Origin of the sequence: Parashewanella curva (assembly GCF_003675895.1) — a bacterium.
Classification (GTDB): Bacteria; Pseudomonadota; Gammaproteobacteria; order Enterobacterales; family Shewanellaceae; genus Parashewanella; species Parashewanella curva.
Genome location: NZ_ML014770.1, coordinates 1 through 57,671, shown reverse-complemented (window position 1 = coordinate 57,671; position 57,671 = coordinate 1). Strand labels below are relative to the sequence as shown.

The 57,671-nt window shown below is 39.0% G+C and carries 43 protein-coding genes and 3 tRNA genes (1 of these 46 running past the window's edge); 19 read left to right on the top strand and 27 right to left on the bottom strand.

Features of this window, described 5'->3' with window-relative positions; genetic code table 11:
* Positions 1 to 344, bottom strand: partial view of a nuclear transport factor 2 family protein gene (locus D5018_RS08790; protein WP_121838637.1) — the 5' portion only. The gene continues 211 nt to the left of window position 1, outside the view; the window shows 344 of its 555 coding nt (coding positions 1–344); the start codon lies at positions 342 to 344; its stop codon lies beyond the left edge, outside the window.
* Between the two features lie 139 nt (positions 345 to 483).
* Between D5018_RS08790 and D5018_RS08785 the strand changes: the two genes are divergently transcribed.
* Positions 484 to 882, top strand: coding sequence for a winged helix-turn-helix transcriptional regulator (locus D5018_RS08785; RefSeq protein WP_243637407.1), 399 nt, complete (start codon positions 484 to 486; stop codon positions 880 to 882).
* A gap of 282 nt (positions 883 to 1,164) precedes the next feature.
* Here the strand turns inward: D5018_RS08785 and D5018_RS08780 are convergent, their stop codons facing one another.
* The 7 genes from D5018_RS08780 to D5018_RS08750 form a co-directional block, all read right to left on the bottom strand.
* A complete protein-coding gene (locus D5018_RS08780; RefSeq protein WP_121838636.1) occupies positions 1,165 to 2,733 on the bottom strand; it encodes an RICIN domain-containing protein in 1,569 nt (522 codons plus the stop codon).
* A 332-nt stretch (positions 2,734 to 3,065) separates the two neighbouring features.
* On the bottom strand, positions 3,066 to 6,242 hold the full coding sequence (locus D5018_RS08775) for a hypothetical protein (RefSeq protein WP_121838635.1): 3,177 nt from the start codon (positions 6,240 to 6,242) through the stop codon (positions 3,066 to 3,068).
* 232 nt (positions 6,243 to 6,474) lie between these two features.
* On the bottom strand, positions 6,475 to 9,699 hold the full coding sequence (locus D5018_RS08770; RefSeq protein ID WP_121838634.1) for a hypothetical protein: 3,225 nt from the start codon (positions 9,697 to 9,699) through the stop codon (positions 6,475 to 6,477).
* Between the two features lie 77 nt (positions 9,700 to 9,776).
* Entirely contained in the window at positions 9,777 to 12,941 is a 3,165-nt protein-coding gene (locus tag D5018_RS08765; RefSeq protein ID WP_121838633.1) for a COG1361 family protein, read from the bottom strand.
* 249 nt (positions 12,942 to 13,190) lie between these two features.
* Complete coding sequence (locus D5018_RS08760; protein ID WP_121838632.1) at positions 13,191 to 16,313, bottom strand: hypothetical protein; 3,123 nt, start codon at positions 16,311 to 16,313, stop codon at positions 13,191 to 13,193.
* A 174-nt stretch (positions 16,314 to 16,487) separates the two neighbouring features.
* The gene (locus tag D5018_RS08755) at positions 16,488 to 19,709 is read right to left on the bottom strand and encodes a hypothetical protein (RefSeq protein WP_121838631.1); all 3,222 of its coding nucleotides are present in this window, start codon (positions 19,707 to 19,709) and stop codon (positions 16,488 to 16,490) included.
* Positions 19,710 to 19,965: 256 nt separating this feature from the next.
* On the bottom strand, positions 19,966 to 20,868 hold the full coding sequence (locus D5018_RS08750) for a LysR family transcriptional regulator (RefSeq protein WP_121838630.1): 903 nt from the start codon (positions 20,866 to 20,868) through the stop codon (positions 19,966 to 19,968).
* Positions 20,869 to 21,040: 172 nt separating this feature from the next.
* On the opposite strand from D5018_RS08750, the gene D5018_RS08745 reads away from it, so the two are divergent.
* From D5018_RS08745 to D5018_RS08720, 6 genes are all read left to right on the top strand, one after another.
* Positions 21,041 to 21,823: a (Fe-S)-binding protein gene (locus D5018_RS08745; RefSeq protein WP_121838629.1), complete on the top strand. Its 783-nt coding sequence runs from the start codon at positions 21,041 to 21,043 to the stop codon at positions 21,821 to 21,823.
* A complete protein-coding gene (locus D5018_RS08740; protein WP_121838628.1) occupies positions 21,817 to 23,262 on the top strand; it encodes a LutB/LldF family L-lactate oxidation iron-sulfur protein in 1,446 nt (481 codons plus the stop codon). Before D5018_RS08745 ends, D5018_RS08740 begins: the two co-directional genes overlap by 7 nt.
* A gap of 4 nt (positions 23,263 to 23,266) precedes the next feature.
* Positions 23,267 to 23,941: a LutC/YkgG family protein gene (locus D5018_RS08735; protein WP_121838627.1), complete on the top strand. Its 675-nt coding sequence runs from the start codon at positions 23,267 to 23,269 to the stop codon at positions 23,939 to 23,941.
* A gap of 109 nt (positions 23,942 to 24,050) precedes the next feature.
* A complete protein-coding gene (locus D5018_RS08730) occupies positions 24,051 to 25,475 on the top strand; it encodes a cache domain-containing protein (protein WP_121838626.1) in 1,425 nt (474 codons plus the stop codon).
* Positions 25,468 to 26,088 (top strand): response regulator, encoded by a 621-nt coding sequence (locus D5018_RS08725; protein ID WP_121838625.1) that lies wholly within the window; start codon positions 25,468 to 25,470, stop codon positions 26,086 to 26,088. Before D5018_RS08730 ends, D5018_RS08725 begins: the two co-directional genes overlap by 8 nt.
* Before the next feature lie 235 nt (positions 26,089 to 26,323).
* Complete coding sequence (locus D5018_RS08720; protein ID WP_121838624.1) at positions 26,324 to 28,903, top strand: ankyrin repeat domain-containing protein; 2,580 nt, start codon at positions 26,324 to 26,326, stop codon at positions 28,901 to 28,903.
* Between the two features lie 81 nt (positions 28,904 to 28,984).
* Here D5018_RS08720 and D5018_RS08715 read toward each other — a convergent pair whose 3' ends face one another.
* From D5018_RS08715 to D5018_RS08700, 4 genes are all read right to left on the bottom strand, one after another.
* On the bottom strand, positions 28,985 to 30,373 hold the full coding sequence (locus D5018_RS08715) for a TRAP transporter large permease (RefSeq protein ID WP_121838623.1): 1,389 nt from the start codon (positions 30,371 to 30,373) through the stop codon (positions 28,985 to 28,987).
* Positions 30,374 to 30,375: 2 nt separating this feature from the next.
* Positions 30,376 to 30,924 carry a TRAP transporter small permease subunit gene (locus D5018_RS08710; protein WP_121838622.1) on the bottom strand — a complete coding sequence of 183 codons (549 nt, stop codon included), beginning with the start codon at positions 30,922 to 30,924 and terminating at the stop codon, positions 30,376 to 30,378.
* 75 nt (positions 30,925 to 30,999) lie between these two features.
* The gene (locus D5018_RS08705; RefSeq protein WP_121838621.1) at positions 31,000 to 32,064 is read right to left on the bottom strand and encodes a TRAP transporter substrate-binding protein; all 1,065 of its coding nucleotides are present in this window, start codon (positions 32,062 to 32,064) and stop codon (positions 31,000 to 31,002) included.
* 24 nt (positions 32,065 to 32,088) lie between these two features.
* Positions 32,089 to 33,153 carry a DcaP family trimeric outer membrane transporter gene (locus tag D5018_RS08700; protein ID WP_121838620.1) on the bottom strand — a complete coding sequence of 355 codons (1,065 nt, stop codon included), beginning with the start codon at positions 33,151 to 33,153 and terminating at the stop codon, positions 32,089 to 32,091.
* An 881-nt stretch (positions 33,154 to 34,034) separates the two neighbouring features.
* Here D5018_RS08700 and D5018_RS08695 point away from each other — a divergent pair.
* Complete coding sequence (locus D5018_RS08695) at positions 34,035 to 35,129, top strand: DUF2608 domain-containing protein (protein ID WP_165905026.1); 1,095 nt, start codon at positions 34,035 to 34,037, stop codon at positions 35,127 to 35,129.
* Between the two features lie 2 nt (positions 35,130 to 35,131).
* Here D5018_RS08695 and D5018_RS08690 read toward each other — a convergent pair.
* The 6 genes from D5018_RS08690 to uvrY form a co-directional block, all read right to left on the bottom strand.
* A tRNA-Leu gene (locus D5018_RS08690) sits at positions 35,132 to 35,218 on the bottom strand.
* Between the two features lie 34 nt (positions 35,219 to 35,252).
* Positions 35,253 to 35,326 (bottom strand) — tRNA-Cys (locus D5018_RS08685).
* Positions 35,327 to 35,340: 14 nt separating this feature from the next.
* A tRNA-Gly gene (locus tag D5018_RS08680) sits at positions 35,341 to 35,416 on the bottom strand.
* 121 nt (positions 35,417 to 35,537) lie between these two features.
* Positions 35,538 to 36,095 (bottom strand): CDP-diacylglycerol--glycerol-3-phosphate 3-phosphatidyltransferase, encoded by a 558-nt coding sequence (gene pgsA, locus D5018_RS08675; RefSeq protein ID WP_121838618.1) that lies wholly within the window; start codon positions 36,093 to 36,095, stop codon positions 35,538 to 35,540.
* 146 nt (positions 36,096 to 36,241) lie between these two features.
* Entirely contained in the window at positions 36,242 to 38,077 is a 1,836-nt protein-coding gene (gene uvrC, locus D5018_RS08670; RefSeq protein WP_121838617.1) for an excinuclease ABC subunit UvrC, read from the bottom strand.
* Between the two features lie 12 nt (positions 38,078 to 38,089).
* Positions 38,090 to 38,734, bottom strand: a complete 645-nt coding sequence (gene uvrY / locus D5018_RS08665) for a UvrY/SirA/GacA family response regulator transcription factor (RefSeq protein WP_121838616.1) — start codon at positions 38,732 to 38,734, stop codon at positions 38,090 to 38,092.
* A 221-nt stretch (positions 38,735 to 38,955) separates the two neighbouring features.
* Here uvrY and D5018_RS08660 point away from each other — a divergent pair, with 221 nt between their 5' ends.
* Positions 38,956 to 39,810 carry a PfkB family carbohydrate kinase gene (locus D5018_RS08660; RefSeq protein ID WP_121838615.1) on the top strand — a complete coding sequence of 285 codons (855 nt, stop codon included), beginning with the start codon at positions 38,956 to 38,958 and terminating at the stop codon, positions 39,808 to 39,810.
* 216 nt (positions 39,811 to 40,026) lie between these two features.
* Here the strand turns inward: D5018_RS08660 and D5018_RS08655 are convergent, their stop codons facing one another.
* From D5018_RS08655 to D5018_RS08640, 4 genes are all read right to left on the bottom strand, one after another.
* Complete coding sequence (locus D5018_RS08655; protein ID WP_243637406.1) at positions 40,027 to 40,662, bottom strand: hypothetical protein; 636 nt, start codon at positions 40,660 to 40,662, stop codon at positions 40,027 to 40,029.
* Between the two features lie 52 nt (positions 40,663 to 40,714).
* The gene (locus D5018_RS08650) at positions 40,715 to 41,140 is read right to left on the bottom strand and encodes a GNAT family N-acetyltransferase (protein WP_121838614.1); all 426 of its coding nucleotides are present in this window, start codon (positions 41,138 to 41,140) and stop codon (positions 40,715 to 40,717) included.
* 102 nt (positions 41,141 to 41,242) lie between these two features.
* Positions 41,243 to 42,337: an opioid growth factor receptor-related protein gene (locus D5018_RS08645; RefSeq protein WP_121838613.1), complete on the bottom strand. Its 1,095-nt coding sequence runs from the start codon at positions 42,335 to 42,337 to the stop codon at positions 41,243 to 41,245.
* Positions 42,338 to 42,455: 118 nt separating this feature from the next.
* The gene (locus D5018_RS08640) at positions 42,456 to 43,208 is read right to left on the bottom strand and encodes a Nif3-like dinuclear metal center hexameric protein (RefSeq protein ID WP_121838647.1); all 753 of its coding nucleotides are present in this window, start codon (positions 43,206 to 43,208) and stop codon (positions 42,456 to 42,458) included.
* A gap of 170 nt (positions 43,209 to 43,378) precedes the next feature.
* Here D5018_RS08640 and D5018_RS08635 point away from each other — a divergent pair, with 170 nt between their 5' ends.
* On the top strand, positions 43,379 to 43,741 hold the full coding sequence (locus D5018_RS08635; protein ID WP_121838612.1) for a hypothetical protein: 363 nt from the start codon (positions 43,379 to 43,381) through the stop codon (positions 43,739 to 43,741).
* 342 nt (positions 43,742 to 44,083) lie between these two features.
* On the opposite strand, the gene D5018_RS08630 is transcribed toward D5018_RS08635, so the two are convergent.
* A complete protein-coding gene (locus D5018_RS08630; RefSeq protein WP_121838611.1) occupies positions 44,084 to 44,551 on the bottom strand; it encodes an outer membrane lipoprotein in 468 nt (155 codons plus the stop codon).
* A 52-nt stretch (positions 44,552 to 44,603) separates the two neighbouring features.
* Between D5018_RS08630 and aat the strand changes: the two genes are divergently transcribed.
* The 3 genes from aat to infA all read left to right on the top strand — a co-directional run bounded on the left by aat (position 44,604) and on the right by infA (position 46,366).
* Positions 44,604 to 45,308 carry a leucyl/phenylalanyl-tRNA--protein transferase gene (gene aat / locus D5018_RS08625; protein WP_121838610.1) on the top strand — a complete coding sequence of 235 codons (705 nt, stop codon included), beginning with the start codon at positions 44,604 to 44,606 and terminating at the stop codon, positions 45,306 to 45,308.
* Positions 45,309 to 45,311: 3 nt separating this feature from the next.
* Positions 45,312 to 46,043 (top strand): arginyltransferase, encoded by a 732-nt coding sequence (locus D5018_RS08620; RefSeq protein ID WP_121838609.1) that lies wholly within the window; start codon positions 45,312 to 45,314, stop codon positions 46,041 to 46,043.
* A 104-nt stretch (positions 46,044 to 46,147) separates the two neighbouring features.
* On the top strand, positions 46,148 to 46,366 hold the full coding sequence (infA, locus tag D5018_RS08615) for a translation initiation factor IF-1 (RefSeq protein ID WP_006081934.1): 219 nt from the start codon (positions 46,148 to 46,150) through the stop codon (positions 46,364 to 46,366).
* Positions 46,367 to 46,742: 376 nt separating this feature from the next.
* Here the strand turns inward: infA and clpA are convergent, their stop codons facing one another.
* Positions 46,743 to 49,004: an ATP-dependent Clp protease ATP-binding subunit ClpA gene (clpA, locus tag D5018_RS08610; protein ID WP_121838608.1), complete on the bottom strand. Its 2,262-nt coding sequence runs from the start codon at positions 49,002 to 49,004 to the stop codon at positions 46,743 to 46,745.
* A gap of 45 nt (positions 49,005 to 49,049) precedes the next feature.
* Positions 49,050 to 49,358, bottom strand: coding sequence for an ATP-dependent Clp protease adapter ClpS (gene clpS / locus D5018_RS08605; RefSeq protein ID WP_121838607.1), 309 nt, complete (start codon positions 49,356 to 49,358; stop codon positions 49,050 to 49,052).
* Between the two features lie 198 nt (positions 49,359 to 49,556).
* Between clpS and cspD the strand changes: the two genes are divergently transcribed.
* The gene (gene cspD, locus D5018_RS08600; protein WP_121838606.1) at positions 49,557 to 49,763 is read left to right on the top strand and encodes a cold shock domain-containing protein CspD; all 207 of its coding nucleotides are present in this window, start codon (positions 49,557 to 49,559) and stop codon (positions 49,761 to 49,763) included.
* 112 nt (positions 49,764 to 49,875) lie between these two features.
* Here cspD and D5018_RS08595 read toward each other — a convergent pair whose 3' ends face one another.
* Positions 49,876 to 52,098 (bottom strand): NADP-dependent isocitrate dehydrogenase, encoded by a 2,223-nt coding sequence (locus D5018_RS08595; protein WP_121838605.1) that lies wholly within the window; start codon positions 52,096 to 52,098, stop codon positions 49,876 to 49,878.
* Between the two features lie 197 nt (positions 52,099 to 52,295).
* Between D5018_RS08595 and D5018_RS08590 the strand changes: the two genes are divergently transcribed.
* From D5018_RS08590 to purB, 5 genes are all read left to right on the top strand, one after another.
* The gene (locus tag D5018_RS08590; protein WP_243637405.1) at positions 52,296 to 52,958 is read left to right on the top strand and encodes an rRNA large subunit pseudouridine synthase E; all 663 of its coding nucleotides are present in this window, start codon (positions 52,296 to 52,298) and stop codon (positions 52,956 to 52,958) included.
* A gap of 16 nt (positions 52,959 to 52,974) precedes the next feature.
* Positions 52,975 to 53,445: an NUDIX hydrolase gene (locus D5018_RS08585; RefSeq protein WP_121838604.1), complete on the top strand. Its 471-nt coding sequence runs from the start codon at positions 52,975 to 52,977 to the stop codon at positions 53,443 to 53,445.
* Positions 53,446 to 53,564: 119 nt separating this feature from the next.
* Complete coding sequence (gene mnmA / locus D5018_RS08580; RefSeq protein ID WP_121838603.1) at positions 53,565 to 54,680, top strand: tRNA 2-thiouridine(34) synthase MnmA; 1,116 nt, start codon at positions 53,565 to 53,567, stop codon at positions 54,678 to 54,680.
* A gap of 3 nt (positions 54,681 to 54,683) precedes the next feature.
* Positions 54,684 to 55,298 carry a high frequency lysogenization protein HflD gene (hflD, locus tag D5018_RS08575; RefSeq protein WP_121838602.1) on the top strand — a complete coding sequence of 205 codons (615 nt, stop codon included), beginning with the start codon at positions 54,684 to 54,686 and terminating at the stop codon, positions 55,296 to 55,298.
* A 35-nt stretch (positions 55,299 to 55,333) separates the two neighbouring features.
* Complete coding sequence (gene purB / locus D5018_RS08570; RefSeq protein WP_121838601.1) at positions 55,334 to 56,701, top strand: adenylosuccinate lyase; 1,368 nt, start codon at positions 55,334 to 55,336, stop codon at positions 56,699 to 56,701.
* 10 nt (positions 56,702 to 56,711) lie between these two features.
* Here the strand turns inward: purB and D5018_RS08565 are convergent, their stop codons facing one another.
* Positions 56,712 to 57,242, bottom strand: coding sequence for a hypothetical protein (locus tag D5018_RS08565; RefSeq protein ID WP_121838600.1), 531 nt, complete (start codon positions 57,240 to 57,242; stop codon positions 56,712 to 56,714).
* Between the last annotated feature and the right edge of the window lie 429 nt (positions 57,243 to 57,671).

Genomic DNA, 57,671 nt, shown 5'->3' with positions numbered 1-57,671 from the left:
ACGAAATCACCATCGGCATAAATATGTTTTACGTCATAAGTATAATCTGGATAATCCTCAACGAACTCTTGTAAAAATTCGGTTAACCCAGAAATTTTATCAGGTAAATTACGGTTATGCTGTACATATGAGCTGTCATTATAACGTTTGAGGATGTGATCAAAATTATGATCGTTCATAAGGTTTTGTACAAAATCGGTAACTAAAGCCACATTTGATCTTTCATGTTCTGTCCAATTATTTTTTTGCAAAGCTTGTAAATCTATTACTAAAGACTCTTTACTCTGTGCATAAAGCGAAAAGCTTGCTAACACCAGCAAAGCAAACAGGATAAATTTTTTCATGATGTTCTCCATAAATATCAAGTAAAGTATCACTTGAACACCATGGTATACAATAGTAACCTACACAACAAGAAGGCACTTAAGAATCACTTGGTTACATGAAAGTAACCTGTGTAATTAATTTAATCAGGGTTACTGAATGACAAGTCAAATGAAAAACAACGAAAAATCTTCAAAGCGTATTTTTCATAACACCGAAGAATGCCCAATCCGCAATGTGGTAGCTCAAATGGGAAATAAGTGGTCAATGCTCATCTTATTTGCGCTCGTAGATGGTACAGACAGGTTTAACTCTCTCAAATCTAGAATCGTTGGAATTTCGCAACGAATGCTCACTCAAACACTACGGGACTTAGAGCGTGAAGGATATGTGAGCAGAACAGTCTATCCAGAAGTTCCTGTGAAAGTTGAATATGAACTTACCAGTATGGGCAGAGATCTAGTTAAACCTTTATATCAACTGGTAACATGGGCGGAGACACATCATGAAGATATTAAACATTGTCGTAAAATTTATGATGAAAAAGCTAATGGTTAGGCTTACCAAGAAGATCCTTGGAATATATCAGACGACAATTAAGGCTATTGGCCGAAGAAAAGAAATTAATGAAACTTGGTTATACCTTTTACACCAAGCAAGGGAGAAATAACAATCACCAAATACACAGAGATAAATATGAAACGTAAGAAAGCAAAAATACTGATAAAAATCTTCTTGAAAGTACGTGGTTCTGGGCAGAGAAAATCTAACCCAGATTTTATTTGAAATATACCTGATAGAAAGTTGGTAACTTTCATATCATGTCTGAATTACTCGATCTTAAAACTTTTCCCAACGTTGATTTGCACCACCGTGATAACGGTACAAAGAAACATTTGAGTGGTTCTGGCTTCCATTAGTATGAATGGCAACATTCGGGTTTGCACGAACTCGAATAGTATTACCAACAAAGTCAAATTGCTGATGCTTGATATATGGACTAGAGAGGGAAACGCAGTCATAAATCACTATGCTAGCATTATTGCTATGATTATTTTGCGTGTCTAAACATTTATTCCCAACGATATTGCGTATTTGTCCCGTGTGTTTGTCATATTTCCATCTTTGAGCAACAGTATTGTTACAAGAATATAATTGAACGTTATTGCTATTATGGAATTGACCGTTACTCACATCCATACACAGCCCAGAGTGATCTTTTAATGAGAACCCATAGTCACTTTGACGAATTAGCGAGTTAATTTGGGCTTTAAGCTGGCTATTGGTAGCCGTTAAGCTCGCTTTTTCTTGAGATAACGCAGTCTTATCCTGTGAAAGTCTGCTGTTCTGAATGGTCAACTCATTCACTTTACCAATTTGTAGATTTTTTTGAACTTGCTCTTGTGTCAACTCAGTTTGAAGGTTTTGTTTTTCAACAATCAATGTGCTTCTTTGTTCTTCTAGTGAGGACTTTTCGCTTCTTAAGGTGTTAATATCATTATATTGCTCTAATGTTGAAACTTGAGTCATCGTTGGAGTATCTTCAAGCACATCATCAAATAACCCGATTGCAGCACTATATTCTTGTTGACCGCTAGCTTTAAAACCGAAGAATCTACCATTGTTATTTACTAATGCTGGCGCTAAAGGTTTTTGTTCACTGCTTGAATCTACTAACTCACGCTCAATATAACGAGCATTGCCAACTTCAATGTCTGGAATTATATACAACCAATCCGTTTTCGCACCTTCAATTAAATCACTTTCTAGTATCGGATTTACAGTAGTGAAAAGAGCATTAGAAGATATTCTAGTATTTGGGATGTTAACCGAAAATTCGAAAAAATAAAGCCTAACAGGTTTATTTGTTACAGTCACATTTGGGCCAATGTGAGTATCTTCTGGTTGTTCAGTTTGAATTTGATAACCATTTGCATTAATCACCCAATTCTTTAAATATGTTACTTTGGGTTTGCCTATAAATTCTCGGATATTTGTTAACTGGGGTAGTTTTGTATTATCTCTACCTTTAGCAAATCCCTGAGTTTTCATTTTAATTTGGAACTGTAGATCTTTAAACTTTTCTAAGTTTGCCAATCCTTCCTCAAACGCACGATTTACACCATCCTCCGACAAATGTGTCGTTCTAATGATTCCGTACCACTTTATTGAGTTTACATCAACCGTAATAGAGCGACTTGTGTCGTGTCTTGCCCATAATGGATTAGTGATTGATGATTTCATTGGAACCCGAGATGCTGACAATGCATGAGAGTGACTATCTATTAGATACTGCTGTAGATTAGTAAAGTGTTTGAAGTATGAAATTTCTTCAGCCTGCACAATTAATGGCGCAGAGAACACTAATGCGATACTAAAACTTATTTTTTTTATTGAGCGATTGAACATCTTTTAACCCCAAAATTACATAATTAGTTTTTATTAAAATTAACTTTAACCAAACGACTATAGAGACCAGCGGTAGCTGTAAAAAATTTCGAAATAAGTAAAGTTTGTATTTTATTACAGTACAAGCACTTAGAAATTTTGGTGAATATTAAATCAGCAGATGTATGATAGAAATCTTACCAGAGCAATCACTCAAATTAATTCAATTCGTTAACCACAGATATTTCTTTATGATTTACTTGGCTTTCCTTTTACAATTAATAAATATGTCTAAAGGAAAATATTGTATGAGACGATATCAAACTTACGTCTTATTCATCTAATAGCAAAGACTACTTTGTAGCATTGTATTTCAAACACAGGTTTTGTGATGAAAGCTTGTCATCAGTACCATCCCCCACATACTGGCAACTGGGGTTTAATGTTGTCCCAGTGCAAATAACTTTCCCGCCATCACAGGAAGGCAAGACCACAGAAGTTCCTAAAATCATATTCATACGGATATTACGCCCAGATACTCCAATAATTTTGCCATTAAATGGGTTGGTGAAAGAACCTGTACTCGCTCCTGAATAACATGGACTCGATGTTTTACAATGACTGTCGTGACCGCTGGTGTTTGGGTAAAACCCAGTGTAATCAACGTACATGGCGTAGCCGCCTCGATTGTCTATTTCTACGGTGTCTGTTTGAGCGTGTTGAACTTGTAACGGCACTGTACTGGCCAGTAAATTATCTGAATTAAGCTTGAGTGAACTGCTACCGATTAACGGGTTATCGTCATTCAGCAAAAGGTCGACTGTGCAAAATTCTTCTGGGTCGAGAGTGCGATTGTGGCAGGTATTATTGCTGATAATACTGGTGTATTTTTCCTCAGAGGCCGTTACGTTCAGATTTTTAATTTGGTAGCCAAGGGTATTTTTAAAAATTAGTGTCGTTTTAGGTTTTGACGCATCGATTGTTACGGCATCAATCGGATTGTTTGATGTTGGCTCTGTGAGTTGCAGTGCTGACTGCCCTGTAAAATGAATGAGTTGTTGCTCTTCTTTTTGCACACCAAAGTCGTTATCTGTGTAACTGAACTTAATAGAATTGGTTTGCTCTGGAATATACGGACTTGATTGCACTTTGTAGTAAATGACACAACTTGCTAATGGCTTTAGGCTAATGTTATCAATTTGTTTTCCTGATGAAGTAGACAAGCAATTTGCTGGATTTTCATTACTATCATCAGCATAAAATATCGGACTACTGCCCTCGCCTTCTATTTGGGGTAATGTGATGGTGAAATTATCGATTTGATGTCCGGTGTAATTGGTGATTTTCAAATAACCATAGCTGTTTTGGGTAAGCTCAATCTCACCCAAGTTATTGCTGTGTGAATCAACAACGGATAGACCTTGGTCATGCGGGAATGCTCCTATGGTTACGGGAAGACTGTAGCCATCAATATCATCAGCCGAGATTTGCAGCTGAAAACGACCATTTATCGTAGCACTTTTATCCAACATGAGTGTTAAGTCGCAAAATCCTCCCAGTGCATCTAAATCCGGTTGAGTCGTGCAACTGCCCGACGTAACCAGTGGAATATGAGTTTTGGGTTGAATAAAGTTTGCCGTAAAATGATGCGCTACGGTCGCACCAACATTGGTAAAGCGAAGTAACGTTTGCGAGCCAGCCTGTAAATCGACATCATGAATACTGGTTAAGTTGTTAATGTTTTGATTTCCATACGGCGAATGAGCAATAACGCTACCCTTTGAACTCACTTCTAACATCATTACACTGTCGGAAGCCGGTACTTTGTCTGGATTATTAAGGGTAAGGCTATAGGTAGCGTTATTTGCATTGGCAGGAATGTGGTAACTTAACGTACAGGAATCACCTGATGCCAAGGTAACTGAGTCATCAGCTAAACACCCTGTATCAGCGAAATAGCTACGTAATAATGAACTGTTATCTCCACCATTCAAAAACTTCATGTTCAAAACGATATAACCATGATCACCGACATAGGTCACATCAAGATGTCCACTATCACCAGCGTTAAGGTTTAATTGAGACAAATACTTACCGTCTTTGCGGAACCTTAAGTGAGGAATACTCGTCTTTAAATTTATATTAAAGTGAAACCGTGTAGACACTTCTCCAAAAGGGCCCAAAACTGTGAATCCAACATCGAAACTTTCGTTAATCGGTGGGGTATTTTTTAAGTTTCTAAAATCATAATCCAATGTACAAGTATCATTACCCGAGCCATCAGAACTTTCCATGGCTGAAAAGTCGCTTTTACCAAAACAAGTTCCACTAAAGGCATCCTTTAGAACTTCAGGAATAACGATATTATTAGTGACTTCACTAGTGTTAAGAGGACTGTAGTTTACATTTCGAAAAATAATGCTGCCGTGATCACCTAAACTATTTGAATTTAAAGTGGTTAATGGTTTTGGGCTTGAATCATTAGACAGCAGAAGGACGTCTAGATACCTGAAAGCATCGTTACAGATAAAATCATCAAACCCTGAACATAAACCTATTTTGTTATCATCACTGAAAACAGCAGCATCGAGGTTAATAAGTTTGTGATCTTGAGTAAAAGGCAACTTTTTTAATATTGCATTAGCATTATCAGGTGCTTGATAACTATCTTCAGCAACAGCCTTTCCTGTTGGGAAGTCATCTATTCTTGTGAATTTTTTTTTCGTTTTGTAGGTAATCCAATACCTTCCATCTATTTTATCAATAGATGCTACATTTGATTGAAGTACCGCCTGAACTCTATCTCTGCTACCTCCAATATAATTACGGTTTATTAGTCCACTTTCATCATGAATTAACGCGCCTAAAAGCGGATACCTCAAACTGTCTTTCGTAGACGAACCACCTGCCTGACCAGCAGCAGCTATTATTTGCTGCTGATGGCTTGCATCCGGAAGAAAAACAAAAGCTGGAAAATAGTCATCTGAAATAAATCTGACCTTTAATTTCACACTTGAATTATCAAGATCTATTAAAACAAATCTTCCAAATTGACCTGAATTATTTTTGGAAACCAATGAAAAATAATATTGCTGCATATTAGGAAATCTAGGGCTTGAATATGGATAACGTCTAAACTCCAAGATACTGTTATAAGGGCTTAAAAGGTAAAGGCCTTCTGCCTTTATAGCGGTTGTATTAGCAGCAATGTGACCATCTTGATTGATTTTAAAGCCATATATATCACTACTATTTTTTTGTGTGACGTAAACAAGGCCCGTTGAGTTGTGAATTTCAGGTACAGCAGATAAGTTAGGGTCAATAAGCCCTAGCACCTTTTTTTGCATACAATGTTCAAGCCTATAATCAATGAGTTCGCATTCTAAAATGCTATTACTGAGTGAATTAATGATCTCAACAACATTAAAATTGGTGACATTGATGTCGGTTGGCTCAAATAAAAGAGGCAAAGCTTGTACAAGTGAACTGCTTGACATTAAAACCAAGAAAAACAGAAATCTAAATCTCATGATTTTCCTCCACAATTAGAGTAATTCACTATCAATTAGTTGTAATCCAATAATCTTAAAAACATAAGTTGAACGCTCAATAAGTTAACATCTATCTGAGTTAGCGATAATTTCAACGTTTTCATCATTCACCGAATGGATGAACTCTCTACGCTCACAAGCTTGCTAAAATGCCTGCTAACAGCGTTGTAACTTTTGCAAGTAGAGAAAACAAAACCCAAACATTACAATGTTAGTTCGCCTTAAGAGGTGGGGAATTAAACCCTAAGTGATTAAACTGTAGGCATTGATTCTGTGGTGATGATGGGTCATCGGTACCATCCCCTTCGTAACGACAATAAGGATTCAATGTTGTCCCAGTACATACAATTTTTCCTCCATTGCAAGAAGGCATCGAAACGGATGTTCCCGCTACCATATTTAAATGTAACGAGCGACCCGGCAATGCAATAATGTTGGTGTTAAAAGGGTTAGTAAACCACCCCGATTCTGCATTAGCGTAACAAGAACCCGATTTACAGTATTTATCACCACCAGCATTGTTTGGGTAATAGCCGATATAATCAACGAACATGGAATAGCCACCGCGATTATCAATTTCAACGTTATTCATTGGGGCTAAAGCAATTGAAATGGGAACCACCCGAGGTTGAAGATTATCCGCAGCAATTGTAAGACTGTATTTACCAAATAATGGGTACTCATCATCTAGGGAGAAGGTTAGGTTGCATTTTTGTCCCATTTGCAAGCTTTGCTTTTCACATTCAGCCCCATTGAAAATTCGAGTGAGTTTGGGATCTGATAAGTTAAAGTGCAGATCATTAACTTTATAATTAGATGTATTCTCCAACGAAATAGTTACCGAAGGTTGTGAAGCATCAAAATCAAGGTGATCTATACCACCCTCACCTTTTGGGTTAATAACATTTATTGCATTTTTATTTGTTAGATGGATTAACTGCTCTTCAGTGTAAGCAAGTGATTGTTCTTCATTGTGGTAACTAAATTGAATTGCAGCATCTGTATTATCGGCATAAACGTCAGCATTGACTCGGTAGGCAATTTGGCAACTTGCAAGTTGAGCTAACGCTATATGATATTCACCAGCGACTCCACTCCCTGTTATACAACTTGGTAGCCCATTGCTCGCAGCTTCATAAAATATACTATTATTCGGCTGCGCTGATTTAGGTGATAATTTTAGATCAGGTAAAGTGATCATTAAATCATTAACAGAATGACCAGTATAATTGGTAACCTTTAAATATCCTTGCGAACTTTGATCAATATTAATGCTACCAAGCAAACCATTCTTACCATCTGAAACCCCAATGCCTTTGCTTAAAGGAAACGATCCCACTGTAATGGGCAAGTCATAACCTGCATAATCATCGCCCGAAATATGTAACTTAAACTTACCTAAATCTGTCGTATTTGAAAGTCGTATCCTTAAATCACAATATCCTTCAAGTGCTGTTAGATTAGGATGCTCTGTACAATCTCCATCAAAAAATATAGGAAATGGTTGCTGTGGCGGTTGACTAAATTGAAGTGAGAAATTACTAACATCGACCGCACCAAGATTGGTAAACCGAATTAGTGTTTCGCTATTGGGTTGTATATTAATACTATGTAAACTGGTTAACGTTTTCTCGTTTCCAGAATTAATCGGTAGACTGGCAATAACATGTCCTGCAGAGGACACATTTACGTTCAAAGTACTGACATATGATGGAACACTGTCTGGATTATTAAGTTTGATGACGTAGTTTTCATTATGTGCGCTAGGGGGAATATGATAATTGAGTTCACAACTTTGGCCTGAACTCAGTGCCGGAGCATCGGAAGCTAGACAACCTGTATCAGTAAAATAACTTCTTAATGTCTCGCTATTTCGGCCAGCATTTAAAAAGCTAAATTGAGGTATGGCAGATTCAGTATTACTGTTACTAAAACTAACTTCAATGCTGCCGCTATCTCCAGAATTTAAGTTTAAGTCAGAGTAAGGCAAGCTATTATTGTTGAAATAAAAGTGAGGAATAGCAGTTGGTAAGTTGACATTAAAGTGAAATGCTGTTGGTACCTCGCCGAATGGGCTTGCCACAGAAAAACCAACATCAAAGCTTTCATTTATTGGCTCAAGATTAGCAAGTTTTCTGAAATCGTAACTTAAAGTACAAGCACCATTATTTAAATCGCCAGCATCAGATCTTGACGTAAAATCAACTTTATTCAAACAACTACCACTGAATGCCGCAGTGAGATTATCAGGGATCACAATATTACGCCGAATTTCATTAGCATTTAAGGGGCTGTAATTTGCATTTCGGAAAATCAAAGTACCATGGTCATTGGAGTTTGTTGAGGTGAAGCTGGTTTCTGGGATATCATTGCTATCATTATTAGAAAAGAGCACTTCTAAGTATCGAAATGCATCAGAACAAACAAAGTCATGCCCACCACTACAAACACCTACTTTATCGTCATCTGCAAACGTAGCAAAATAATCAGTATTATTAAAACCGTTAGGATTTATTTTTCTTATTGTCACATTACTGTTATTTGGAGCTTGGTAAAAATCGGGAGCTATGGGTTTACCATTTGGGAAATCATCATATCTGGTAAATTTATCCTTGCTGGTATAAGTCACCCAATATTTACCGTTTACCTTGGCGATTGAGGATACATTGGGTGCTAAAAAACTGGGTGTTCGATGTGGGTCCCCTCCTTGATTATATGAACTCAGCAACTGTCCTTGCTGATTAAATTTACTTGTAAAAGGAGATAACATGCTTTGCTCATTTAGGCTCCTTCCAACATTTCCAGCACCGATGATATCATCAACTAAACTTCCTGTAGAGGCCGTTAACGTAAATGCAGGCAAGTATACTTTATCGTAATTTTGCCAGCCTACCACGGCAGCGGGCACTCTATTTATATTTAAGTCGATTGAAGCCAATTGCCCATATTTGTCTGTTGAGTTATCAGAAGCGATTGAAAGATAATACCGCTGTCTAAGATCATCCTTACTGACATAATTCGACACAATACCGCTACTAAACTCTAAAATTTTACCACTTCGATTATCAAAAGGAGAAGGTATACGAGTCGCCGCAGTATTGGGCATAATCTCACCCGTCATAGGATCAATGTCATATTCGTAAATATTGGTAGTGTTTTTTTGGCTCACAAAAATAAGAGGCCAACCTATGAAACCAGCTGGCATTTGACCTTTATATGGCGAGGTCAATCCTTTAACCGTTTTAGTTTTACATTCTTGCAGGCGATGATTAACAACAAGGCATTCCAATATAGTGCTATCGCGAGTATTGAGTATTTCAACCGTATTATTCCACTCAGCCATTAAGATATCATTAGGTTCAGAAAGATCTGGTAATGCATGTGCGGCCTGACTAGCCATTAGTAAAACTAAATATTGCAGATTTTTAAGTTTCACTTTCGCCTCCAAAATTACAATTCACTCTTTTTAATTTGTAATTCGCTACGGCATCCTTCCATTTAATAATTACGATGTTATTGGTTGTTCTCCATACATTGATTCTGCTGAGAAGACTGATTGTCTGTACCATCCCCTTCATAACGACAATAAGGATTCAGTGTTGTCCCTGTACAAACGATTACACCACCATCACAAGACGGCAGAGTAACAGATGTACCTGCCACCATATTCAATTTCAAACGGCTGCCTTGTATGGCATTAATGTCAGTATTAAAAGGATTAGTAAACCAACCAGTTTCCGCACCAGCGTAACAAGAACCAGCTGAACAATGGCTATCATTCGCCGCTTTATTGGGATAAAAACCTTTATAGTCGACAAACATAGAATATCCGCCACGATTTCTGATTTGCACATTATCTAATGGCGCTTGCTGAATTGTTAAAAGCACCTTTCTTGCTATTAAATTACTGGCAGAAATCAGCAGTTCGTAATTTCCAAATAAGGTGTGTTGATCATCAAGTGTAAAAGTAATAGAGCAAGATTTACCCGCTTCAAGAGTGCCTGTACAAGTATTGCCTGTTACTGTTTGCATCACATTGTCGTTAGCAATATTAAGATTTAAATCTGTGATGGTATAGTCTTGGTTATTAGTGAGTACAACATTGGCGACAGGCCTTGATGCATCAAGTTGAATTGCATCAATGCTCTCACTTTCACCTTTAAATCTTAACTGTATCGCGGACTGATTATCAAAATAGAGGGACTGTGTTTCAGTTTGCATAGCCCCATTTTCATTTAAATATTGAAATTGAATAGTGGCATTTTGAGGCGATACACTAACACTTGGCTGGACTTGGTAATAAAGATGACAACTTTCATATTTATCTAATGATGCGTGATAGTGGGTTTCACTGCCTTTTATACAGCTACTTTGATCTTCAGAGTTTTCATAAAAAATAACCTTGTTTATATGCAACTCAGGAGACGTTAACGTTAACTCTGGTATATTAATATCAAGGTTACTGATTGAATACCCCGTATAATTTGTAATGTTAAGGTAGCCTTTAGCTGTTTGGCTTAACTTTATTGTCCCCCAATTACCTGTATTGGAGTCTTCAACCAACAGACTCTTGTTATCAGGAAACCCTCCGATTGTAATTGGAATATCGTAAGGAGTAATATCATCACCTGTAATATGGAGTTGGTATCTACCCGTTTTCGCGCTACCATCTGCTTGCATAGTCAAGTTACATAAACCTTTATTGACATTTAAATTGATTTGTTCTGTACATGATCCTACAAAATGAATCGGGGGATAATTCTCGGGCTGAGAAATAGTAGCAATGACATTATGAGCAATGGCGCTTCCGATATTAACAAGCTTTAATCGTGCAAGATGCCATGGTTGAAGATATATCTTTCGCACTTCATTTGCGGCTAGATTACTATTACTTGAAGAAAAAACAGGAATTACATGCCCCCTAGCCGACACATTAATATATAAGACATTTAGTGAATCAGGCACATCATCTGAGTTATTAAGATTAAGCGTATAGGAATTATCCCCAGTACCGACCGGTATATGGTAAGTCAATGTACAGTGTTCTCCGCCTTGTAATACTGGCACTTCAGGAGCGAGGCATCCTGAATCGGTAAAATAGCGCCTAAAGTTATCGTCAGCTAGATTGCCCTTCAAAAATTGGATATTAGGCTGCTTACTTATACCTGAATTGTTTGTGTATTCAACATCAATGGTTCCTGAATCTCCCGCATTAAGTTCAAGTTGAGATAAAGGCTCTCCATTTTTAGTAAATCTTAAGTTTGATATAGCTTCAGGTAGATCGATATTAAAATGAAAAGTGGTTTCAACAGGATCAAAAGCCCCCGTTACCGCAAACCCGACATCAAAACTTTCATTGATGGGCTGCAAATTGTTTAGGTTTCTAAAGTCAAAATTAAGAGTACAGGTATCATTACCTGCCTCATCGTCATCTTCTTTTGCTGTAAAATCCGTTTTATCTAAACACGTTCCAGAAAATGCTGCGGTCAAACTAATTGGTATATGGAATTGGTTTGTTACTTCAGTAGTGTTAAGAGGACTGTAGTTCAAATTATGAAAGATAAGTGTGCCATGATCTCCAAAACTATCTAGAGTCACACTCGATGTGGGCACATCATTACTATTATTCAAAGATAAAGTCACATCAAGATAACGAAATGCATCCATACAAATAAAATCGTCAGATCCAGCACAATTGCCAATTTTATTGTCATCGGCAAATACAGCAAAATAATCAGTAATTGATTTTAAGTGGCTAGCTGTAACTATTTTCCTTAACGTGACGTTAGAAGCAGCTGGTGCGTGATAATTGTCCTCATCAACTTTCTCACCTATAGGAAATGAATCAAACCGAGTAAATTTCTTATTACCTTTATAGGTCACCCAGTACTTATCATTGATCTTCGCAATAGACGAGACATCTGAGCCTACCGTTGCCCCTCCTTCCATGCCATAATTGCTGTATTGCCCATTAATACTTAATGCCGAACCTAAAACTGGTCCATAAACAGCCATTGGAGTAGCCCTTGTTCCAATATGACCAATTGAAGCAACAGGCTCTGAAGCTCCATTATCTTGTGAGCTCTCAAGGAAAAAAGCTGGAAAATGAGCATAACTTGAAACAAACCAGCTGTTGACAGTAATGTTATTTATATAAGATAAATTTAGAACTAACGAACCAAACTGACCATAATGTGAGTTTGAATTAGCTGGTGTTTTTGAAAAATAAAACCGTTGTAGTAATGGATTAACAGACGAAAAACTCTGCTTACTACTTTGAATATCTAAAATACTACCACCTGCTGCATCAAATGGTGATGGAGTTACCAAGGTTGCCACCGAACCAGCAGGTATTTTACCTGAATACACTGAAATTGGGCTCCAATAAATCTCACTGCTATTTTTTCTGGTAAAAAATACTCGAGGAATTCCCACAAGTGAATCTGTGACCACGGCTCTATAAGGTTCGATCAAACCACCTACACTGCTTGTTTTACAACCTTGTAGTTTCGAACCAATCACATTGCATTCTAAAATTGTGTTATCGCCAGTATTGGTAATTTCAACCGCATTATTTTCAATCTTAACAATATCATTTGGCTCAGATAAATCAGGCAAAGCGGAAGCAAACTGGCTAATTAAAATTGAGAACCAGAACAATAACTGTCTACTTTTCATGCTTATCTCCAAAAATAGGGCGTTGAACTTTCAGGATTATATTTTGTGCTATTTGAGCACTTTTCTGTTCAAGGCGTGAGCAGTGAAGCTTAGCCATCTAAGTAAGCTGCTCACAACACAGAACAGGGAGTGCTCAAAAGCATCGAAGACAGCAAAAAAATCACGAAAGATCAACACGCCCTAAAAATGCATCACTAAATTGAGTCAATAGTTTCGGCGTCCATGCTCGCTTACAAATAACATTTGTTGTTAATGATTAAACCGTAAGCATTGATTTTGAGGGCTCCCATTCTTAGTCCCGTCGCCATAGTAATGACATTCAGGATTGAGTGTTGTCCCCGTACATATAATCTTCCCGCCATCGCATGATGGTAAACTAACGGATGTTCCCAGCATCATGTACATAGTAAGATTACGCCCAGAGACACCTGTTATGTATGTGTTAAATGGATTAGTAAACCAACCCGTAGATTTGTTATCGTAACAATCTTCAAGCTTACAATTACCAGTATCTTCTGAGTAGTAGCCGACATAATTAACCGACATTGAGTAACCTCCTCTGTTATCAATCTCCACGTTGTCGGTTTGCGCTTTTTTAATACTTAACGGCACAATTCGGGTAAAAAGGTTATCTCCCTTAATATTTATTGAATAATTATTGGCAATAAGGGGGTGAGTATCATCTAGCTCAAAACCCACACTACATGAGCTACCAGAGTCAAGAGACTTGAAGTTACAAGTGTTTTTGCTGATTATACTGTCTAGTTTAGGGTCGACCTCAACACTAAAGTTAGTTACGGGATAGTCAAGTTCATTTGAAAACAAAACTTCAGTCTGTGGCTGAGAGGCATCTAAATTGACAGATTGAAGGGATGAATCCCCTCCTAGCTCACTGACTCTAATTGCGGGTTGATTGGTAAAATAAACAAACCTATTTTGATATTTTACCTCGCTCTCTCCAGCTTCTGTATAAGCAAACTTTACGTTGGAATGTTGAATAGGGACATATAGCCCCGTCTTAACTTGATAATCAATCCGACAACTGGATAGTTTGTCTAGTTTGATACTTTGATCACCAGGTGTTGTATGAGGTAGCACACAGCCTGGTATGCCGTTTGAATCTGGAGGACTATGAAATATGCCATAATTAGTATAATAAGGATAATATGTATATAAAGAAGAAATATCGTGACCAGTATAATTAGTAACAGTTAAATGCCCTTTTATCATTTGATTTAACTCTAAATCACCTATAGTTTCTGTATTAGAATCAACTACAGCTAAACCTTGTTCAGGTGGCAATTCACCAAGTACTAATGGCAGTACATAACTATCCACATCGTCTCCGGACACATGCAAAGCAAAACGCCCAACTATTGATGAAGCGCTACTATTAAGATTAATAACTAAATCACAATAACCACCCAATGCATCTAAATTTACCCCCTCACCCATACACGTTCCATTCAAAGTAATCGGCACATGTTGTTGCTGAGGCTGTGGAAATACCAAGTTAAAATTATGTACCGTAGCAGCACCAACATTAGTAAATCGAATCGTTTCTGATTCTCCTGGTTCAATATCTAGCTCGTGATAACCCTCTAAATGCTCAATATCTTGGTTTCCATACGGTGAGTGGGCTATCACATTTCCTCTTGATGACAACAATAACGAAAGCGTACTTTCATCGGTAGGTAGAGAATCAGGGTTGTTCAAACTCAATGTGTAGTGAGCACTGTTGGCATCTGCCGGGATATGATAGGCAAGAGTGCAATGTCCTCCGTCATGCAATGGTATCGCATTACTTGACAAACACCCTGTATCAGCAAAATAGCTACGCAATAGACTGCTATTGTCACTTCCGTTTAAAAAACTTATTTTGGGTAAAAAAGTGTCATTTGAAGCCGAAATATAAGCAACATCAATAGATCCACTATCTCCAGCATTTAAGTTTAATTCTGAAATCACGTTGCCAGCATTTTCAAACTGCAAATGCGAGGGGGGAACCGGGAGATCTACGTTAAAGTGAAAATGAGTTGGTACATCTCCGAAAGGGCCGTGTACGGTAAAACCAACGTCAAAACTTTCATTTATTGCTGACGTGTTGGTTAATTTTCTAAAGTCATAAGAAAGTACGCAATATTCATTGGCGTCAGCATTCCCCGCGCTAAAATCAACTTTGTTGACACAGCTTCCAGTAAAAGCCGCTTTTAAACTTTCAGGTATGTCAATATCGTTGTTGATTTCATTGGCATTAATCGGGCTATTATTTTGATTTTCAAAAAAAACAGAACCGTGGTCAGCTAAGTGATTAAGACTGAGGCTGGTTAAGTATTGTAATTTGTTATTATAATCACGAGCAAAGGCACTTAAATACATAAATGCGTCTTCGCAATGAAAACTGTCCCCTCCGGTGCAAACTCCGATTTTATTATCATTGAAAAACAAAGCAAAATTATTTGAAAAATCTCTATCACCAAGTCTGGTTTGTATTTTTTTTAATCGAACGTTAGCGTCACTGGGTGCGTCATAACTGTCTGGATTTGTTGCTTCATCTGATGGAAATGAATCAAAACGGGTAAATTTTTTGGGACTTTTATAGGTGACCCAGTATTTTCCATCAAACTGCGCAACCGAGGCGACATCGGGAGCAAGGGGCGTTTTGACTATTTCTTGTGAGTTATCAGAGAGTTCTCCACTATTTCCTTCCAATAGGGCTGAAAATGGATATCTAGGACTTGTTTCTGACGAAACATTCTTAAATGCACCAGCTCCTATTAAGGTTTCAGAATGAGCTGAGTCACCGCTCTCTAATGAAAAGGCAGGCAGATATACTTTTGGATAGCTGTATGAAACAGGTACGCCCCCTTCCATTTTAAAATTAAAAAGTTGTCCGTATTGGTTTGAAGAATCATCCAAGCTCTGGGATACAATGAATCGAGGGTTAGAGTTAAAGTTGTCCAAGCTTGAAGCCTTAGAACGCCTGAGATCTAAAATCTTTCCAGTATCAAGAAAGTTAGGAATTTTAACAACTGTCGATGTTGGTGTAATTACACCAAACTCATTTGTTTGAAAACGAAATAAACCATCGTAACCTGCTTCAGTTATATAAACAGTCGAAGGCACACCAATTTTGCCATCTGAAGCTGCACGATAAGGTAGTACTAATCCATCAATATATTTAGTTTCACATGACCTCAGCTTACCAAAAATCAGGCTGCACTCTAAAATGCTAGAATCGCCAGTATTTAAAATCTCAATCACATTATTGCTGATAGTTAAAATATCATTCGGCAGTGATAAATCAGGCAACGCCATTGCAGGATTAAAAACAAATATTAATAAGCAGCATAACAAAGTGCTTAACTTCATTCCAAACTCCAGCAAATTCAACTTATACACTGTGTCGAACTTACCGAATGCCAATCGAAAGCGCTAATAGTTTATAAACATATAAAAGAGTTATCTTCTCTAAAACTTCAATGGATCTTAAAGTACCAAGAATAGCTTAAAAACTCCCTAGCTCCGCACTATCACGAGTATGTATTAATTAACACTCTTGTTATATACCAAGCATTGGTTCTGTGGCGAGTTTGTGTCATTACTTCCATCACTTATATATTTACAACTGGGGTTTAATGTTGTACCAGTACACTCTATTTTACCACCATCACACGATGGCATAATGACAGATAACCCTGCTACCATATTTAATTGTAGCTTTCTCCCAGGTAGTGCAACAATACTGGTGCCAAAAGGATTGGTAAACCAACCGCTTTGTGCATTAGCATAACAAGAGCCTGATCTACAATGAGGATCATTCCCGGCTTTATTCGGGTAGAAGCCGGTATAATCAACAAACATGGAATACCCACCACGATTTTCGACAGCAACTCTATTCATTGGTGCTAAGGTAATAGAAATTGGAACAATTCTTTGACCTAAATTGTCAGCAAAAAACGAAAGTTTGTATTGACCAAAAGAAGGTGAGCTATCACTTAATATAAATGTGAGTTTACACGTTTCGTCTGCCTTCAATGTTCTTCCTTGACAATCTTTTATATTTAAAATACTAGAGAGTTTGTCATCCATACCAAATGTTAGGTTCTTTACGGTATAACCCGAATGATTAGTCAGTATCACAGGAAGAACAGGATGAGATGCATCCAATTTGATGTTTTGCATATCATCGTCCGGAGGAGAAAGATTCAAAATTAATGCATTTTTGTTAGTTAGATGTAATTTTTGCGTTTCTGTCATTGTTTGGATATTTGCTTCGTTGGGATAACTGAATTTGATATCAGCATCTGGATTCTCAGCCACTATATCTTGCCCAAGAGTATAAGCAATCTCACAACTCCCTAGTTGATCTAGTGAAATATGGTAATCCCCTGCGGCACCATCTCCTTTTATGCAGCTGGGTAAGACACCGCCTTTATCTTCATAAAAGATACTGCTATTAGTTTTGGTGGAATAATAAGTAAGATTAAGCTCAGGTAAAGTGATGGTTAAATCATTTAAAGGGTAACCTGTATAGTTTGTAACCTTTATGTAGCCTCGTGACAGCTGACTAATATTCAACGTACCTTGTAAATTTGTATTACCATTAGAAACTCCAATCCCTTTATCGAAAGGATACTCACCAAGAGTTACGGGAATATCATAACCAGTATAATCATCGGCTGAAAGCTGAAGCTCATATTTGCCATTTACATCAGCAGTTGATGCTAACTCAAGAGTTAAATCACAGCTGCCATCTAGTGGTTCTAAATCAGGGTGAGTAGTACAACTTCCAGAAAGAGAAAGTGGTATCGGTACACTTGGCTGAGTAAACTTGACATTAAAGTTTTCAGCTAGCACAGCACCAAGATTAGTAAAGCGAATGGTGGTTTTATCTCCTGATTGCAGATTTAACTGGTGCAAACGATTTAAAGTGGCATTATGTTTATTGTCATAGGGGCTATGAGCAATAATATTGACTGATGATTCAACATGAACAGACAATGTACTCAGTACATCAGGTATGTCACTTGGATTATCAAGTTTTACGCTGTAGCCTGAATTATTGTTCGCAGCGGCTGGAATTCGATAACTCAAAGAACAATGTTCACCAGAGCTTAGCTGAGGGGCTGTTGCAGACAAACACCCCGTATCAGTAAAATAACTTCTTAAAAATTCACTATTTTGTCCATTATTCAAAAATGTAAATTGTGGTACTTTACTGTCATCAGTATCACTGAGATAGGTAACATCAATGCTACCACTGTCCCCAGCAATGAGGTTCAACTCAGACAAAGAATCTCCATTTTGTTCAAATTGAAAATGCGGAATACTCGTTGGTAAATCAACATTGAAATGAAACGTGGAGGGAACCTTACCAAACGGGCCAATCACATTAAAGCTAACATCAAAGCTTTCACTAATAGGTTCAATATTAGTCAGTTTGCTAAAATCGAAATTCAACGTACATGTGTCGTTACCTGTCGACGCTTCTGCTTCTTTTGCAGAAAAATCCACTTTATCAAGGCAAGTACCACTAAAGGCCGCTTTTAAACTCGTAGGGATGGTAATATCACGGTGTATTTCATCGGCATTTAGAGGGCTGTAATTGATATTACGGAAAATAACAGAACCGTGGTCATTCAAACTTTTTGAACTGAACTCTGATTTAGGAATTGCATTACTGTCATTCAAAGAAAATACGGTATCAATATATCTAAACGCATCGTGGCAACTCATGTTGTTTCTACCAGTAAAACGACAAACACCTACTTTATTTTCATCTGCAAACGTAATATAGGTTCCTAGATAGGCATAACTTCCTGCTCCCATTGATGCATGCAAGCCTCTTGCCCTGATATTGGCATCCAATGGTGCATCGTAATCTGACTCATTCCAAGGTTTCTGGTTCGGATATTCCTCCCAATCAAAAGCCGACCACTTTTTGGTTTTATTATAAGAAACCCAATATGCTCCCCCTAACTCAAATATAGAATTAGCACTTGAAGGTAGAGTAAAGGGTACGGAAGATGCTGTTCCGCCTTGAACACTTTGTTCAATGAGCTCCCCATTATCTTCACGAACACTACCACTAAAAGGATAAAAAGACCCTGATGATGTTAAGGAGCCTCCAAGTTGACCTGCTCCTACTAATTGATCGAATGCTACATTTCCAGAGGGCGCTATCGTGAAAAAGGGCAGATTAAGATCTAGCCAGTGACTCCTAACTTCTTCTGGTTTAGTACTATCCAAAAATAATTCTACAACTTTGCCGTAGTTACTCCCTTTATCCTTTGCACCCACTGAGATATAGAATTTTTGCTCTGGCTTATTGTTGTATTCGTCATATACGTTGCTTGTGTCCATATCAAGTATATTGCCAAGACCTGCAATGTATGGAGGTAAAGGAACGGCTACAGCACTGGTATTCGGTTTCAGCGTCCCTGTATAGTTTGCCTTGTAACCAAATAGGTTGGCTGTTCCTTTTTGGGTAACATAAACGGTTGGAGTTCCATCTGATGGAGAATAAGCCACCCCAGCAAGAAAAGGAGCGGTAAGACCATCAATTGTTATCGATTGGCAATTTTGAAGCCTTGCTTCAACGAGTTGGCATTGTAAAATAGAATTGTTACCCGCATTCGTAATTTCAACAATGCTGTTCCACATACCAACGTTGAAAATATCACTTGGCTGAGAAAGTGAAGGTAATGCCATAACGGAATTAGAAATAGCAAGCGCCAGGCTACCAAACAAAAGATGGAGTTTCATGAGTTAGCTTCTACCAAAGTCTCTACTTTTGTAAAAGTTAAACAACTCGTAAAGTGATAGCTAATAGTTAATTGTCATAATAAAGTACCGACTTGTCTATTGTTAAAGCCCATTTTCAGAAAGTGAGTAGTTCTTTTAAAGAATAATAAACAGCAAGCATAACGCTTTCCAACTAAGGATTACCACTTGCAAATCAGACAGTTGAGCAAAGAAACTAAATCTCTCCCTCACTCCCTCACAGCCAGATTTTATGAAACTAAAAATACTCAGCCTTGCTTTTATAGGCTTCAGCAATAAACTCAATCAGCATTTTAACTTTTGGTGCTTGATGCTTGGTAAATGGATAAACGGCATAAACACCTAAAGAGCGAGCTTTAAAATCAGGAAGTAACTCTATAAGCGCACCGCTTTGTAAATCTTCATACACACAACACTTTGGTACATACACAATGCCATGCCCTGCTATCGCTGCTTTTCTTAACGCTTGAGCGTTATTCGCGGCAAAGTTTCCCTTAATATTGATGCATATTTGTTGGTCATTTTGGGTAAAGCGCCATTCCCTAGCCCCTTTACTTTGATAGGTATAAGCCAAGCAATTATGCTCAACTAACTCATCAGGTGTAGCAGGTAAACCAAACTGCTCTTTATAACTCGGTGCACAACACACTATCCAGTTTGATTGAATGATGGGTTTGGCGATTAAGCTGGAGTCGGTGAGTTCTCCGGTTCGAATGGCGAGATCTTGCCCTTCTTGAATGAGATCGACGAACTCATTTTCTAATCGCATATCGACATTGAGATTTGGGTGGTGCTGGCAAAACTCCATCACAGTTTCAGCTAAGAGTAATTCGCCAGAAATGGTCGGTACGGTCATTTTAATGGTGCCAGTCAATTCACCACTAAAGTCACTGACGGCGCTAAGTGCATCACTGACTTGCTTATCTATCCCCTTCGCGTGTTGGTAAAGAATTTCCCCTGCTTCGGTCAAACGTAATGTTCGCGTCGTTCGATACAGCAGTTGGACTTCCAAACTTTGTTCTAATTTGGCGATTTTTTTACTGAAAGCTGCGGGGGAAATACCTGCAAGTTCAGAAGCTTTCTTAAATGATTTCGCATTGACGAGTAATGCAAACAGTGCCAATTCATTAGCATTTGCCATTCTATTATGTGCTTTTTTGGAAATAATAAATTAATTACATCACTATATATTAATAATGATTTTGAGTATAGATTGTGACGATTCGTGAACAAGATCTCAAAGCGGCAGAATATTTGAATTTGGTCGCACAGCATCTTCTTTATCAGTTGCTCGGTGAGATTAAGGAAATGTAATGAGCCAATTAAATAGCCAACACTTACGCAATTATCCGCAAAAGCCTAAACAAGTCTACCTGTATGGCACTTGTTTAGTAGATACCCTCTTTCCCGATACGGGCATGGATGCGATTGAGTTTCTTGAGCATCAAGGCATTGAAGTGATCTTCCCTCAAGGACAAACGTGTTGTGGTCAACCGGCCTATAACTCTGGTTATCAAGATGAAGCAAAAGCGGTTGCACTTCAGCAGATAAAGCAATTCCCTTTAGATATCCCAATTGTCGTTATTTCTGGTTCGTGTGGTGGCATGATGCGTCACCATTATTTAGAACTTTTGGGTGACGAGCCCGAAATAAAAAGCTTTTGTGATCGCATTTTTGAATTTACGGAATTTCTTGTTCATTCGCTGCATATCAAATTAGAAGATAAAGGTTCGCCAGAGCGTGTTGCGTTACATACATCTTGTGCAGCTAGGCGTGAAATGGGCGTGCATATCACAGGTAATCAGTTACTTGACCAATTAGATAATGTTGAAGTTATCAAGCACGATTACGAAAGTGAATGTTGCGGCTTTGGCGGTACGTTTGCTGTAAAGCATGCCGATATTTCAGCTGCAATGGTTGGAGATAAAACCAAGAATTTACTTAATGCTGATGTGGTGCGCTATGTGAGTGCTGACCATGGATGCATGATGAATATCAATGGTTCGTTAGAGTATCAAAAACAATCCCTTCGTGGTGAACACATTGCCAGTTATCTGCTTTCACGAACGAAAGAACAAGGTGGCTCAAAATGTTGAATATTCATGAGCAAGAAAGCAAGTATGCCGAGTCTGCCAGAAAGTTTAGAAAAAATGTGGATCGTGATTTAGCTAATCAAGAGCTACGCAGCAACTTCCGCGGCGCGATGGATTACTTGATGGACAAGCGTAAAACCGCCTTTCCTGAACAAGACGAACTTGAAACCCTCAGACGCCAAGCCCAGCTGATCAAGCAACGTTGTTTGCTTAAGTTGCCACATTTACTGGAAGAGTTAGAGCAAAATCTCACCAAAAATGGCATTCATGTTCATTGGGCTGAAACACCAGCTCAAGCTAATGAAATGATCGCTCAGTTGATTGCCAGCAAAAAAGGCAAAACCGTCGTTAAAGGTAAGTCTATGGTTTCAGAGGAAACCGCCTTAAATGATTACCTTGAGCAACGTGATATTGAATGCCTTGAATCGGATATGGGGGAGTTTATTGTTCAACTTGCGAAAGAACACCCTTCCCACATCATCATGCCTGCCATTCATCAAAATAAAAAGCAGGTCGCCGATTTATTCTCGGGCAATATTAACGATTTTGAGCACACCACTGATGTTGATGCGCTCATTCAACAAGGTCGTAAAACCTTACGAGAAAAGTTTTGTAATGCCGACGTCGGTATTTCAGGGGTAAACTTCGCGGTGGCTGAAACTGGAACGCTTTGTCTAGTTGAAAATGAAGGTAATGGTCGTATGTGTACGACGGTGCCTGATTTACACATTGCCATTACGGGGATTGAAAAAGTCGTTGAGCATATGGCTGACATTCCCCCCCTGCTAAGCCTGCTGACCAGAAGTGCAACGGGGCAGATTATTTCGACCTACTTCAATATGATTTCATCTCCTCGTAAAAAAGGCGAGAAAGATGGGCCAGAAGAAGTACACCTTGTTCTGTTGGATAACGGACGCAGCCAAGCGTTTGCCGATGATGAATTAAGGCAAACCTTACAATGCATTCGTTGTGGTACGTGTATGAACCATTGTCCTGTATACACCCGCATAGGTGGTCACGCCTATGGCACGGTTTATCCGGGACCTATTGGTAAAATTGTTTCGCCTCATATGCTCGGACTTGAAGCCACCAGCAATTTACCCACGGCATCCAGTTTATGTGGCGCTTGCGGTGAAGTTTGCCCTGTAAAAATCCCGATTCCCAAATTGTTACTGCGATTACGTAAAGAAAGCGTGAAGCCTGAATCACAGCAACCCGTGATTATGAAAGGCCAAGGCAGCGGTAGAACAACATTAGAAGCCAGTATTTGGAAAGCATGGTCACTGGTTCACAAAGTACCGGCATTGTATCGATTATCAATGTTTATGGTCACGCGCTTTCGGTTCCTTATACCCAACAAACTGGGTGGATGGACAAGTGTGAGAACCGCACCTAAACCAGCCGCGAGAACTTTGCATGAACGCTTGAGAGAACGGAAGTAGATCTATGAGTACCAAAACTGAATTGCAACAACTTAGCAGTAAGTCAAAATCGAGCATTTTGGCAAAGTTAAAAGCACAAGTATCTGGAGCAGATTACAGTAAGTTACCCGTTGAAATGGCTTATGAATACCCAGAACTTAGCCATCAGCAGCAATTGGAATTATTTACGAACAATTTAACTGCAAACCATGCACAAGTCATAAATACCTCAAAAGAGAGTATTGAGAGAATCGTTGCTGAGGAATTAAGTAAAAGAAACCTAAATAAAATTCTTATCGGCACCAATTCTGAATACAAAGATGGATTAAGTGCGCAATTAGAAGTGCAAGAGTACGATTTCGATTTACAACAAAATAAACCTTATTTATTCAACGAGGTTGCTGCATCGTTATCGACATCACTGTGCTCAATAGCCCAAACAGGCACTATTGTACTTTGGCCAGATGAAAATGAGCCTCGCACTTTGTCATTGGTGCCGCCAGTTCACTTTGTGATTGTGGATGCACAAAAGCTGTATCCAAGTTTTTCCGATGTGTTAGTTAAGCAAAAATGGCAACAAAACATGCCAACCAATATCGTGTTTATTTCGGGTCCATCAAAAACTGCAGATATTCAACAAACCTTAGCTTACGGTGCCCACGGCCCAAAAGAGTTGGTTGTCTTATTAATAAACGTCTAATTCACATTTCTTTGTCTTACATCATGGGATTTGGATCACATTTTTGATTCAATCCCATTCCGTATTTCGTGCAGGAGGCAATGAATAGGCAAACAAGCCGGAGTTAAGAATGAATATAAATCTCAAGCTGCAATTGGTTACTATTTTGCCGCTTATCGCAGCTCTCAGCGCAGTACTTATTGTCACTCAAGTCGAGTACCAATCTCTTTCTGAGCAAACCACTAATGAATACCAGCGTAGTGTAATTAATCATCGTAAAGAAGAATTAAAAAATTACATTGCGCTTGCAGAAGGTGCAATCAATCACGTCTACCAAAACCCCAACCTCAATGAAAAACAAGCACAAGAATTGGTAAAGCAAATTCTTAACGATATGCGATTTGGTGAAGATGGATATTATTTTGCCTATAAACTTGATGGTACTAACCTTGTGCTTCCCAACCAACAGTGGCGAGTCGGCAAAAACTGGATGGACATGGAAGATCAAAATGGCGTTAAAATCGTTAAAGGCTTAATCGATCAAGCAAAACAAGGTGGTGGTTACATTCAATACGTATTTAACCAACCATCTAAAAATGGCGAAGTTAGTAAAAAGCTGGCTTACTCAACCTTTCTGGATAAATGGCAATGGATGTTGGGAACAGGCGTGTATCTCGATGATATCGATCAAGAAGTCGCAACACTAAACACCAATATAAGCGAACACATTCAAAGCACATCAATTTTTACGCTTGTCATCGGTCTGTTCTCAATTATTACCATCTTCATCACAGGTCTGTTTATTCGCTTTAGTGAGCGTAAATTGGCGAACAAAAAGCTAAGACAACTTAATGAGCGTATATTTCAAACTCAAGAAGAAGAGTGCAAACGGGTTTCCCGCGAACTGCATGATGGCATCAGTCAAACCATTGCTGCTGCGAAGTTCTCATTGGAAACCGCATTATTAAAGCAGCAAAAACAAATGTCGGCAGAACAAGAATTAGAACGTTCGATGGAGTTGATCAGTCAAATTATGGGAGATATTCGTAGCATCTCTCACCAGCTTCATCCCGGTGTACTTGAAGACTATGGTCTGGGGGCGGCATTAGAAGAACTCGCGCGCGACTTTTCTAATCGTACGGGAATTGAAGTCAATGTCACGCGTTTGTCGATACGCAATATTCTCTCGCCCAATGTGAAAACCACTTTATATCGCATTGCTCAAGAAGCATTAACCAATGTTGAAAAGCACGCCAATGCTTCAAAAGTGAACTTAACACTCAAATTAACTCCGGGCTGGTTAACATTAACTATTGCCGACAATGGCAAAGGCTTTAACCATGCAAGCTATGAAAATAGCGATAACAACGAGAAACGCACTGAAGGCATTGGTTTGCGAAACATGAAGGAACGCTTGAGCTTTTACTACGGCGAACTGCAAGTGAAATCGAAAGAAACGGGAACCAAGGTGATTGCAAAAATTCCTCAAGATCAACTGAGATACGTAGCAAACAACGCAAGTGAAACACCCTCAATAGGTGAACAAAATGTATAAAATTTTATTGGCAGACGACCACCCTCTTTTCCGTGAAGGTCTTAGAGCAAGACTCAGCCTCGAAGACGATTTAGACATTACTGCTGAAGCCGAAAATGGTAAGCAAGCGTGGGAGTTATTAAATAATGATGACTTTGACTTAGTGCTAATGGACATTAATATGCCGGAAATGGATGGCATGTACGTTTTAGAATTGATCAAAGAACAAAACATCGACTGCAAAGTGCTGATGCTAAGCATGCATGATGATAAGGAATACATCCTTGGCGCCATGCGTCATGGTGCCAATGGCTATATTCTCAAAGACGTTCCCGGTAATGAGTTGATTGCCGCTATTAAAAAAGTGATTTCAGGTAAATCGTATTTTAGCTCTGAAGTAACAGAAATCTTATCCAACGAACTTTCGGGTGAGCAAAAAGCCATTCTGACCCGCCGTGAACAACTCGTTTTACGATTGATTTCTCAAGGACTGAGTAATAAGCGAATTGCTCAAGAGCTGAATGTCAGTGTCAGAACCATCGAAACTCATAAACGAAATATCAAACAGAAATTGGATATTGAAACAACTATTGGTTTGGTTCGTTACGCAATTGATTATGGATTGGATAAGTAATATTAAATTTGGCCTTGCTCTGTTGGTCGTTAATACATACAGAGCAAAACTACTGAATGCAAATTGCTGCAAAACTAAAAAATTTAAATTCACCCTGCTTACAACTTCAATCTAACACCCAAAATCAAGGTTAAACCTTTCTTATCGCAAAAATGAATTCTCATTAACTTTTCTGTACTTACGCTCAATTAATCATCATAAAGCAAGTAACTTAACCTTGTTGAGCAAAAATATTATGGCAACTTCAGTAACGTCGACTGAACTGAATTCATCATTTACTCAGGCGGCTGCAAGAAATAAATTATTACAGCAAAATATATTGAATGAAGATGATTATATTCAGGTTCCACTTTCCGTCAATCAAAGCTTATTTGAATCTTACTGTATGCAAAACAGAAATCCAGAGATGACGAATCAACTGGAACTATTCAAACGTAATATTAAGGAATATAGCTTTTTGACTATCGATGGTGATACATCAATGGTGCAAAGTGTTGCTATGCTCAACTGGATTATCTGCCAACTTGTATCAAATTATGTCGATGATAACGTTAAACAACTGGTTTTAACTCGATTTAATACTGAATTTTCTGTGCACCCAAACAACCCAAAGGGACTTGAGCAAGCCACCATTGTTTTAATTTATCATCTATTAGAGCCAAAAGAACTGGTTAATAAGTTTCATCAGCAACAACTAACAATTATCGCAAAAGCCTTTATTGAAGAAACAAAAAGCAATTTAAGCATCGAGCAACTAACATCTTGGTTACAGCAAAATCTTACTGCCGAGTTCTGTTTCTTACAAAAAACCTCAAAAAAACCAGCAGTAAATCGTTCTGAATATCTATCACCAAGCCATTCAATACGATTAAGGGAACTCACACAGTTTGTTTTCTCTCTATCAACACAAACCATCCTGCTCGAACAATTTCAGCGACAAAATCCTCAAAAACTGAAGTGGAGAGAAGGAATGGCTATACAGTTTACAGATCCAAAAAAATCTTGTGCTGATGGTCAAGAAATGACTGAGGCTAGACATTTCTCTACACCTAAAAGTAACGGTTCTTTCTTATTGCTGCCGTTTGTGAAAGATGAGCTCTTAGGTGAACATAAGACAACAGATCCCATTTGTGGCTGTTTTTATTGGGAAGTCGTTTGTTTGAATAATTTAATTTATTTACAACGTAATAGTGAGAAATTAGATTTTTTCGGTTCTCAATTTATTTCTGAAATTGCATGGAGTAGCCTTGCTCCCAAGGCTCAATTAGATATTGCCAACCAAATGATTTGCAGTACAGAAGCCCCAAAGCAAGCTGAACAAACCTATTGCCAACTAGTAGAAAACCAAGACATAGCTGAAGAAGTTAAAAAAGCGATAAAAGTGACATTAATTCAAAAGCTGTGTTGGTGGCAAAAACAGTCAGAATTAAATACTGAAATAAATGGCATGTTAACAGCATCTGATTGCTCTCAACCATTTTTTGAAGCCGCCTTACTGAGTGAACTCGAACCACAAGTTTGTGCTCGACTAATTTCTACATCTATGGCAAGAGGTTCAACCTATTCAAATCATCCTGCATTACAAAATGTAGCTATTATTGAGCAACTCGATGATGACATATTAAGAAAATTATTAACCGAAAAAGCACAGCAGAATTTGATTATAGCCTCCATTGAAGCCAGAAATTCTATATTACTAAATAAACTGTTATCAATTACGGATGCACAGTTTACGACTAAAGATAATAATACGCCTTTACATCTTGCTGTGATGAAAGGCGATAGAGAGTGTGTAACCCTCCTATTAAAATTTGGTGTATCACTACGAAAAAGTAATAACGAAGGCTTTATGCCGCTACATCTGGCCATTATTCATGGTCATGAAGACATTGCAAAGATGTTAATAGAGCACAACAAAGCTTCCGTGTCTTATATCAGCGTTGATGGAAAAGCACGGTTACCAATGCATTTAGCTGTTATCTACGGCAGAACTAAAACATTAACTTATCTACTACAATCAGGTGCTATAAAAAACACAAATGCTGTCACCAAGTCTGGCGAAGATATGGTTCATCTCGCCATTACCCATCATAAGTTGAAGGCACTTTCAGTGTTAATTGAGCATGATGTTTCACTTGAGAAATACGCTGATGTACCTGCACCGCAACGTAGTTATGACTTGCCACGAACACCTATTCAACGAGCAGTTGAAAATGGCAACGATGAGTGCTTCGAACTGCTATGGCATGGTGGAGCAATTAGACACTTTGATAACAATAGCTTATTTGAATTAGTAAAAGGTGGTGTAATCAAGAAAAGTTCAGGCATAGATGGAAAAGGTGAATATATCATCAATACATTAATTGATAGTCAGTTTATGACCGAACCTCAAGTACTGGCTATTGCACTTAAAGCCAAAAATTCACAGGTTGTACAAATTATTCTTAAAAGAGTGGCTGATAAGGCAAAATTAGCAACCACACTATTCGAAAATACATCAATAATGAGTATTGCCTTAAAGAACGGGAACTGGAATTGTGTTAAGGCATTCATGAATGCAACATCAGGTGGTGTACATACTGTTTATTATGATGACGAATTGAAATGCGAAACAACCCCATTAATCATTGCAATCAATAATAGATGGTCTCATCTAGTAAAAGAATTGATAAGATTAGGTGCAAATAAATCAGACAGTATTGTTTATCGAGGGAATGCCGACTGGCTCTCTACTGGGACAACCTATACGGCGGAAGCTATGGTAAAGAAATTTAATAATCCAAGGATGAGCAAGGCAATAGAGGGTCTTGAATAACACTCCTTCTTAATTGGTATAACCACTGAACAAGGCCCGCATTCAATTGATGCAGGCTTTGTTTTTAATTACTAAAATAAGCTAGTTTCCATAAACCACAGACGGCAACCACAGCGCAACATCAGGGAATAGAATTAATACCCCAAGACCTAATAATTGCAGTAGAATAAACGGAATAACGCCTTTATAGATATCCGTTAGTTTGATTTCTGGAGGGCATACGCCTTTTAAATAGAACAAGGCAAAGCCTACTGGTGGTGTTAAGAATGATGTTTGCAGAGTTACCGCAATCAGCATTACAAACCAGACTAAGACAGGTTGATCTAACCCAGCACCCTGTGCGATATTGAAATCCAGCTCGCCAATTACAGGTGCAAGTAACGGTAATACAATTAAAGTGATTTCAATCCAATCCAGCAAAAATCCTAGCAGGAATACGATCCCCAGAATAACCAATAACACACCGTAAGGGCCAAAAGGTAACCCTGTTAAAAAGCTCGTAATTAGCTCATCACCACCAAGTTCTCTAAGTACAAGCGAGAAAATGGTTGCGCCAATAAAAATCGCAAAAATATAAGCTGTAGTTTTGAACGAAGACATCAACACTTCGTGGAACACTTTAAGATTTAACTTTTTATTCACTGCCGCCAAAATAGTTGCACCTAAAGCCCCTACTCCACTGGCTTCAGTAGGCGTTGCAATACCAGCAAAAATAGAGCCTAGTACAGCAACAATTAACACAATTGGCGGAAAGATGGCGTTGAATACTTCTTTAAGTACATGCCAATCAAACGGCTTTCTGTCTTCTGGCGCTGGGGCTACGTCTGGCTTAAAGAAAGACAAACCAAGAATATAAACCAGATAAACGGCCCCCAGCATTAACCCAGGAAACACTGCAGCTGTAAACAAGTCACCAACCGACAAGGCTAACTGATCAGCCATGATCACCAACATAATGCTAGGTGGGATCAAAATACCCAAACAACCTGCACTGCATACAATTCCTGTAGCGAAAGTCTTAGAGTAGTTTTGACGCATCATGGCAGGAATCGATAACAAGCCAAGCAATACTACTGAAGCTCCGATAATGCCTGTTGATGCCGCAAGGATGATACCGATTAAGGTAACTGTAATACCTAAACCACCACGAACTCGGCCAAACAGTTGCTGCATAGCCATCATCATGCGTTCAGCAACACCAGATTTATCCAGCATTAATCCCATAAAGATAAACATGGGCAATGCCACCAGCACCCAGTTTTCCATTAATGAGAATATTCGAGAAACACTGATGCCAAGTACATTCAAATCAAGGCCAGTAAAGGTATCCATGTAAATGTCTGACCAATAGCCAATAGCGCCAAATAGGATTCCAACACCAGCCAATACATAAGCAATCGGAATACCGGTAAACAAAAATGCGATAAATGTCAGGAACATTCCTATGACGAGGATTTCATTGAATTCCATTACTAGGCCTCCTTCTCTGTAAGGGCGATAAAGTTACGGATCAAACGACTGGTAACAGCAAGTGTCAACATGATGAAACTGGCAGGAATAGCAGCTTTAATTAACCAGCGAAAAGGTAAACCTAGAGGAGAAGATGAACGCTCAGACAATGCAAAAGAATCTGCAACATAATCAAAACTATTAAACAGAATCACATAAATAGTTGGGAAAACAAAAAATACTGTTCCAAAGATTTCCCACTTAATCACAGTCTTAGGCTTTAAGCGTGATGCCACCACATCAACTCTTACTTGAGAATTTGTGATTTCAGCGTATGCAAGGCCAAACATGATGCCAATCGCGTACAAATGCCATTGAATTTCTTCGAAAACAATTAAACCATTGTTAAAGCCATAACGCATGATGACGTTACATATAATGACAGCAATTAATAAGGCCGATGACCAACAACTTACAGCAGAAACTTTTAGTACAGCTTGTTCAAAAATATCAGCTAATTTGATGAAACCCGCACGAGTAGTACTGGTAGTATGGGAATTTGAATTAGTCATACATCCTCCTAATTCAATTTTGAGAGTGTACTGCTCTTAAAACATCAAAGAGCAGTACAAGGGGTGATAAAGGAATTAAAGGTTAGGCTTGACTCGTGGTAGGAAAGCATTGGCTTCCCATAAGTCATAATCTTTACGGAATTGCTCAAGATCAGCGTAGATACGTTTGAACTCAGGGTCAGCATTAGATTGCTCAGCAACGACTTCTTCCCACTTCGATTTGAAGGTATCTAGCATCTCTGGTGACCAGTACTTGTTGATTACGCCACTTTTCACGTTCTCTTTGATTACTGGTGATTGGATTGCTTCGCCATAAGCGAGTGCATCTAAGGTTGCTGATTTACAAATATGTTCAATCACTGACTGCTGACGGTCGCTCATTTTGTTCCAAACTTTCTTATTAATGATCAGCTCCATCATTGTTGCTTGTTGGTGCCAACCAGGGAAGTAGTTGTATTTAAGAACCTTTTTAAGGCCAATACGCTTATCAACAATCGGCATTGAGAACTCAGTTGCATCAATCACACCTTTCTCAATCGCAGGGAAGATTTCACCGCCCGGTAAGCCTACAGTGCTTACACCTAGTTTTTCCATCACTAGAGCACCTAGACCAAAGAAACGCATCTTAAGACCTTGAAGATCTTCTGGCTTGTTAATCTCTTTTTTGAACCAACCTGATGTTTCTGGTGGTAATACACCACAAATTTGTACTTTTACATTCAGGTTATTCTTGTCATAAAGCTCTTGGTGTAATTTATTGCCATTACCTTGATAAAACCATGCTAGATACTCAGGCGCTTCAGGGCCAAATGGGATTGCAGAGAAAAGGCGAGCAGCAGGAATTTTTCCACTCCAATTTCCTGCTGTCGCAAAACCGGCCTGAACTTTACCGGTTGAAACCGCACCCAAAATTTCTTTCGGATTGACCAGCTTGTTAGGTTCATAAATTTTCATGCGTAAGCTGTTGCCACTTAAGGTTTTAATGTTATCGGCAACATATTTAATTGGAGAGCCTAAGCCCGGCAATACCGTGTTGTAATACACAGGCGTTTTAAGCATGATCTTCTTTTCGGCGAACGCTGCTGTTGAAACACTCGCTGTTGCCAACGCAGTCATGATCAGTAATGGTAGCTTTTTCATAATAAAATCCTCTGAGCCTATGCGTTACAGTGAGTACTTATAAGAAAGTTGTAGATAATTCGAATCGGCTGATTCTGTTTTGTATTGGCCAATTTCAATACCAACCGTTGTTTTTGGGTTGATGCTTTTCAGAAGGTTAATGGCAATATGAGAGCGGTCGGTAGACTTACCATCTTTACCGATTTGATCGTCAATTTTTAATGCGCCGTAATAAATGTTTGAACGATAACTGTCATTCCAGAAATGACGATAAGCAACGGTATAAGCCTGAACATCATAGATTTTTCCGTCTATGTTATTATCGGCAATGTTTGCAGCAGGACCGGTATAACGCCCAGGACGTCCACCGTTATATGAAAAGCGGAAATCATCTTTACCAAAGGTTTTGATACGACCACTGATGTTATAGGCAAATTGAGTGCCGTCAGCTTTAGTAACATCACCACCGTTATCCAAATTACGAACAAGACCCGCTAACGCTACTTGTCCCCAATCACCTTTGAACGTATAACGAGCAACTGCATCAGGAATTTTTTGGCTTGTACCGTCTTGGGTTGACGGGTTTTCTAGCGCAAGTTCAAGCCCGCCATTGGTATATCGAACTTGAGTTTGACGAACGAAGACTTGAGCAACATGTGCACCACCAAAATCTAAAGCCTCTGCAATAGAGACAAGTGGCATAAAGGTTGACCATGTTTGACCCACTAACCACTCTTTGTGTTGTACGTAGGCGTGGCGAAGTCTTAACGAGTGACCGCCTGTAACGGTTTCATTGGCACCTGTCGGTTGTTGGTCATCATAGAAGTCCCATTCTAGGACGGCTTTGAAATCGTTGTAATTGTATTTGATATTAAAACGAGACTCACGAATATTCAGTCTGGTTTCATCGGTATCTTTTTTTACCCCGTTATTTGCAATCCAAAAATCGCGGTAGGCTAAATCTCCACTCACACTTCGAAGATCCGCTTTAAAATAACCGCCTAAAGATACGGACTGTTGATCATTAATTTTGAGGGTATAGTCTGCAAAAGAAGAAGCCGAGAATAACGCCGACAACACTAAACCAGATCTTATTATTGTAGTTTTCATATTGGTTACCTGTAGTTGTTGAAATCAGCCTTATGGGTTTAAAAATTTTGCTCAGGCTTATTTCGTTTTTTTACAGGCAATACAATAGAAAACTTATGAACGCAGGATAATCCGCAAACACACGTATTTTTTCTACGTGTTTACACTTAGAAGATACAAAATGGGCGATTTATATTGAATGTTCTGGAAGCAGATGATTCTACTCTAGGGGGTGTTCCCAATTAGATTTTTGATTTGCGGCTGTTAATTTCGTGGTTAAACAAGGCGGAAAATGTGCGGTGTAGTTACTACCGACATACACAACTGTCGTTACTTCGTTTCTACATAAACATTTAACAACGCAGTTTAAACACTAAATAAACGCAGCCCTACGGGTTACGACTAAAATTCGCAAACTATTCGTTACTCATCTTTCGTTTAGTTCACTAAACTTCATTCTTCGTGCCTTGATTTTGCGAATTTTAGGCTGTAACAAATCAAAAAGTCATTAATTAGGAACGCCCCCTAGTGTTATTACGAATGTGAAATCAGCTTACCTGTATGCCCGAATGTCGCTTCAATTGAAAAGAAAAAATTTAGCGCAGGGTATTTGTAATATTAGAAATAACGACCTTGGGCAGGAACCAAGCACTTATTTATCTTCAATAATTGACAAGAATCGTTAGTCTTGTCGCTAAATTCAGTAATATCCCACTATTCAAAAATGTTTAAATAGGAAATCTTACTTAATGAGTTCCCTTTTATTTGGTTAAGTTTATTTAACTATTAGAATGATAAGTACTGGCATAAGATCAGTCAATCATTCAAAAAGTTAAAGAAGACTTTTGGCTATACAACCTACTGAACCAACCTTAGCATTTGATTTTCATTATGATAGCGCTGTGCATTTTGATGGAAAAAAAGATGGCATTATAATTGCCCACGAACACTTTTCTCCTACTGCACAAACCATCCTTAATTTAACTGGACTGCTCGCAAATCAAAAACTATATCAAGTCAAACACTATCATTGCCAGTTTACTCTCTTGTATTTAGCAGCATTCAACACCTCAAATCGTCAACTAATATCGTGCTCAGCGACGGTTACTTTCAACTTATTACAATACCAAATAATTCCAGTTTCATTTACCTATAAAGAGTGTAATGACGAACTGAGAGGTGAAGTAACAATAAAAAAACTTATGGACTGGGTAATTGCTGAGCTCAATAAGTCGATACTCTCACCAACGATATTTCAGGCACTTGAGCAAGTAGATTTCATGACCTTTGTTGTTCAAAGCGATGCCGCGAGGTCTACAGCCACAAAAAACCAGGCATTCGTAGACCACTCTATTCTTTCCCTTAATGAACTGCAGGATAAAACTATCCAGCGATTTAACACAGACAAAAAAACGTGCTTTGCTTTGGATTTAGACGAAGTCCTTATAAAAGCAACTTTGATCCAAGAAAGTTATTGCTTTTCGCCTGTAGAACCTAATATAGGAAATATTATTGCAGAGCTAGCATCAACTTTTAAAAACTCATTCTTTGTAATTATCACTCACTCTCCAATCAAGGTCTTACAAGTTAAACTCGAATCTCTTCAAATGGTGAATCTTGACTTTAAATTATTTGAAAAAATTTTAACTAAAGCTGATGACGAATTTCATTTCAAGCACTTTGGGCAAGCGAACAAAGGAAAGCAATTAAGGAATTACCTCAACAGTGCTCACCCGGATTGTGAGCAAATAATTTTTGTTGACGATCAATCACACAATATAGAGCTTGTAAAACAAGAGTTTGAAGATAAAGTTATGACATTCCAAATGCTTGCAGGTGTTCCACATCGGTTACAGTATATCGCAGATAATGGTTTTGAAGGTTCGCTATTGAGTCTATTTGAGTCCAAAGACTATGGTAATGAAATTATAAGTTTAATTGAATATATAAGAATAATAAGTCAACGAGCAGATTTGAAAGAACTCAAAGAATTATAAGATGGTACCCGAGGCCAGACTTGAACTGGCACGCTGTTACCAGCGAGGGATTTTAAATCCCTTGTGTCTACCGATTCCACCACTCGGGCATCTTGAGTGCAACTGACTAATGCAGTTTAATTGTGGAGGCGCGACCCGGAGTCGAACCGAGATCGACGGATTTGCAATCCGCAGCATAGCCATTCTGCCATCGCGCCGATAATCAAGAAATTGGAGCGACATATCGGGTTCGAACCGATGACCTATACCTTGGCAAGGTATCGCTCTACCAACTGAGCTAATGTCGCATTTCTTAATCAGTCTTGGTTTGCGGTAGCTCCCCTTGACTTCGGATTGGCATTCTACGGATTTGCTCGAAGCTGTCAACAACCTTTTACTTAAACGCCAATCGTTTGAACATTTTATATTCTATTGGTTCTCTTCTGCCGTTAAATCCTTCCATGCAGCACCAATATAAACAAACATGGACCACAAAGTTAAAATTGCTGCAATATAAAGAAGTACATAGGCCAGCGACACCATAAAGTTACTTTGTTGCCAAATAAGTCCAATAATGGCTACCATCTGTACTGCTGTTTTATACTTTCCTATCCAACCTACAGCTACGGCACCGCGTTTGCCAATCTCCGCCATCCATTCTCTCAATGCTGAAATGACAATTTCACGGCCAATCATAATAATCGCAGGTACTGTTAGCCAAACGCTAGAATATTGTTGAACTAAGAGCACTAAGGCTAAAACCACCATGAGTTTATCTGCGACAGGATCTAAAAATGCACCAAATCGAGTCGACTGCTTAAGTTTTCTTGCAGCATAGCCATCAAAAAAGTCAGTAACCGCTGCAAGCCAAAAGGCAAAAGCAGCAGCAAAATTAGCCCAAGAGTATGGAAGGTAAAACAATACAATAAAAACAGGGACCAAGATAAGGCGGAATAAAGTCAAGGCTATGGGAAGATTAAACGGCATCTTTTGTTCACTTTAAATTTTGGGCTCTGAACTCTGAGAACCCCAGTTAAAAGGCTTGCGTAATATGGTTCATGGCCCGATTTTGAGCCAATGGCAACAATTATGCATCTCACTGCTTTTTCTGAGTTAATCTTGCCTGATTTTTACTACCCCCGCAATGAATCATATATAGTTTGCGCCATTTCTGAGCTAATTCCCGGCACTTTTGATAATTGAGCTACACTGGCGCTTTTAACTTCTTGCAAACCACCTAAAAACTGAAGTAACGCTTTGCGGCGTTTTGGGCCAACACCAGGAATGCCTTCCAAGGTGGAGGTGTTTCGTGTTTTTTGACGCTTATTTCGATGACCGGTAATCGCAAACCGATGAGACTCATCTCGAATGTGCTGAATTAAATGCAAGGCCGGAGAATCAGATTTTAGATTAAATTCAACTTCCGTTTCCCCCAAAATTAGAGTTTCTAGACCGGGCTTTCTACCCTCACCCTTAGCCACTCCAACTAATATTGGTGGCTCATCTAAGTTAATACACTTTTCATCGACAACTTCTTGGGCAATACGTAACTGCCCAAGCCCACCATCAATAAATAAAATGTCTGGCACTTTGCCTGAATTACTAATTTTGTCGAAACGACGGCTTATAGCTTGCTTCATGGCGGCATAATCATCACCACCTGTAATTCCTGAAATGTTGTAACGACGATAATCGGCCTTATTAGGCCCTTCCCGATTAAACACGACACAGGAAGCAACGGTGCTTTCTCCCATGCTATGACTAATATCAAAACATTCCATTCGTTGAATCGGTTTACTGAGTTCTAATACTTCTTGTAATAAGACGAACCTTTGCTCAACGGTATTTTTATGGGCTAAACGAGTCATAACGGAATTCGATGCATTAGTTTGAGCTAAACGCAAAAAGCTTGCCCTTTCCCCTCTCACATTCGACTTGAACACCACTTTTTTTCCCAATGATTTAATAAGCGCTTGTTCTATTTCTGTCAAACCATCAAACTTTTCTTCGATCAAAATTTCTGATGGCACTGTTCGCTGAATATCAGAGTTCAAATAAAATTGACCAATAAAAGAAGTCAAGACTTCAATTAATTCAGTATGTGTTGGAACTTTAGGATAATAACTTCTGCTTCCAAATATTTTCCCATCACGAATAAATAAAATATGGAAGCATGCAATTCCTGACTGATAACTGACACCAACAACGTCCATATTGCCACTGGTTTTTGAGACTTCTTGTTGTTCGCTAACTTTGGTTAATGCCGTAATTTGGTCTCGATATTGAGCCGCTTTTTCATATTCAAAATCCTGAGCAGCCTTTTCCATATTATCAACTAAGCTTTTCATCACTTGTTGATCTTTTCCTTTAAGAAACAACTCAACAAGCTTTACTTGATGTTGATAATCTTCATCACTCACTTTCCCTACACATGGGGCATTGCAGCGTTTAAGCTGATACTGCAAGCAAGGGCGAGATCTCGCCTTATAATAGATATCAGAACATTGGCGAATTGGGAAAATTTTCTGTAGAAGGTGTAGGCTTTCTCTTACTGCACCGCCATTGGGATATGGGCCAAAATATTGTCCCTTCTCGCGTCGAGCTCCGCGATGATAAGCCAATCTAGGATGTTTATGACCACTGAGTAAAATGTATGGATAGGACTTATCATCTCTAAGCAATACATTGTATTTGGGCATATATTGCTTAATGTAATCATTTTCTAAAATCAGGGCATCAGTTTCACTGTGAGTTACAGTAACGTCAATATTAGCAATACTTTTCACTAAAGCCTGAGTTTTTACATTAGATAAGTTTTTACGAAAATAGGAAGAAAGACGCTTTTTTAAATCTTTCGCTTTACCGACATATATAACCGTTGCGGACACATCGTACATACGATAAACACCCGCTTGGTTAGAAACCGTTTTTAAAAAATTTTTTGGTTCAAATCCGTTATCGGTTGGCAAAACATAAACCCATTAAAACTGAGTGGTATCTAACATTTTATAACGGATCGCAAGACGTGTTAGCTCTACATCACCATTAATATCTAATTTTGAAAATAAACGGTAACGATAACTGTTGACTGTCTTTGGACTTAAATTAAGCCTCTCTGATATATCATTTACCTTCTCGCCATTAGTGATCATCATCATAATTTGCAATTCACGTTCAGACAATGCAGAAAATGGATTTTCCTCATGATTCGTTACTTGATTAAGCGCTATCTTTTGAGCAATTTCAGGCGACAAATAACGTTGACCATGTGCCACTTGACGAATAGCATTGATCATCTCTGGCGGTGATGCATTCTTTGTTAGGTAACCAGAAGCACCAGCCTGCATAACTTTAGTCGGAAAAGGATCTTCTGTTTGAATTGTCAGAACAATAATACGTGCATGTGGTCGATATCGAGAAATCTTTTTAGTAGCTTCTAAGCCACCCATTCCAGGCATGTTCATGTCCATCAAGATAATATCAGCTTCATTATCTCTCGACCATTGCACTGCAGTTTCGCCATCAGGTGCCTCGCCAACAACCTTAAATGACTTCTCATCCTCCAATATTCTACGGATACCTGTGCGCACTATTTCATGGTCATCGACCAAATATACCCTTATCAATCTTATCAACCTTTTTATCGTAATTAGGCGATTCCAATTTATCTTATAAGCTAATATATTCAAAGCAAAATTTAACCTAAAACCCTTCGAATCGGTCAATATATTGGCACTTGAAAAGTAAAGTCTTAATTTATCCTGAAAATGCTAGCTTATAGACTTATCTAGTAGCGGCAAAAATGTCATTATTGAACTATCACATACAAATATAACTAATATCACTCATGGCTAACATATTTCTCATTGCCAATTTAAATTGTGATCGTGTATTGCACCTAGACAAACCGATACACCTTGGCGGTCGATTCCTCTATCAAGACCAAGGGCAAAGATTAGGGGGCGGTGGCTCCAATACAGGGATCAGCCTCGCCTATGCTGGCCATAAAATCGCATTAATGAGTGAGGTCGGAAAAGACCATTTAGGAGATTGGCTAATCAACCAAGTTCAAGCCCATAAAATTGATTGTAGTTACATATCAAGGCATAAGTCTCAAACCAATGAGTTGATTTTGATGGTAACCCCTGATGGAGAAAGAACCATTGTTCGCCCAAATCGCCCGCTATTTGAACTGGGTATGCCACTGGAGTGGAAACATTGGGACGCACTCTATATCAATACTTCGGCTCAAGGGGCTAGTAGTTGGTCTAAAAGTGCACTTAACCATTGTTTAGTTGTAGCCCAGTTAGGCAAAGATGAACGAAGCCGCCCCTGTCATGTTTTAATTGCATCTGCTACCGATATGTTAGGTAGAAGCCACCTTCCATGCTGGGAATACGGGAAATTAATTGCTGGTGATAGCTTAAAGCACTTCGTAGTTACCAATGGTGAACATGGAGCCACAGTCTACTCTGAACAAGGTGAGCAAAGAGTTCCCGCCAATAAAACTAAAGTGATTGATGCGACCGGCGCAGGTGACGCCTATGCTGCGGGGTTAATTCATGGCTTAACCACCGAATTATCTATCATTGATTCTATGCACGTAGCCGCACATTGGGCAGCCTGCGCCGTTGCTAGTGAAACTTCCATACCTGGTCAACAATTAATAGATTATTTAAACAAAAATGATGAATGTGAGTGACACAGCTCGATTATGGTTTGCATTAAGGAATGAATTCTGTAGTTCAAGGCAGTACAGTTCGTAATAGACAGTTCTATTTCGAACTGTACTAACTCTGAAATACGCATAAGCAGCTGTGCTGTAGAGGTTGGCTTATGCAGATCTCAGGTTAACCTTGGAGCATGACCGTGAATATCTGCAACAATATCATAATATTGTATCAATTTCGTTAATCTCTTAGTCTTGATAGCCCCAAGGTGCTGCAGGCGGAGTTACTGGATTGCTAAGATCAAAGTCCACTTCAAACTCTCTACCCTGACGTATTAAGCGGTATGTGTATTTTTTAGGATAAATAAAGATCTGCCAAATATTGTTATTTGATTGAGGAATACCTTGACGAACAAACAGCTCTTTAGAATATTGATCCGCTGGAAATGATTGTGCATTACCCCAACCAGCATCGATTGTATGACCGCCATACATAGTTGAAGCATCATACTCGCCATTTGCCATTCGGTGATCGTGCTTAAGGCTTAACCCTGATCCGGTTTTGGTAATGATCCAAGTTCGAGATGAATCATCGCCAACATGAAACGGAATTTGAAGTTCTGTATCGCTGCATTTTCTCACATGCATGACCAGTTTCTTATCACTGAAAGAGCCGTTGTCTTGGTTATCGACAATGACCTTGCCTTCATAGGCCTTACCACAATGCTTTTTTAGGTTATTAAAAAAAGCATCATGAGATGTAATACTCACTAATGGAGCAGGTTTAATTACAGGCTTACCTGTAAGCTGAATTGCAGAACCAGCATGGGTGTAGGTTGAAAATGCTGCCACTACAGCTGCAGCACATATCATGTACTTTTTCATTGTTGTTATTCCTTATTATTTACATGATGTTATCTAGGGCGTGCCCTAATTATCATAAATCTTTTACTAAACAGTATGTAGTATGCCCCTTGGGATAATCAGCTAACTCCCCATATACACGATAGCCACACTTTTCATAAAACGGTCGTGCTTGGAAACTCAAGGTTTCGGTGCGCATATGAGTAAAACCCTTTTCGCGAGCAAAGTTTTCAGCAGCAGACATAAGACGACTTCCGACTCTTTGACCTCTTGTTGCTTCAGAAAGCCATAACAACTCGATAATACAATAATCCCAAAATGCAACAGCTCTGATCCCGCCTTGTACATTCCCTTCGTCGTCTCTTGCAAATACTGCAAACTTAGTATCAGGTTCAAACACGACTTCGTCTGTCATATGTTGTTGATTAAAAGATTGAATACCTTCACTGATAGTTTTTAAATCTTCTTTTGAGGGGTTAGAGTTTACTTCTATAATCACATTTAATTCCATTTATCGTTAAAAAACTGTACTCGTTAACAACTTATATGTTTTTTCCTTTATTACAAGATTAAGGTCAATAGCTATATATACTGTCATCTTTTATGTTTGATCTCGAGGGAAGTTTAATTCGCGATAGCCTAGGTTGTTTAATTGAAGTTTAGCTCTCCATTCCCCCTTTATCGCCTGTAATTTTTGAAGATCTTTACCTTCAGCATAAATTATTGGTAATTGCTGATTTAAAAATTCTAAAAGATTTCTCGCACAATCTTTAAACCCAACTTGCTGTAAAAATTGCAGTGCTAGAGTTACCCGACTCAAATTATGATCGTATTTAGGCTTTTTCCACGTAGTACAAGCCTGGGTATCATCAGCAATGAAAAAAGTGTCTCCATCCCTTTGTATCCCCCAGAACTTCAACATAAAATCAAGTCGTTCAGCTACATTTTGCTGCAGTTGTTTACTTTCTTGTATTTCAACTGCCATCGGCATAGTAAGTAAAGCGGATGAACTATCACTTTCGCTGATATCACTGGCAGGAAATAGTAAGTGAATATAGCTATTGCTTCTTTCTAATTGAACATAATCCATTTGCTTGATTTGCTTAAATGTATACCTACAACCAGGACCTTTATAGTCTTCAATTCGAAGAAATAACAACCAATGCTGCGTTATCAAATGTTCATCACTCACAGAGCGGCTCTTTGCCGAACCAGCTCTTATAACAGGTAAACTGTTCCGATTATCTTCAAGGAGGTGACAACTCTCATCAGCTGATGCTACTAGACTTGCAAAGGGTTCAATAACATCCTGTTGTGATTGAGACCACTTCAGGTTGTTAGCTAATACGATTTCCGTCTCATCAACTATAATCGTAAACCTATAGCGGTTCTCAGTCATGATTACAACATTAAAATTACCCCGAAAATCTTCGCCAACATATTTCTGTAGTTCTGCCATAGCATAAATAGCGGGCTTTGCTGATTGAGCGTGAGAAACTTTATATAATGCTCGAAGAGCTTTAGCTCTGCAGGTACCACAAAACCAATCTTTAATCTTTTCCCCTTTACCTAATATATCTTCAAGGGAAGATTCTTTGGTTGACGCTATTATTTGTTGAATTTCATCCTCAGCAACACTTCTTGTCATCGGTAAACAACAATTAGTACTTGCTAAATTAACTAAAAAACCGCCCATAACTTTTCCAGCCTACATCAGCATTCTACTAATTTATCAGGGATGGTGCTCCTATCGGGAATAATGAACAGAATTTAACTTTTTATATGGAATTAAACCAGAGTGTGACATGCGCTCATTAAACTGGGTTAGGAATATCAATAAACTGATGAGACAAACCAAACTGTTTTCCCAAGTGTTCACCTAGTGCTTGAATACCATATCGTTCCGTTGCATGATGCCCAGCTGAAAAATAGTGAATGCCTTGTTCGATAGCACTATGAAACGTCCGCTCCGAAACTTCACCACTGATGTAAGCATCAACACCAAGCTGCGCAGCAATATCAATATAATCCTGAGCGCCACCTGTACACCAAGCGATGGACTGAATGCTTTGCTTTTCATCACCTATATGAAGTGATTCTCTTCCTAAGGCATTTACTAATATTTTCTGAAATTCATCTGCCGGAACTGGAGTCTTTAGCTTTCCGCTCCAAAGTAAATCTTGTGAGACTGAATCAACGACTTTAATATCTTCGATTCCAAGTTTTTGTCCTAATTGAACATTATTGCCCACTTCTGGATGCGCATCTAATGGAAGATGGTAGCCTATCAAATTGATCTCATGTTCAAGCAATGCTTTTATACGCTTTTGCTTCATACCAGTGATAACTTGTGGTTCACCTTTCCAAAAATAACCATGGTGAACTAATATTGCGTCAGCTTGCTTCTCAATTGCAGCATCAATTAAAGCTTGGCTTGCAGTAACACCAGTAATAATTGTGGAAATATGCTCCTTTCCTTCAACCTGCAAGCCATTAGGAGCGTAGTCTTTAAATTTAAAAGCTTGTAAATAACCATCAAGATAACGGATTAATTCTTCGCGAATGATCATTCTACTCTTTGCCCATTTGATAAAGTTTTTGAAATAGTAGCATGCAAATGCCAGCTAATTGAGTCCAAAATCACCGATCAGCACTGGAAATTGGACTTTTTCCATCAATAAACGCTAAAATCACCTAATTGTTTTATAACAGTTTATCAACATATAGGTTATAACCCATGGCAACACTTAGCAAAGAAGAAACTATCTCGGCATTAACGGCAGCGATTAAACAACATGAAGGCCGTGATGTAACCATAGAACAAAAAGGCAGCTGGTATAAAATTGATGGTGGTAAGTCGTTAAGATTCAGTGAACTTGAAGCTATGCTTGCCTCGTTTAACTCTGGAACTGAACCAGCTGAAGCCGCAAAATCAGAAAAGGCAGAAAAAACAGCTAAACCAAAAGCAGAGAAAAAGGCTCCTGCCAAAAAAACTGCAAAAAAAGACAGCGAAGCCGTTGAAGGTAAATTACCTAAAGAATACTGGTTAGACTATTTATTGTCTTTGGGCGGTACAGTGACGCTTCCACGAGGGTTCTAATTTAGTTTAATTGAACCTTTTAAATAAAAAACCTCCAAATTAGGAGGTTTTTTATTACTTGTTTTTGACAACTTAGATTATACCAATTTGCATTCAATAGTGATCGCTCAGCTGTAGCTAAAGGCTTCAATAACAAGGCGCAAGTTTGAAATACTATCGGGATAATATAAAAACTTGCAACGAAGCTATGGAAGCCTTTAGCACAGCCCTTTGGGAGTGTGCCAGAGGCCCAATTACTGTCAAAATTTCTTTGACATAGAGTGGCTATGACTGCATAAATTTTGTTTGTACTTGGACCACTGGCATCACTCTGAGTAGATCACATTTGAACGCAAATTGGTATTACATAGCGATATCAACTCTCACAAACCTTTTTAAATAGATAACTCTCACTCTATCTTTTGGATGAAATAACATTCCTGGATCAAGATCTTGAATTACTCTTACGGTCTGCCCATCATCCTGTTTAATCATCAATTCAACAAGTTGGTATGTTCGGAGTTCAGGTTGGCGGTGATTACGAGCCATGCTACCACCAATAATGGCTCCTAATGCTGTTGCAATATCACGACCTGAGCCTTTACCAAATTGATTGCCTAAGACGCCTCCCAGCAACGCGCCACCGAAAGTTCTCCATCCTTGGTTTTTGTCTTCAATCAATTCCTGCTTTGTGATATTTCTAACCGAAATAACACCACCGTAGACCACCTTTTCAACAGGCTGAGCAGTGTTTCTGTCATACGGACCGGCGAAAGCATGACTAGCCAGTATTAATAACGTAAAGAGAAAATAGTTTATGGGTTTTAACATAAGGTGAATTCCGTTAAGTTATAAATATCGTTGACTCTAATTACATACGACTTTGCAATCATTAACTTTTTTATCTGATGAAACTGATAACTTCCCACCAGTCAATTGCGCTCTTGAAGAGCCTAATGGCTTACTTGCTGTTGGAGGAGATTTAAGCCCCAAGCGTCTACTTAACGCTTATTATAATGGTATTTTTCCTTGGTTTAACGAAGATGACCCTATTCTATGGTGGTCACCCAATCCAAGAGCCATCATTGTTCCAAGCCAGCTCCATATAAGCAGAAGTTTAGCCAAATTTAACCGAAAGCATAGTTGGAAAATTACCATCAATCATGCTTTTGACCAAGTAATCCATCAATGCGCTAAACTTAGAGCTAATGAACAAGGCACTTGGATAACTAAAACTATTGAACAAGCCTATATTCAACTTCATCGCCTAGGTCATGCGCACTCAATCGAGGTTTGGGAAGATGAAATACTTATTGGTGGTTTGTACGGTATCAAAATGGGCAAAGTTTTTTGTGGCGAATCAATGTTTCACACCAAAACTAATGCATCAAAAATAGCTATGATAGCTTTAGATAAGCACTTGCAAGATTCTGGTTACGAGTTGTTGGACACACAGCTAATGAATCCACACTTACTCAGTATGGGAGCTAAAGAAATCTCACGAGAAGACTTTATCCAGCTATTATCAGTATTAAGAGATCAAAACACCATTGAAAATTGTTGGCAACCTGCTGTTTTGAGGGAGTGATACATGAGTGAAGAAACACCACCAAAAGAAAACGCCATATACTTAGGATTAACCCAAACCTTTCCCTGTAGCTACCTTGAAAACCAAAAAGAACAATTACTCACTCTCACTGATACTGTTGTCGAATCCGCTTTATATGAGCGCATGTTAGGGCTTGGGTTCCGTCGCAGTGGCAATGCGATTTATAAACCACATTGCCCAAATTGCTCTGCTTGTCAGTCGATACGGATTCCAGCCGCTGACTTTAAACCTTCACGGCGCCAAAAAAGAACCTCCAAACAAAATCAAAAGTTTTCATGGCATCACTCAACTGAAGTAAAAACCAATTATTACCCTCTATATGAAAAATACATAAATGAGCGCCATAGAGATGGTTCTATGTATCCTGCTTCTACTGAACAGTTTGAGCAATTTTTATTATGTGATTGGCTTCCGGATAATTATATTGAAATTTATGACAACCAAAAGTTGATTGGAGTCGCTGTTATTGACCTTTTGGATAAGAGTGTTAGTGCTATTTACAGCTTTTTTGACCCTGATTACCATAAGCACTCATTAGGTAGTTATATGATTTTGCTTACGATCGAATTAGCTAAACAATTAAACAGAGACTATGTTTATCTTGGTTACCAAATTAATGACTGCCGAAAAATGAACTACAAAACGAAATATCAGCCCTATCAATTATTAACTGATGCAGGTTGGCTGATTCAAGAGGAACTCTCTAGTAGTTAAACAAGTTAGAGTTCATGTTTTATTCACCACCTCTTTACTTACATCAGAAATTGGGGCATGATACGCCCGATTTTATATTTGAAGGCTAATGGGATACTTAATTAATGGCGAAAGAAGACAACATTGAAATGCAAGGCACAATCCTTGAGACCTTGCCAAACACAATGTTTCGTGTAGAACTTGAAAACGGTCACGTTGTGATTGCACACATTTCTGGAAAAATGCGCAAGAACTACATCCGCATTCTTACTGGAGACAAAGTCACCGTGCAATTGACTCCTTACGACTTAACTAAAGGCCGTATCGTATTCCGCGCACGCTAATTAGACTTCACTCCTAGATAAGAATATCTAGATAATAAAAAACCCGGTCAAGCCGGGTTTTTTTGTATTGTTCGTTTAGGGCCTGTTGATCTTTCAGGCTTAAATTTTGTGCTATTTGAGCACTTTTCTGTTCAAGGCGTGAGCAGTGCAGCTTAGCCATCTAAGTAAGCTGGTCACAACACAGAACAGGAAGTGCTCAAAAGCATCGAAGACAGCGTAAATTGGTCACTTCTGCTTCGTTATCGTTTGTTTATGTAGCAACGAAGTAACGACAGTTTTGTATGTCGGTAATAACTACACCGCACAAACTCCGCCTTGCATAAGATAACCAATTTATCGCTGCAAAAATAAGCACGAAAGATCAACAGGCCCTAGGCTAATTGACTAACTTTTCTTTACTTTTAGCTGTTACTACAATCTCACCGTCTTCCGCATCAATATAAGCTGTTCCACCTGACTCAAGCTCACCAAACAAGATTTCATCCGATAATGGTCGTTTGATCAGCTCTGTAACCACACGCCCCATTGGCCTTGCACCCATTGCTCTATCGTAACCTTTTTCGGCCAATAAAGTTCTCGCTTCATCACTAACAATCATTGTTACTGACTTTTCATCCAATTGAGCTTGTAACTCAACTAAGAACTTATCAACTACTTTAGCAATAATTGTCATATCTAAATGGTTAAACCATATTATTGAATCTAAGCGATTTCTAAACTCTGGTGAAAACACTCGATTAATTTCAGCCATAGCATCAGTACTGTGATCTTGCTGTTGGAAACCAATTGATTGTTTTTGAGTTTCTTGAACACCAGCGTTAGTCGTCATCACCAAGGTGACATTTCTAAAGTCAGCTTTACGGCCATTGTTATCGGTCAATGTTCCATGATCCATAACTTGTAACAGTAAGTTATAAACATCAGGATGAGCTTTCTCAATCTCATCAAGTAGTACTACACAATGAGGTTGTTTGATCACGGCATCAGTTAGTAATCCACCTTGTTCATAACCCACATAACCAGGAGGAGCACCAATGAGACGTGCTACAGCATGGGCTTCCATATATTCAGACATATCAAATCGAACCAACTTCATACCTAAGCAGGAAGCCAATTGATTAGTTACTTCTGTTTTACCCACACCAGTAGGACCCGCGAGTAAAAAGCTTCCTACAGGTTTTGTTTCATTTGATAAACCACTACGAGATAATCGTATGGCTGATGATAATGATTCAACAGCCTTGTCTTGGCCAAACACCACCATTTTCAAGTTACGTTCTAGGTTCTTGAGAAGATCTTTGTCAGAGGCCGTAACCGTTTTTTCAGGAATCCGAGCAATTTTAGCGATAATTTCTTCGATTTCACTTTCACTGATCGTTTTTTTGCGCTTGCTTTGTGGCTGCATGGCCATGCGAGCACCAGCCTCATCAATGACATCAATAGCTTTATCTGGTAAATGCCTGTCGTTAATATGTTTAGCCGATAATCGAGCAGCTGCACTTAATGCGGACTGAGTATATCGAACAGCATGATGTTCTTCGTACTTAGGTTTCAAGCCTTTCAAAATCAAAGTCGTCTCAGCAACACTAGGTTCAGTGATATCAATTTTTTGGAATCTACGAGCTAAGGCTTTATCTTTATCAAAAATATTTTGGAATTCTTGGAAAGTCGTAGATCCCATACATCGGAGATTTCCACTAGAAAGTAACGGCTTTAATAGATTAGATGCGTCCATAACCCCGCCCGAAGCCGCACCTGCACCGATAATGGTATGGATTTCATCGATAAACAATATTGCATGTTCATCCTCTGCTAACTCTTTCAGTAAGCCTTTAAAACGCTTTTCAAAGTCGCCGCGATATTTTGTCCCAGCAAGCAATGCCCCTAAATCAAGTGAGTATACCGTTGCATCCTTAATGACTTCAGGCACAGAATTCGAATGAATTAGAAAAGCTAGCCCTTCTGCAATAGCTGTTTTACCAACTCCTGCTTCACCCACTAATAACGGGTTATTCTTCCGGCGGCGACATAATGTTTGAATCGTTCGCTCAATTTCTAAGTTTCTACCAATTAGAGGGTCAATAATCCCCTGCTCAGCTTGCTTATTAAGATTGGTAGTAAATTGTGCAAGTTTACTGGTATCTTCTTCTGACTCGGTCTCACTTTCAGTTGGCTCAAAGCTAATTGAACCATCTTCAGAATCAGACTTACTCACACCATGGGAAATGAAATTGACGACATCCAAACGAGTGATGTCACAGCGGCGTAGTAAATAAACAGCTTGCGACTCTTGTTCACTAAAAATGGCTACCAGAACATTGGCACCGGTAACTTCGTTTCTACCAGAAGATTGAACGTGGAATACTGCACGCTGTAATACACGTTGAAAGCCAAGTGTTGGTTGAGTTTCTTTGTCTATTTCGGGTTCTGTAAGCAACGGCGTTGTTTGATTGATGAAACGCTCGACTTCACTTCTAAGCCGTTCAATATCAGCACCACATGAAACTAATGCTTCGCGAGCGGAAGGATTGTCCAACAACGCCAGCAATAAATGCTCAACAGTCATGTACTCATGCCGTGATTCTTTGGCTTGTTGGAATGCCACATTTAACGTGACTTCAAGATCTTTATTCAGCATAGGCGCCCCCAAAATAAATTCCCTTACTCTTAGAGTAATCTATTTTCATATTTTCTCTAGCGTACAAAGCAAGGGATGTTCATTTTCTCTTGAAAACTGATTTACTTGCATGACTTTTGTTTCTGCAACATCAAAAGTGTAAACACCACAAATTCCCTTTCCCTTGTGATGAATAGCTAACATTATTTCCGTTGCTTGTTCGGTATTTTTATCAAAAAACAGCTGCAATACATCTACAACAAAGTCCATAGGGGTATAGTCATCGTTATTCAACACTACTTGATACATTGATGGTGGACGCAGTTCCGTCTCAAGACTTTCCTCTAGTTCTTCAATACTTCCTACATTACTCATTACCTGGTCATACCTCTTTTAAATTACTTATAAATTCTACAGCCTTTGTCAAAAAAACACATCCTTGTTATTTTTTTGTTAAATTTATCTTGACATCTTCTTTTCATAATTACATTCTGGTTGCCGAGCGGTGAACATTTCCCCGCTATTTAGTTTTACTATCTTAACGGGAAGTTGACAACAGAAGGAAGTGGAAGTATGGCAAGCGGAACTGTGAAGTGGTTCAACAATGCTAAAGGATTCGGGTTTATTTGTCCTGATGAAGGTGGCGAAGACATTTTTGCACATTATTCAATTATTGATATGGATGGGTATCGTACCCTAAAAGCTGGTCAACCAGTAGAGTATCAAGTGGAAGAAGGCCCCAAAGGCATGCACGCATCTGCAATTACGCCAGTAAAATAATAAAAAATTTGGGCATTTAACCAGTAAAAAAAGGCAGGTTTATACCTGCCTTTTTATTTGTCTACAGAAATTTATTGTGGCTGAAAAAGTTTTCCAGCCACATTTCAATCCATTAGGCTAAAATAGCATTTAATGTAGAACTTGGACGCATCGCCTTTTCTGTCATTTCAACGTCAGGACGATAATATCCGCCTAAATCTACTGCTGGACCTTGAGCTTCATTTAACTCGGCAACAATCTTATCTTCATTCGCAGATAACTGTTCTGAAATTGCAGTAAACTGCTCAGCAAGAGTCGCATCTTCAGTTTGCGCTTTCATTGCATTAGCCCAATACATAGCTAAGTAGAAGTGGCTACCTCTGTTGTCTAACTCACCGACTCTACGAGATGGTGATTTATTGTTATCTAAGAACTGGCCAATTGCTTCATCTAATGCTTTTGAAAGCACCATAGCTTTTGCATTGCCAGTATTTTGGCTCAAATGCTCTAAAGAAGCGCCTAAAGCTAAGAATTCACCTAATGAATCCCAACGCAAGTGGTTTTCTTTTTGAACTTGCTGAACGTGCTTAGGCGCACTACCACCAGCACCTGTTTCAAATAAGCCACCACCATTCATCAGAGGTACGATAGAAAGCATTTTCGCACTAGTGCCAAGCTCTAGGATTGGGAACAAGTCTGTTAAGTAATCACGCAATACGTTACCCGTTACAGAAATAGTATCTTTACCATCTTTAATGCGAGTTAAAGAAAAGCGAGTCGCTTCTTGTGGCGACATGATATAAATTTCTAAACCAGAAGTGTCGTGATCTTTAAGGTACTCATTTACTTTTGCAATTAACTGAGCATCATGAGCACGCTCTTCATTTAACCAGAATACCGCAGGGGTATTTGTTAGACGAGCACGATTAACCGCAAGCTTCACCCAATCACGAATTGGTGCATCTTTAACCTGACACATACGGAAAATATCACCTTGGGCAACATTCTGTGTCATTAGGGTATTACCCTGAGCATCAACAACCGTAACTACACCAGCTGCTGACATTTCAAACGTTTTATCGTGGCTACCGTATTCTTCCGCTTTCTGTGCCATCAAACCAACATTAGGTACGCTACCCATTGTGCTTGGATCAAATGCTCCATGTTCTTTACAGAAATTCACTGTTTCAGCATAAACACTTGCGTAGCTGCGATCTGGGATCATGTATTTGGTATCTTTTTGCTTACCATCAGGTCCCCACATTTGACCTGAGCTACGGATTGCAGCAGGCATAGAAGCATCAATAATAATGTCGCTTGGTACGTGTAAGTTTGTGATTCCACGATCAGAATCAACCATAGCTAATGGTGGGCGAGAAGCATAAACAGCATCAATGTCAGCCTGAACTTCTGCACGTTTAGCTTCTGGTAGATTTTGAATTTTAGCAACAACATCACCAAAGCCGTTGTTCGCATCAACACCTAGCTCATCAAATTCAGCAGCGTATTTATCAAATACTGGCTTATAGAAAGCTTTTACACAGTGACCGAACATGATTGGATCAGATACTTTCATCATGGTTGCTTTTAAATGCAGAGATAAAAGTACGTCTTCTGCTTTAGCTTTTTCAATTTCAGCTTCAAAAAATTCAACCAAGGCTTTTTGGCTCATAACCGCAGAGTCAATCACTTCACCTGCTTGTAAAGCAATACCTGATTTTAATGTGGTTTTGCTACCATCAGCTTGAGTCAGCACGATATCAACTGAAGTTTTATCAGCAATTGTCACTGACTGCTCTGAGCTAACGTAATCACCATCGGCCATGTGAGCTACGTGTGATTTAGAATCCTTTACCCATGCACCCATTGAGTGTGGATTCTTTTGAGCATAATTTTTAACTGATTTAGGTGCACGACGATCTGAGTTACCTTCACGTAATACAGGGTTTACTGCACTACCTTTAATCTTATCGTAAACAGCCTTAACCGATTTTTCTTCATCAGATTGTGGCTCATCAGGATAATTTGGTAACGCATAACCTTGTGATTGAAGTTCTGCAATAGAAGCTTTCAACTGTGGAATAGACGCACTGATGTTAGGAAGCTTGATGATATTCGCTTCTGGAGTTTTCGCCATTTGGCCTAGTTCAGCTAACGCATCACCAATACGCTGTTCTTCTTTTAGGTATTGAGGGAAATTAGCAATAATACGACCCGATAAAGAAATATCACGAGTTTCTACATTAACACCTGCTGCTTGAGTAAAACGCTTGATGATTGGCAACAGAGAATAGGTTGCTAATGCTGGTGCTTCATCGGTTTCGGTGTAAATGATAGTTGGAGAATTATCTTTCATTTTGCTTCCTACTTTTTATGGGTAGAACACTAGAGGGTGTTCCTTATTTAGCTTGGGATTCCCTAAAATGTCCCTTAAAGGCACGAGGTTAAAATTTTGGATGAATCATCATAGCGAATCGATCACATAAATCAAATTCCAAAGAGGAGAAAACCCTTGTAAACTGTCAAGTTAAACTCACATGCTTGATTGTAACAGTGACCTTTAAACGCACCACAGCCGCGAAGCGCCCCCATTACACAAAAAAAAATGCACGATCTGACCAGCGTCAGCGGAAACAGGTTGTACCACCTGAAGAAAGAAAATTAGTGCTATTTAATAAGCCCTTTGACGTTCTTTGCCAGTTTACTGATGACGAGGGACGCAAAACATTAAAAGATTTTATTCCTATTCCAGAAATTTACGCCGCTGGTCGCTTAGACAGAGATAGTGAAGGTTTATTATTACTCACCAATGATGGCAAATTACAAGCGAAACTCACTCAGCCTAAAAAGAAGACCTTTAAAACTTATTGGGTGCAGGTCGAAGGCGCCCCTAGTGAACCAGATTTAGAAAAACTGAGAAAGGGTATCTCCTTAAAAGATGGTCCAACGCTTCCTGCCAAAGTGAGAAAAATTGACGAGCCTGATTGTCTCTGGGAACGTGTACCACCAATTCGTGAGCGAAAAAACATCCCCACACAATGGCTTGAGATTAAAATCCATGAAGGCCGAAACCGTCAAGTTCGCCGTATGACTGCTCATATCGGTTACCCTACATTAAGGTTAATACGCTATAGTATTGGAAGTTACAATTTAGATTCGCACTCTGGTTCACAATTGCAACCAGGTGAATATCAAGTAATTTCACTGACCACTTAACACTGAGAGGTTCTTTATGGCTGAACGTTTTAAACCGAATGTAACCGTTGCTGCTATCGTCGTATGGCAAGATAAGTTTCTTATGGTAGAAGAAGTGATAGATGGTGAGACGGTTTACAACCAGCCTGCAGGTCACCTAGAACCGCATGAAAGCATTATCAATGCTTGCGAAAGAGAAGTTACTGAAGAAACGGGAATTGCAGTAAAATGCCAATCTATCACTGGTATTTATCAATATCAGGCTAAGCCTGAACTACAATTCCTTCGATTTACTTTTCACTGTATTGTCAATCAATACGGTACCACTCTTGAGCCTCCTCAAACTCGCCCACAAGATCCTCAAATTATTGCCGCTCATTGGTTAACTCACGATCAAATAAAAGCACTTGAACCCCAACTGCGCAGCCCGCTTATTTTACAATCTATTGAAGATTACTTTGCTAGCAAAAGCGCCACCTTACGCGTACTTTCGGATCAATTTTTATAAGCTGTGATGAAGGTTTAACATAGCCCTGCTTCCGATACCGTGATAAAATACGGCACCGAAATATTTCGGTGTTGGGGCAACTGCCTCTGTTATTTGATTCAAACTCGGTTTCAGGATTTATGACATCTACAACTCCCTCTTCAAGTGGAAAAAAAGTCATCGTTGGCATGTCTGGCGGTGTGGACTCTTCAGTTTCAGCTTATTTATTAAAACAGCAAGGTTATCAGGTTGAAGGCCTGTTCATGAAGAACTGGGAAGAAGATGATAACGATGAATATTGTGCAGCTGCAGAGGACTTAAAAGATGCTCAAGCTGTATGCGATAAACTAGGGATAACCCTACATACAGTTAATTTCGCAGCTGAATATTGGGACAATGTATTTGAGTATTTCTTAGCGGAGTACAAAGCTGGAAGAACACCTAATCCAGACATTATGTGTAACAAGGAAATCAAATTTAAGGCTTTCTTAGATTTTGCAGATGAAATCCTTGATGCCGACTATATTGCAATGGGGCACTATGTTCGCCGTAGTGATATCGACGGCAAAACCGAAATGTTACGTGGTGTAGATAATAATAAAGACCAAAGTTATTTCTTATATACCCTCAGTCACGATCAAGTAGCTCGTAGCCTATTCCCAGTAGGTGAACTCGAAAAGCCTGAAGTAAGAAAGATTGCCGAAGAGCAAGGCTTAGTTACTGCCAATAAAAAAGACAGCACTGGCATTTGTTTTATTGGCGAACGTAAATTTACTGAATTTCTATCGAATTATTTACCTGCTAAGCCCGGAAAAATTGAAACCACTGATGGTGATATTATTGGTGAACATCAAGGTTTGATGTATCACACTTTAGGCCAACGCAAAGGTTTAGGGATCGGAGGCTTAAAAGACAGCTCAGAAGAGCCATGGTATGTTGTTGACAAAGATTTAGAACGTAACGTGCTTATTGTAGGTCAAGGTGGTAACCACCCTCGCCTAATGTCAGTCGGAATGAAAGTTAACCAACTTCATTGGGTTGATCGCAAAGGGCCTGAAAATGGCTGCAAAATTACGGTAAAAACCCGCTACCGTCAGCAAGATGTTCCTTGCCATATTTCATATATTGACGACCAAAACATTCGTGTCATGTTTGACGAACCTGTTGCGGCAGTTACACCCGGACAATCAGCGGTATTTTATGACGGTGAAGTTTGCCTTGGTGGCGGCATTATTGATGTTTTAATAAAGGACTAGCTAATGGATAAAAAAAGCTCGGAGCAAGCCATCGCTTTTGCTGGAATTCTCTATGCACTCAAGCAAGTTCAAAAAGTCGCTAGAGCGGATGAATATGACACTGATGCTGTTGAGGCGAGTTTAAACACCTTATTAGTTACCAATCCTGATAGTGTTTTAGACATCTATCAAGATCGCGGAGTTGTCATTGATGGCTCTAAAGCCATTATCGAACAATTGGAAAGTGACAAAAAAGATATGGAGCTTACTCGCTATCTTGTTGGTGTTCTATCTTTAGAGCGTAAACTTGCTCGTTCTGGACAAATGGGAATTCTCGCCGAGCGTATTTCTCAAATTAAACGCCAGACTACCCACTTTAATATCAACGACAATCAGGTTATTTCTAATATCGCTAGCATCTACAGCGACTTAATTAGTAACTTGGGACCCAAAATAATGGTAGTCGGCAACCCTAACGTCCTAAAGAAACAAGTTACCCAAGAGCGAGTACGCTCGCTATTGCTCTCAGCAATTAGAAGTGCTGTTTTATGGCGCCAGCTGGGTGGTAAACGCAGAGAGTTGGTTTTCTTCAGAAAACGAATTATCAATGCAGCCAAACATAATTTAAAAAATATATAAAACCCTACAAATTAAAGTTCATTAAGGAGCTTATAATGGAACTTTCCGCACTAACTGCGATCTCTCCGGTAGACGGTCGTTACGGCAGCAAAGCTGCAGAGCTAAGAGAGATTTTCAGCGAGTTCGGTCTTACTAAATACCGAGTACAAGTTGAAATCAACTGGCTAAAGTTACTTTCCAGTTGTGACGGTATTGCAGAAGTCCCTGCTTTCAGCGAACAAGCGATAGCTTTACTTGATAGCATTAAAGATAACTTTAGCGAGCAAGATGCCATGCGCGTTAAAGAAATCGAGCGCACTACCAACCATGATGTAAAAGCAGTTGAATACTTCATCAAAGAAAAAATGGCAGACAATGCTGAATTAGAAGCCATTAATGAGTTTGTTCACTTTGCATGTACTTCAGAAGACATCAACAACCTTTCTCACGGTTTGATGTTAAAAGAAGCACGTGAACTTGTACTTACTCCTTATTGCAACAAAGTTATTAATGCCGTTAAAGCACTTGCCAAAGAGTATCGTAGCGTACCATTAATGTCTCGTACCCATGGCCAGCCTGCTTCGCCTTCAACACTAGGTAAAGAAATCGCAAACGTAGCCGTGCGTCTTGAACGCCAATTAAAGCAAATCGAAGCCGTTGAGCTTATGGGTAAAATCAATGGTGCTGTTGGCAACTACAACGCTCACCTTTCGGCTTACCCTGATGTGAACTGGCATGAGCTATCTGAAACATTCGTAACTAGCCTTGGCTTAACGTGGAATGCTTACACAACTCAGATTGAACCACACGATTACATTGCTGAAATCTTTGATGCTGTTGCTCGTTTCAACACTGTATTGATTGATTTCGACCGTGATATTTGGGGTTACATTGCATTAGGTCACTTTAAGCAAAAAACCATTGCGGGTGAAATTGGTTCTTCAACCATGCCGCACAAAGTTAACCCAATCGACTTTGAAAATTCAGAAGGTAACTTAGGCATTGCTAATGCACTTATGCAACACTTAGCCAGCAAACTACCAGTATCTCGCTGGCAGCGTGACTTAACGGACTCGACTGTACTGCGTAATCTCGGTGTTGGTATGGCTCACTCAGTGATTGCTTATCAAGCAACATTAAAAGGCATCAGCAAGTTACAGGTTAACGAAGATAATACCCGTAACGAGCTAGATCAAAACTGGGAAGTGTTAGCAGAGCCAGTACAAACTGTTATGCGTCGCTATGGTATTGAAAAGCCTTATGAGAAGTTGAAAGAACTGACTCGTGGTAAGCGCATTGATGCTGAGCAGCTCGCTACATTTATAGATGGCTTAGAGCTACCAGAAGATGTAAAAGTCGAGCTGAAGAAAATGACACCTGCTAACTATATCGGTCGTGCAGAAGCATTTGTTGACGAACTGTAACCTAAACAAACTAGGGCTTGTCTCGTTTCATGATAAGCCCTTGAACATTACCTCCAAGATCTTCAATGTCTATTATCGGCATTTGTTCTTCTAATTTTCCAACTCTATTGTCAAGTGAAGTCTCACTGCCATCTGTTTCTGACAAGTTGCAACTTGAACCATATTCAGATACAACAAAAGACGCTAAGCTAGATGTTCGCCTTCGTAAAACTTTAGATGTTTCTGTACCGCTAAATTCAAATTGATATTTTTTTATTAATGTTAAAAGTTCATTGGACTGCTTTGTTGGCTCCCACCCTTTGCCTAGCCCTTTAACTGTTTCGTGAAAACATTCAAACTCACCTGAAAGACCTCGTTCAATTTTAAATCTATTTGGTAAAGAGATACCATCGTCTTCAATTAAAATTGATAGAGTCGTAGATTTATCCAGAGATTGAATTTCCTTATTTCTCTCTTTCAACCAAGTGATCGTTATGCCATCAGGCTGCAAGTACTGATCATTATTCCATGCTAAACAAGGCTGTGCTTCTTTTATCGCCATAAGTAACTCTGTTAATTGCAATTTTGTATAGTAGAGTTTATAAGGCTTTTTCTGGATTTTACCTGAATGAAATCAGGGTTATGCAGGGCTAGATGTTAAATCAGTTGCATTCAACACCCTAGGATCAACTGGGCGCTCTTTGAAATTAGACGCCACTCTGGCTTATAATTTCCCCTAAAATAGTGTTTTTCAAGCTGTTTGTTTACTTCTGATATTGTTCATTTATGTTGTACATTAAGTTTTGTACAAGTACAGAGAGAACTACTTCTTTTTAGAAAGATTTTTTGTAACTATTCAGCCTACTGAACAAAAATATCTGGCAAATGCCCACTGAACAACAAGTTCAGCGCTGTTGAAGCTGTTATATTTTGCTTTCTGCAACTCGAAACGTAACTGCGTATGGCACAGAAGTTTTCAGCACCTTCTATG

Bases quoted from the DNA above. Each gene is read 5' to 3' on its own strand.
- D5018_RS08785 (WP_243637407.1), top strand. From the start codon at position 484: ATGACAAGTCAAATGAAAAACAACGAAAAATCTTCAAAGCGTATTTTT.
- D5018_RS08780 (WP_121838636.1), bottom strand. From the start codon at position 2,733: ATGTTCAATCGCTCAATAAAAAAAATAAGTTTTAGTATCGCATTAGTG.
- D5018_RS08775 (WP_121838635.1), bottom strand. From the start codon at position 6,242: ATGAGATTTAGATTTCTGTTTTTCTTGGTTTTAATGTCAAGCAGTTCA.
- D5018_RS08765 (WP_121838633.1), bottom strand. From the start codon at position 12,941: ATGAAAAGTAGACAGTTATTGTTCTGGTTCTCAATTTTAATTAGCCAG.
- D5018_RS08760 (WP_121838632.1), bottom strand. From the start codon at position 16,313: ATGAAGTTAAGCACTTTGTTATGCTGCTTATTAATATTTGTTTTTAAT.
- D5018_RS08755 (WP_121838631.1), bottom strand. From the start codon at position 19,709: ATGAAACTCCATCTTTTGTTTGGTAGCCTGGCGCTTGCTATTTCTAAT.
- D5018_RS08750 (WP_121838630.1), bottom strand. From the start codon at position 20,868: ATGGCAAATGCTAATGAATTGGCACTGTTTGCATTACTCGTCAATGCG.
- D5018_RS08745 (WP_121838629.1), top strand. From the start codon at position 21,041: ATGAGCCAATTAAATAGCCAACACTTACGCAATTATCCGCAAAAGCCT.
- D5018_RS08740 (WP_121838628.1), top strand. From the start codon at position 21,817: ATGTTGAATATTCATGAGCAAGAAAGCAAGTATGCCGAGTCTGCCAGA.
- D5018_RS08735 (WP_121838627.1), top strand. From the start codon at position 23,267: ATGAGTACCAAAACTGAATTGCAACAACTTAGCAGTAAGTCAAAATCG.
- D5018_RS08730 (WP_121838626.1), top strand. From the start codon at position 24,051: ATGAATATAAATCTCAAGCTGCAATTGGTTACTATTTTGCCGCTTATC.
- D5018_RS08725 (WP_121838625.1), top strand. From the start codon at position 25,468: ATGTATAAAATTTTATTGGCAGACGACCACCCTCTTTTCCGTGAAGGT.
- D5018_RS08720 (WP_121838624.1), top strand. From the start codon at position 26,324: ATGGCAACTTCAGTAACGTCGACTGAACTGAATTCATCATTTACTCAG.
- D5018_RS08715 (WP_121838623.1), bottom strand. From the start codon at position 30,373: ATGGAATTCAATGAAATCCTCGTCATAGGAATGTTCCTGACATTTATC.
- D5018_RS08710 (WP_121838622.1), bottom strand. From the start codon at position 30,924: ATGACTAATTCAAATTCCCATACTACCAGTACTACTCGTGCGGGTTTC.
- D5018_RS08705 (WP_121838621.1), bottom strand. From the start codon at position 32,064: ATGAAAAAGCTACCATTACTGATCATGACTGCGTTGGCAACAGCGAGT.
- D5018_RS08700 (WP_121838620.1), bottom strand. From the start codon at position 33,153: ATGAAAACTACAATAATAAGATCTGGTTTAGTGTTGTCGGCGTTATTC.
- pgsA (WP_121838618.1), bottom strand. From the start codon at position 36,095: ATGCCGTTTAATCTTCCCATAGCCTTGACTTTATTCCGCCTTATCTTG.
- D5018_RS08660 (WP_121838615.1), top strand. From the start codon at position 38,956: ATGGCTAACATATTTCTCATTGCCAATTTAAATTGTGATCGTGTATTG.
- D5018_RS08655 (WP_243637406.1), bottom strand. From the start codon at position 40,662: ATGAAAAAGTACATGATATGTGCTGCAGCTGTAGTGGCAGCATTTTCA.
- D5018_RS08645 (WP_121838613.1), bottom strand. From the start codon at position 42,337: ATGGGCGGTTTTTTAGTTAATTTAGCAAGTACTAATTGTTGTTTACCG.
- D5018_RS08635 (WP_121838612.1), top strand. From the start codon at position 43,379: ATGGCAACACTTAGCAAAGAAGAAACTATCTCGGCATTAACGGCAGCG.
- D5018_RS08630 (WP_121838611.1), bottom strand. From the start codon at position 44,551: ATGTTAAAACCCATAAACTATTTTCTCTTTACGTTATTAATACTGGCT.
- D5018_RS08620 (WP_121838609.1), top strand. From the start codon at position 45,312: ATGAGTGAAGAAACACCACCAAAAGAAAACGCCATATACTTAGGATTA.
- infA (WP_006081934.1), top strand. From the start codon at position 46,148: ATGGCGAAAGAAGACAACATTGAAATGCAAGGCACAATCCTTGAGACC.
- clpA (WP_121838608.1), bottom strand. From the start codon at position 49,004: ATGCTGAATAAAGATCTTGAAGTCACGTTAAATGTGGCATTCCAACAA.
- clpS (WP_121838607.1), bottom strand. From the start codon at position 49,358: ATGAGTAATGTAGGAAGTATTGAAGAACTAGAGGAAAGTCTTGAGACG.
- cspD (WP_121838606.1), top strand. From the start codon at position 49,557: ATGGCAAGCGGAACTGTGAAGTGGTTCAACAATGCTAAAGGATTCGGG.
- D5018_RS08595 (WP_121838605.1), bottom strand. From the start codon at position 52,098: ATGAAAGATAATTCTCCAACTATCATTTACACCGAAACCGATGAAGCA.
- D5018_RS08585 (WP_121838604.1), top strand. From the start codon at position 52,975: ATGGCTGAACGTTTTAAACCGAATGTAACCGTTGCTGCTATCGTCGTA.
- mnmA (WP_121838603.1), top strand. From the start codon at position 53,565: ATGACATCTACAACTCCCTCTTCAAGTGGAAAAAAAGTCATCGTTGGC.
- hflD (WP_121838602.1), top strand. From the start codon at position 54,684: ATGGATAAAAAAAGCTCGGAGCAAGCCATCGCTTTTGCTGGAATTCTC.
- purB (WP_121838601.1), top strand. From the start codon at position 55,334: ATGGAACTTTCCGCACTAACTGCGATCTCTCCGGTAGACGGTCGTTAC.
- D5018_RS08565 (WP_121838600.1), bottom strand. From the start codon at position 57,242: ATGGCGATAAAAGAAGCACAGCCTTGTTTAGCATGGAATAATGATCAG.